At 59.7% G+C, this 57,671-nt stretch carries 43 protein-coding genes (1 of these 43 only partly in view); 17 read left to right on the top strand and 26 right to left on the bottom strand.

The genetic code is table 11. The features are described 5' to 3' along the window. The first annotated feature begins 104 nt into the window (after nt 1-104). Genes ugpA through AC1DSJ_RS18230 form a run of 3 tightly spaced genes read left to right on the top strand, consistent with a single transcriptional unit; the run spans nt 105 to nt 2,997 of the window. Nucleotides 105-986 (top strand): sn-glycerol-3-phosphate ABC transporter permease UgpA, encoded by an 882-nt coding sequence (gene ugpA / locus AC1DSJ_RS18220; protein ID WP_046806304.1) that lies wholly within the window; start codon nt 105-107, stop codon nt 984-986. A 21-nt stretch (nt 987-1,007) separates the two neighbouring features. After that, nucleotides 1,008-1,859, top strand: coding sequence for a sn-glycerol-3-phosphate ABC transporter permease UgpE (gene ugpE / locus AC1DSJ_RS18225; protein WP_476760355.1), 852 nt, complete (start codon nt 1,008-1,010; stop codon nt 1,857-1,859). Nucleotides 1,860-1,908: 49 nt separating this feature from the next. Then, entirely contained in the window at nt 1,909-2,997 is a 1,089-nt protein-coding gene (locus AC1DSJ_RS18230) for a sn-glycerol-3-phosphate import ATP-binding protein UgpC (RefSeq protein ID WP_054421966.1), read from the top strand. 81 nt (nt 2,998-3,078) lie between these two features. On the opposite strand, the gene AC1DSJ_RS18235 is transcribed toward AC1DSJ_RS18230, so the two are convergent. The 5 genes from AC1DSJ_RS18235 to AC1DSJ_RS18255 all read right to left on the bottom strand — a co-directional run bounded on the left by AC1DSJ_RS18235 (nt 3,079) and on the right by AC1DSJ_RS18255 (nt 8,677). Next, nucleotides 3,079-3,990 (bottom strand): MipA/OmpV family protein, encoded by a 912-nt coding sequence (locus AC1DSJ_RS18235; RefSeq protein WP_441371043.1) that lies wholly within the window; start codon nt 3,988-3,990, stop codon nt 3,079-3,081. A gap of 120 nt (nt 3,991-4,110) precedes the next feature. Continuing rightward, complete coding sequence (locus AC1DSJ_RS18240) at nt 4,111-5,283, bottom strand: serine hydrolase domain-containing protein (protein WP_441371042.1); 1,173 nt, start codon at nt 5,281-5,283, stop codon at nt 4,111-4,113. Between the two features lie 150 nt (nt 5,284-5,433). Continuing rightward, complete coding sequence (locus AC1DSJ_RS18245; RefSeq protein ID WP_476760356.1) at nt 5,434-6,741, bottom strand: ATP-binding protein; 1,308 nt, start codon at nt 6,739-6,741, stop codon at nt 5,434-5,436. After that, nucleotides 6,734-7,435, bottom strand: coding sequence for a response regulator (locus AC1DSJ_RS18250; RefSeq protein ID WP_054421957.1), 702 nt, complete (start codon nt 7,433-7,435; stop codon nt 6,734-6,736). The genes AC1DSJ_RS18245 and AC1DSJ_RS18250 overlap by 8 nt, the downstream gene beginning before the upstream one ends. Before the next feature lie 114 nt (nt 7,436-7,549). Then, nucleotides 7,550-8,677, bottom strand: coding sequence for a branched-chain amino acid ABC transporter substrate-binding protein (locus AC1DSJ_RS18255; protein ID WP_054421956.1), 1,128 nt, complete (start codon nt 8,675-8,677; stop codon nt 7,550-7,552). A gap of 270 nt (nt 8,678-8,947) precedes the next feature. Here AC1DSJ_RS18255 and AC1DSJ_RS18260 point away from each other — a divergent pair, with 270 nt between their 5' ends. The 7 genes from AC1DSJ_RS18260 to AC1DSJ_RS18290 all read left to right on the top strand — a co-directional run bounded on the left by AC1DSJ_RS18260 (nt 8,948) and on the right by AC1DSJ_RS18290 (nt 25,297). Continuing rightward, nucleotides 8,948-9,544, top strand: a complete 597-nt coding sequence (locus AC1DSJ_RS18260) for an RBBP9/YdeN family alpha/beta hydrolase (RefSeq protein WP_441371041.1) — start codon at nt 8,948-8,950, stop codon at nt 9,542-9,544. 731 nt (nt 9,545-10,275) lie between these two features. Next, nucleotides 10,276-17,892, top strand: coding sequence for an SDR family NAD(P)-dependent oxidoreductase (locus AC1DSJ_RS18265; RefSeq protein ID WP_441371040.1), 7,617 nt, complete (start codon nt 10,276-10,278; stop codon nt 17,890-17,892). Between the two features lie 20 nt (nt 17,893-17,912). Beyond that, nucleotides 17,913-19,244, top strand: a complete 1,332-nt coding sequence (locus AC1DSJ_RS18270) for an aminotransferase class I/II-fold pyridoxal phosphate-dependent enzyme (RefSeq protein ID WP_441371081.1) — start codon at nt 17,913-17,915, stop codon at nt 19,242-19,244. 95 nt (nt 19,245-19,339) lie between these two features. Then, nucleotides 19,340-21,361, top strand: coding sequence for a capsular polysaccharide biosynthesis protein (locus AC1DSJ_RS18275; protein WP_441371039.1), 2,022 nt, complete (start codon nt 19,340-19,342; stop codon nt 21,359-21,361). 164 nt (nt 21,362-21,525) lie between these two features. After that, nucleotides 21,526-22,566 carry a capsule biosynthesis protein gene (locus AC1DSJ_RS18280; protein ID WP_476760357.1) on the top strand — a complete coding sequence of 347 codons (1,041 nt, stop codon included), beginning with the start codon at nt 21,526-21,528 and terminating at the stop codon, nt 22,564-22,566. Between the two features lie 20 nt (nt 22,567-22,586). Continuing rightward, nucleotides 22,587-23,867 (top strand): Vi polysaccharide biosynthesis UDP-N-acetylglucosamine C-6 dehydrogenase TviB, encoded by a 1,281-nt coding sequence (gene tviB / locus AC1DSJ_RS18285; protein WP_441371037.1) that lies wholly within the window; start codon nt 22,587-22,589, stop codon nt 23,865-23,867. A gap of 50 nt (nt 23,868-23,917) precedes the next feature. Next, nucleotides 23,918-25,297, top strand: a complete 1,380-nt coding sequence (locus AC1DSJ_RS18290; RefSeq protein ID WP_441371036.1) for a glycosyltransferase family 2 protein — start codon at nt 23,918-23,920, stop codon at nt 25,295-25,297. 347 nt (nt 25,298-25,644) lie between these two features. On the opposite strand, the gene AC1DSJ_RS18295 is transcribed toward AC1DSJ_RS18290, so the two are convergent. The 15 genes from AC1DSJ_RS18295 to AC1DSJ_RS18365 all read right to left on the bottom strand — a co-directional run bounded on the left by AC1DSJ_RS18295 (nt 25,645) and on the right by AC1DSJ_RS18365 (nt 43,907). Then, nucleotides 25,645-26,475 carry a hypothetical protein gene (locus tag AC1DSJ_RS18295; protein ID WP_441371035.1) on the bottom strand — a complete coding sequence of 277 codons (831 nt, stop codon included), beginning with the start codon at nt 26,473-26,475 and terminating at the stop codon, nt 25,645-25,647. A 103-nt stretch (nt 26,476-26,578) separates the two neighbouring features. Continuing rightward, entirely contained in the window at nt 26,579-28,537 is a 1,959-nt protein-coding gene (locus AC1DSJ_RS18300; protein ID WP_441371034.1) for a glycosyltransferase family A protein, read from the bottom strand. Nucleotides 28,538-28,609: 72 nt separating this feature from the next. Next, on the bottom strand, nt 28,610-30,505 hold the full coding sequence (locus tag AC1DSJ_RS18305; protein ID WP_476760358.1) for a hypothetical protein: 1,896 nt from the start codon (nt 30,503-30,505) through the stop codon (nt 28,610-28,612). 50 nt (nt 30,506-30,555) lie between these two features. Then, nucleotides 30,556-32,151: a hypothetical protein gene (locus AC1DSJ_RS18310; RefSeq protein WP_441371032.1), complete on the bottom strand. Its 1,596-nt coding sequence runs from the start codon at nt 32,149-32,151 to the stop codon at nt 30,556-30,558. Nucleotides 32,152-32,221: 70 nt separating this feature from the next. Continuing rightward, nucleotides 32,222-32,878, bottom strand: coding sequence for an ABC transporter ATP-binding protein (locus tag AC1DSJ_RS18315; RefSeq protein ID WP_441371031.1), 657 nt, complete (start codon nt 32,876-32,878; stop codon nt 32,222-32,224). Continuing rightward, nucleotides 32,875-33,660, bottom strand: coding sequence for an ABC transporter permease (locus AC1DSJ_RS18320; RefSeq protein WP_441371030.1), 786 nt, complete (start codon nt 33,658-33,660; stop codon nt 32,875-32,877). Before AC1DSJ_RS18320 ends, AC1DSJ_RS18315 begins: the two co-directional genes overlap by 4 nt. Before the next feature lie 38 nt (nt 33,661-33,698). Then, a complete protein-coding gene (locus AC1DSJ_RS18325) occupies nt 33,699-34,808 on the bottom strand; it encodes a polysaccharide biosynthesis/export family protein (RefSeq protein ID WP_441371029.1) in 1,110 nt (369 codons plus the stop codon). 17 nt (nt 34,809-34,825) lie between these two features. After that, nucleotides 34,826-35,932 carry a KpsE/RkpR family capsule polysaccharide export protein gene (locus AC1DSJ_RS18330; RefSeq protein WP_441371028.1) on the bottom strand — a complete coding sequence of 369 codons (1,107 nt, stop codon included), beginning with the start codon at nt 35,930-35,932 and terminating at the stop codon, nt 34,826-34,828. 180 nt (nt 35,933-36,112) lie between these two features. Continuing rightward, complete coding sequence (locus AC1DSJ_RS18335; protein WP_441371027.1) at nt 36,113-37,753, bottom strand: LTA synthase family protein; 1,641 nt, start codon at nt 37,751-37,753, stop codon at nt 36,113-36,115. Then, nucleotides 37,746-38,540, bottom strand: coding sequence for an SDR family NAD(P)-dependent oxidoreductase (locus AC1DSJ_RS18340; protein ID WP_175169516.1), 795 nt, complete (start codon nt 38,538-38,540; stop codon nt 37,746-37,748). The genes AC1DSJ_RS18335 and AC1DSJ_RS18340 overlap by 8 nt, the downstream gene beginning before the upstream one ends. Before the next feature lie 251 nt (nt 38,541-38,791). Beyond that, on the bottom strand, nt 38,792-39,292 hold the full coding sequence (locus AC1DSJ_RS18345) for a Dps family protein (protein ID WP_006222203.1): 501 nt from the start codon (nt 39,290-39,292) through the stop codon (nt 38,792-38,794). 42 nt (nt 39,293-39,334) lie between these two features. After that, complete coding sequence (locus tag AC1DSJ_RS18350; protein ID WP_054421931.1) at nt 39,335-40,285, bottom strand: LysR substrate-binding domain-containing protein; 951 nt, start codon at nt 40,283-40,285, stop codon at nt 39,335-39,337. Between the two features lie 82 nt (nt 40,286-40,367). Then, nucleotides 40,368-42,458: an ATP-dependent DNA helicase RecG gene (gene recG / locus AC1DSJ_RS18355; RefSeq protein ID WP_175169004.1), complete on the bottom strand. Its 2,091-nt coding sequence runs from the start codon at nt 42,456-42,458 to the stop codon at nt 40,368-40,370. A gap of 39 nt (nt 42,459-42,497) precedes the next feature. Beyond that, on the bottom strand, nt 42,498-42,884 hold the full coding sequence (locus AC1DSJ_RS18360; protein ID WP_476760359.1) for a Rid family detoxifying hydrolase: 387 nt from the start codon (nt 42,882-42,884) through the stop codon (nt 42,498-42,500). Nucleotides 42,885-42,992: 108 nt separating this feature from the next. Beyond that, nucleotides 42,993-43,907, bottom strand: coding sequence for a LysR family transcriptional regulator (locus AC1DSJ_RS18365; protein WP_441371026.1), 915 nt, complete (start codon nt 43,905-43,907; stop codon nt 42,993-42,995). 99 nt (nt 43,908-44,006) lie between these two features. Between AC1DSJ_RS18365 and AC1DSJ_RS18370 the strand changes: the two genes are divergently transcribed. The 3 genes from AC1DSJ_RS18370 to AC1DSJ_RS18380 are packed head-to-tail and all read left to right on the top strand — an operon-like array spanning nt 44,007 to nt 46,762. Further along, nucleotides 44,007-45,365 carry an acyclic terpene utilization AtuA family protein gene (locus AC1DSJ_RS18370; protein WP_441371025.1) on the top strand — a complete coding sequence of 453 codons (1,359 nt, stop codon included), beginning with the start codon at nt 44,007-44,009 and terminating at the stop codon, nt 45,363-45,365. Continuing rightward, nucleotides 45,362-45,751, top strand: a complete 390-nt coding sequence (locus tag AC1DSJ_RS18375; protein ID WP_476760360.1) for an AtuA-related protein — start codon at nt 45,362-45,364, stop codon at nt 45,749-45,751. The genes AC1DSJ_RS18370 and AC1DSJ_RS18375 overlap by 4 nt, the downstream gene beginning before the upstream one ends. 45 nt (nt 45,752-45,796) lie before the next feature. Next, nucleotides 45,797-46,762, top strand: coding sequence for a Bug family tripartite tricarboxylate transporter substrate binding protein (locus AC1DSJ_RS18380; RefSeq protein WP_054421915.1), 966 nt, complete (start codon nt 45,797-45,799; stop codon nt 46,760-46,762). Between the two features lie 79 nt (nt 46,763-46,841). On the opposite strand, the gene AC1DSJ_RS18385 is transcribed toward AC1DSJ_RS18380, so the two are convergent. Then, nucleotides 46,842-47,618, bottom strand: a complete 777-nt coding sequence (locus AC1DSJ_RS18385; RefSeq protein ID WP_050446870.1) for a ferredoxin--NADP reductase — start codon at nt 47,616-47,618, stop codon at nt 46,842-46,844. A gap of 341 nt (nt 47,619-47,959) precedes the next feature. On the opposite strand from AC1DSJ_RS18385, the gene AC1DSJ_RS18390 reads away from it, so the two are divergent. From AC1DSJ_RS18390 to AC1DSJ_RS18400, 3 genes are all read left to right on the top strand, one after another. Next, the gene (locus tag AC1DSJ_RS18390; protein ID WP_054421913.1) at nt 47,960-49,003 is read left to right on the top strand and encodes a Fe(3+) ABC transporter substrate-binding protein; all 1,044 of its coding nucleotides are present in this window, start codon (nt 47,960-47,962) and stop codon (nt 49,001-49,003) included. A gap of 114 nt (nt 49,004-49,117) precedes the next feature. Beyond that, the gene (locus AC1DSJ_RS18395; RefSeq protein ID WP_054421912.1) at nt 49,118-50,788 is read left to right on the top strand and encodes an ABC transporter permease; all 1,671 of its coding nucleotides are present in this window, start codon (nt 49,118-49,120) and stop codon (nt 50,786-50,788) included. Nucleotides 50,789-50,793: 5 nt separating this feature from the next. After that, nucleotides 50,794-51,570 (top strand): ABC transporter ATP-binding protein, encoded by a 777-nt coding sequence (locus tag AC1DSJ_RS18400; protein WP_441371024.1) that lies wholly within the window; start codon nt 50,794-50,796, stop codon nt 51,568-51,570. Nucleotides 51,571-51,678: 108 nt separating this feature from the next. Here the strand turns inward: AC1DSJ_RS18400 and AC1DSJ_RS18405 are convergent, their stop codons facing one another. From AC1DSJ_RS18405 to AC1DSJ_RS18415, 3 genes are all read right to left on the bottom strand, one after another. Then, nucleotides 51,679-52,656, bottom strand: coding sequence for a Bug family tripartite tricarboxylate transporter substrate binding protein (locus AC1DSJ_RS18405; RefSeq protein ID WP_175169009.1), 978 nt, complete (start codon nt 52,654-52,656; stop codon nt 51,679-51,681). Between the two features lie 85 nt (nt 52,657-52,741). Continuing rightward, a complete protein-coding gene (locus tag AC1DSJ_RS18410; RefSeq protein ID WP_054421907.1) occupies nt 52,742-53,647 on the bottom strand; it encodes a pirin family protein in 906 nt (301 codons plus the stop codon). A gap of 109 nt (nt 53,648-53,756) precedes the next feature. Beyond that, on the bottom strand, nt 53,757-54,455 hold the full coding sequence (locus tag AC1DSJ_RS18415; RefSeq protein WP_175169011.1) for a pirin family protein: 699 nt from the start codon (nt 54,453-54,455) through the stop codon (nt 53,757-53,759). A gap of 171 nt (nt 54,456-54,626) precedes the next feature. Between AC1DSJ_RS18415 and AC1DSJ_RS18420 the strand changes: the two genes are divergently transcribed. Further along, the gene (locus AC1DSJ_RS18420) at nt 54,627-55,541 is read left to right on the top strand and encodes a LysR family transcriptional regulator (protein ID WP_175169012.1); all 915 of its coding nucleotides are present in this window, start codon (nt 54,627-54,629) and stop codon (nt 55,539-55,541) included. A gap of 96 nt (nt 55,542-55,637) precedes the next feature. On the opposite strand, the gene ntrC is transcribed toward AC1DSJ_RS18420, so the two are convergent. Together ntrC and glnL are read right to left on the bottom strand one after the other, a co-directional pair. Next, complete coding sequence (gene ntrC, locus AC1DSJ_RS18425; protein WP_441371023.1) at nt 55,638-57,131, bottom strand: nitrogen regulation protein NR(I); 1,494 nt, start codon at nt 57,129-57,131, stop codon at nt 55,638-55,640. Then, nucleotides 57,131-57,671: the 3' portion of a nitrogen regulation protein NR(II) gene (glnL, locus tag AC1DSJ_RS18430; protein ID WP_046804936.1), read on the bottom strand. The gene runs 524 nt beyond the window's last position; the window shows 541 of its 1,065 coding nt (coding positions 525-1,065); the start codon falls outside the window, past its right edge — the gene reads right to left on this strand; it ends in the stop codon at nt 57,131-57,133. Before glnL ends, ntrC begins: the two co-directional genes overlap by 1 nt.

Raw genomic sequence — 57,671 nt, forward strand, 5'->3', positions numbered from 1 at the left:
AAGCCCTGGTTTTTTTAGGGCTTTAAGCCTATCGTATTTTTATGAAAGCGGTTTCAAGCGGCGGTTAATCCAACCGCCGCTTTTCTGTACCTTGGGTTCCCCCTATGGAAAAACGCGTTGTATTTGGGCATAAGACCTTGCCCTATCTGCTGCTTCTGCCGCAGCTGATCATTACTGTGGTCTTCTTCTTCCTGCCTGCCGGACAAGCCATGTGGCAGTCCATGCGATTGGAAGATGCCTTCGGGTTGTCGTCCGAGTTCGTCGGTCTGGACAACTTCATGGAACTGTTCTCGCAACAGGCCTACCTTGATTCCTTCCGCGTCACCGCCGTGTTTTCGGTGCTGGTGGCGGTTGTCGGTCTGGGCGTGTCCTTGCTGCTGGCCGTCATGGCTGACCGCGTGATCCGCGGCGCCGGGCTCTACAAGACGCTCCTGATCTGGCCTTACGCCGTTGCGCCCGCCGTGGTCGGCGTGCTGTGGCTGTTCATGTTTTCGCCTTCCGTGGGCATTCTGGCCGTCGCGCTGCGCAAGTCCGGCGTGGACTGGAACCCGCGTCTGGATGGCAACCAGGCCATGATGCTGGTGCTTGTCGCCGCCGTCTGGAAGCAGATCTCGTACAACTTCCTGTTCTTCCTGGCTGGCCTGCAATCGATTCCGCGTTCGCTCATTGAAGCCGCCGCGATCGACGGCGCAAGCCCGGCGCGCCGCTTCTGGAGCATCGTGTTCCCGCTGCTGTCGCCCACCACGTTCTTCCTGCTGGTGGTCAACATCATCTACGCCTTCTTCGACACCTTCGCCGTGGTCGACACCACCACGCAGGGCGGTCCTGGCACGTCGACCTCGATCCTGGTCTACAAGGTGTATAGCGACGGCTTCCGCGGTCTGGACCTGGGTTCGTCCGCAGCCCAGTCCGTGATTTTGATGTTCATTGTGGTTGCCTTGACGGTCGTACAGTTCCGCTACGTCGACCGCAAAGTGCAGTATTGATTTTGTTCGAGGCTAATAACAATGGTTGAACGCCGTCCCTGGCTGGATATTCTGGCCCACTTCATTCTGCTCTGCGGCGTGGCGATGGTGGCATTTCCGCTCTACATCACTTTCGTCGCGTCTACCCAGACTGCTCAGGAAGTGGCGCAAGCGCCGATGTCGCTGATTCCCGGTCCGCACTTTGTCGATAACTACATGCAGGCGCTGTTTGGCGGCTCGTCCGGCGGTTCGTCGGGCGCGCCCGTGGGCCGCATGATGTACGTCAGCCTGATCATGGCGCTGTCGATTTCCATCGGCAAGATCGCGATCTCGCTGCTGTCGGCGTTTGCGGTGGTGTACTTCCGCTTCCCCGGCCGCATGTTTTTCTTCTGGATGATCTTCGTCACGCTGATGCTGCCCGTTGAAGTGCGGATTGCGCCCACCTACAAGGTGGTGGCTGACCTGGGCATGCTCAACAGCTACGCGGGCCTGACACTGCCGCTGATCGCATCGGCCACGGCCACGTTCCTGTTCCGCCAGTTCTTCCTGACGGTGCCGGACGAGCTCATCGAAGCCGCGCGTATCGACGGCGCAGGCCCCGTGCGCTTCTTCTTCGACGTGSTGCTGCCSCTGTCCAAGACCAGCATCGCSGCSCTGTTCGTGATCCAGTTCATCTACGGCTGGAACCAATACCTGTGGCCGCTGCTCATCACCACGCAGGAAGACATGTACCCCGTCGTCATCGGCATCAAGCGGATGATCAGCGGAGGCGACAGCGTGACCGAATGGAACATCACCATGGCCACCGCCATGCTGGCCATGATTCCGCCGGCGCTCGTCGTCATCCTGATGCAGAAATGGTTCGTCAAGGGTCTGGTCGACACTGAAAAGTGACGCTTGCCCATCCGCACCCACCCGAACACGACTCCGAACACGAATAAACATGGCTACTCTCAGCTTCCGTAACGTCAAGAAAACCTATGCCGGCAACGTGCCGGTCATCCATGGCATCGACATGGATGTCAAAGACGGTGAGTTCATCGTCATCGTCGGCCCGTCCGGCTGCGGCAAGTCCACGCTGATGCGCATGGTCGCCGGCCTGGAAACCGTGACCAGCGGCGACATCGTGATTGACGACAAGGTCGTCAACACCTTGGAACCCGCCGAACGCGACATCGCGATGGTGTTCCAGAACTACGCGCTCTACCCGCACATGACCGTGTTTGAAAACATGGCTTATGGCTTGAAGATCCGCAAGTTCTCCAAGGAAGAGATCAAAAAGCGCGTCGACATCGCCGCGCAGATCCTGGAACTTGGCCACCTGCTGGACCGCCGCCCGCGCGCGCTGTCCGGCGGCCAGCGCCAACGTGTCGCCATGGGCCGCGCCATCGTGCGTGAACCCAAGGTGTTCCTGTTCGACGAACCCTTGTCGAACCTGGACGCCAAGCTGCGCGTGGCGATGCGCCTGGAAATCATGAAGCTGCATCGCCGCCTGGGCACCACCAGCCTGTACGTGACGCACGATCAAGTCGAAGCCATGACCTTGGCCCACCGCATGATCGTCATGTACCAGGGCGTGCCTGAGCAGATCGGCACCCCGATGGAAGTGTTCGAAAAGCCGGCCTCGACGTTCGTGGCTGGCTTCATCGGTTCGCCCCCGATGAACCTGATGGAAGTGCAAGTGGCCGGCGACGGCACCGTGCAAACCGCTGACGGCATGGCGCTGGCGATTTCGCCGCTGCAAGTGCCGGCGCAAGTGCGTGGCCGCAAGATCATCATGGGCATGCGTCCGGAGCACATGCTGCTGAACACGCAAGGCGTGCCGGCCGAAGTCGAGATGGTTGAAACGCTGGGTTCCGAACAGCTGGTCCACTGCCGCTGCGGCAAGACCACACTGGTCGTGCGCTGCACGACGCGTCAGTTGTCCGAGTCGTCCGCCAAGGTGGGTGACCGCGTCAATGTGGGCCCGGACGGCCGCCACCCGCTGCACTGGTTCGAGGCCGACACCGGCCGCCGCGTCAAAGACCTGTAAAGCGAAAAACCCGGGCTTCTGCCCGGGTTTTGCATTCAGGCTCCTGCCCGGTCTCAGCAGAGATCGGGTACCCCCCTTCTTTCAATACGTGTACGTCACCATCGTGCCGATCGTGTATTGATTGCGTTCCTTCACGATCGGGCTATCCGCCGCGTCGCCAAACAGCCGGCGCGCCTCGGCCGCCACGGTCCATGACCATGCCTTGCTAAGCGGCAACGCCCACGTCGCCCCCAAGCTCATGCTTTCCAATCCCCCTTTCGGGTCGTAACGCCGGTAGCCGGACTTTGCCGACTGCTGGCTGCTGACGCCGTACCAGGTGCGCATGTAGTTGCCGTCGCCCAAGGTGCCGCTCAACGCCAGGGACAATGCGCCCGCAGACCCTTCATACACCGTCGTGCTCGCGCCCAGGTTCAACAACGTATAGGCGCTGCCCACGTCGCGGTCGTCGCCCTTCTTGAACGCGTGGCCCAAGGTGGCCGACAACATCACCGGCCCCAGCATCGTCTCGGCATCCATCCCGATCTGCGCGCGGCTTTTGATGTCACCCATGCCACGCAGTTTGTCTGACCCCTGATAGCCTTTCTTGTGATCCTTGCGCGACGCGCTGGGCAAGACATAGAAGCGGAACGTGCTGTCCAGCGCCTGGGTTTCCCAGCCCAAACCGTGGTCGGTGCCAAGAAAGAAACCGTTGGGGCTGCGCACGCCCGCGCCGAAGATGGGAACGGCCGAGCTTTCGTCACTGCCGCTGTAGCGCGGCGCCACCCCCACCCCCAACGTGCCATAGAACGTCCATTGCCCTTCCGGACGCTCTTCCCCTGTGGCCACTGTCAGTCCTCTTGAGCTTGCCCCCCGTTGCCCGTAAACGGAACTGGCTTCCGCCACGACGACCTCACCCGCCGCTGACGACAGGCCGGGCGCACAGGCCAACAAGCTTATGGCCAGGACGCGGCGGGTGACAGGCGAACACAGGAACAACGGGAAAAATCGCTGCATTTCGGAATCCGGAAAATGAAGTAGAAAAGCAAAGTTGAAAAACGAAGGTGAATAGCGAAGGTGAAAAGCGCGGTTGAAAAAACCACGCCGGCGCACCACGCATCTGCGCGGGCGAAATTTCTAGGGGGTGTCGGAACCTTGTTTGGCCTGGCGCATCATGCGCATGGCCATCGTCGACACCGCTGCCACCAGCGGCTCGCCGGAATCGGAGTTGCTCATGACCAGCACGGCAAGCTTGTCCTGCGGGGCCAGCACCCATCGGGAATGGAACGCTTCGGTGGCCCCGCTGTGTTCACGCACGGTCATCGCGCTGACAACGTTGTCGCCACAGGGCGCGGCCAGCCACGACAAGGCGAAGCGGCAGCCCAGATCCAGGCTGCTGCCCGCCACCGTTTCCAGGCCAAGCAGCGTCTGCGCGGATTCCTCTTTCAGTACCCGCTTGCCCTCGGGTTCTCCGCCTGCGTTGCCGACGCTTTTGCCGCCCTCTTTGCGGCCGTATTTGCCATCGCCTTGGCCGCCGTACATGCCATCTGCAAACAGCATGCTGGTAAAGCGCGCCATCTCGGACGCGCTTACCCATAGCCCGTCTGCCGCCTCATTGGGCTGCGGGGCCTCCGTCCATGGCTGGCCGCGCCGGTAGCCCGCGGCGCGCTGCTCCAACATGCGCTCGTGCGGCTGAAACCCCGCACGCGGCATATTCAACGGTTGGAAAATCGTGCGGCGCACATAGCCATCGAAGGGTTCCTTGGCCACATGCGCCACCATGTCGCCTAACAGGGCATACGCCATGTCGGCGCGGGCGCGGCCCATCGTGTCCTCCAGCGTGTCCGGATGCAGGCTCAGCAGATTGCGGGCGGTGTAAGGCTCGGCGCCCATCCACTGCATGGCGTTGCGGCGCGGCGCCACATGCCAGTCCGGCAAGGCGTCACTGGCCGGCGCATCCAGCCGCAGCCGCTTATCGTCGGCGGCGCGAAGCACGCCCGCAGCGGTAACGATCTTGCTGATGGCGCCCACGCGATACAGCGTGTCGCTGGTGGCGCTGCGATGCCGCAGCGTGTCCGCGTACCCAAATCCCGTGCTCCACACAACGCGCTGGTCGTCCACGATGGCGATCGACACGCCCGGCACCTTGGACACGCCCATGTCGTAGGGAATGCGCTGCGACAAGTAGTCCACCACCGCCGCGTAATCTCCCTTGGCGATGGTGGCCGGCGCGGCGGGCGGCACGCTCTGGCAACCGCCTGCGGCAAGCAGCAACGATCCAATGGCAACCAGGCGGCTTAGGGAGAACATGGCTAGCGGCAAAACCTGTGTAAGGTGAATGCCGTGATGCTATCGACGCGCCCGCGCGCGATCTTTCCCGCTTTGTATGGAGTTTGTGAAGATTCGGCGCGCCGTTTGTGAAGTTTCTTTACGCCTGCGCCGTCGCCCGTTGCCGCGCGCTCAGGCGGCTTTCCAGCTGATCACAAAACGGGCGCCACCCAACGGGCTATCGGACGCTTGCGCCGAACCGTTATGCCAGCGCGCCACACGGCTGACGATAGCCAGACCCAGGCCGGTGCCACCAGTGCCTCGGTCGCGGCTTTCATCCAGGCGGATGAAAGGTTCGAAGATACGCTCGCGATCGGCGGGCGGCACGCCCGGGCCATCGTCGTCCACCGTCAACACGTATTCCTGCGGCGCCGGACTGGTCAGCGCAACCTGAACCCGTCCGCCGGCATGCCGAATCGCGTTCTGCAGCAAGTTGAGCAACGCGCGCGTCATGTAGCGCTGATGCAACCGCACCTCGGCCGTATCGCATTGTGCGACCACGCAACGCACGCCCGACAATCCAGCTTCAAAGGCCGCGTGCTGCACCACCGAATCAAGCCAGCCGCGCGCATCCTGAGCCTGTAGCGGCACGTCGTCGCTCTTGTGCTCCAGGCGCGCATACATCAGCAATTCCGACGCCATGCCGTCCAGCTCGGCGACATCGCTCTTCATTTCTTCGACCAGGCGCTTGCGGGCTGCCGGGTCGGCCTCGCGGTCAATCATGTCCAGCTCGAACGACAGCCGGGCAATGGGCGTGCGCAGCTCGTGCGATACCGCATTGGTCAGCTCGCGCTGGTTGCTGATCAGCGTGCTGATGCGGTCGGACATCTGATTGAAGGTGTCGCCCAGCGCCCGGATGCTGGAATAGCGCGACAGGCGGGCCCGCGCCTGCAAGTCGCCCTGCCCCATGCGCTGCGCAGCGGTCTTCAGCGCTTCCAGATCGCGCCAGATCGGCAACGCCCAGACCAGCATGAATGCGCACAACAGCAGGCCCAACGCGGAGTAGATGATGACAATCACCCACGTGCCGACCGGCGGCTCGGGTGGCATCTTGACCAGCAGCCATTGCGCGCCCGGACCGGGAATGGCGGCAATGAAGCTCATCATCTTGTCGCGCAGGAAGAACCCGCCCGCCTCGATGGTGCGCCGCTCGTCATCGGTCAGCGCGAAATCCGCCGCGTTGTAGTCGGCGGGGTCCAGCACCTGCAAGATCAGCCCGTAATGCGGCGCCAAGGTGTCGCGGACATAGTCGCGCCGCGCCTCGGGCGCAACGCTGGCCAATTCCTGCTTCAAACTGTGCAACTGGCCCCGCACGGCTTCGCGCGTGTAGTCCACATTGACCGGTTCGAAGAAATAATTCGCCGTCCGGTCCACCACTTCGTTTGACAGCACAAACCCAATCGCCAGCACCACGAAGAGCCGCAGGACGARCTTAAGCATCACTGCCCTCGTGCGCCTTGGGCGAGAACAGATAGCCCTTGCCCCACACGGTCTTGATGCGCGCCGGGTCGCGCGGATCATCATCCAGTTTGCGGCGCAGCTTGCTGACGCAAACATCCACGCTGCGGTCCAGCCCGTTAAATTCGATGCCGCGCACCGCGTTGAGCAGATCGTCGCGCGTCAACACCTGCCCGGCCTGGCTCGCCAACGCCCAGAGCATTTCGAATTCCATGGTCGTCAGATCGACCTCGACGCCCGCGTGCACCACGGCGCGCGTGCGGCGGTCGATCGAAAGCGGCCCAAACTCCAGATGCTCCGGCGGCTCGTCCAACTGGTTGTGGCGGCGCATCAGCGCACGGATGCGCGCAAGCAGTACGCGCGGCTCAACCGGCTTGATGACGTAATCGTCCGCGCCGGATTCCAGGCCCAGAATCTGGTCCAGATCGTCTTCGCGGGCGGTCAGCATCAGGATGGGCGCCGACGAAAATGCGCGCAGGTCGCGGCAGACTTGCAGCCCATCCCGCCCGGGCAGCATCAGGTCCAGGATGGTGATGGCCGGCTCGTGCCGGCGGAATGCCTCCACGGCATGATCACCGCGATAGGCCTGAGCGACATTGAAACCGTGCTGCTCCAAAAACTGCGCAATCAGGCGCGAGAGTTTTGGATCGTCTTCGACTAACAGGGCCTTGGTCATGGGGTCCGGACAAAAGAAGGTCAAAAAAACCGGACCGGAAGACTAAGGCTTCCGGCCCGGTTGTCATGCGCTGGCTGGCGCATCCGATGCCGCGGGCGCTAAGCCCGCATGGCATCACTTGTAGACGGTCTTGGAACCATCCTTGTGCCAGGTGAACACGTCGAACTCGAAGTTGTTCAGGTCACCCTGCTTGTTCCACGACACCTTGCCGATCGGCGTATCGAACGAGTTGGCGTGCAGGTACTTGGCGACCTTGGTCGGGTCGTCGGAGCCCGCGCCCTTGATGCCGTCCGCAATGACTTGGGTGGCCGTGTAGGCCGTCATCTGGAAGGCGCCGCCGGCATTGCGCTTCTTGGCTTCGAACGACTTGACGATGTCCGCGTTGGCGGCGTTCTGCGTGAAGTCGGCCGGAAGCGTCAGCAGCATGCCTTCGACGGAATCGCCAGCAATGGCGTTGATGTCGGGGTTGCCCGCGCCTTCCGGACCCATCCACTTGGCCTTCACGCCTTGTTCGGCGGCCTGGCGCAGCAGCAGACCCATTTCGGGGTGGTAGCCGCCGTAGTAGACGAAGTCCACGCCCTGGCTCTTCAACTTGGTGATGACGGCCGAGTAGTCGCTGTCGCCGGCATTGATGCCTTCAAAGATGGCGACGGGCACGCCGCCCTTTTCCAGATCGTTCTTCACCGCCGTGGCGATGCCTTGGCCGTACGACTGCTTGTCGTGCAGCACGGCGGCCTTCTTCGGCTTGATCTTTTCCAGCACGAACTTCGCAGCCGCCGGGCCTTGCTGGTCATCGCGGCCGATGGTGCGGAAGATGAACTCGTAGTTCTTGCCGTCCGTCACGGCAGGCGCCGTGGCCGAAGGCGTAACCATGACGACGCCTTCGTTGTTGTAGATGTCGGCAGCGGCGATGGTGGCGCCCGAGCACACGTGGCCCACGACGAAACCGATCTTGCTGTTCACGACACGGTTGGCGGCCACCGGGCCTTGCTTGGGTTCGCAGCCGTCGTCGATGACCACGGCTTCCAGCTTCTTGCCGTTGACGCCGCCCGCGGCGTTGATGCGTTCGATTGCGGTGTCGACGCCCTCACGGACCATGTCGCCATACTGCGTGACGGCGCCGGTGGTCGGGCCAACCACGCCGATCTTGATGGTTTGCGCGTGCGCTCCCGCGGCAAACGTCAGGCCAGCGGCGACTCCCAGCGCCGCGATGACCGGGGTCAGACGAAATACTGGCTTCATGAGTGGACTCCCTTAATCGCTTGTAATCGTTGGTTTTTTAACCGGGCGGACGCCGGATAACGATATGGTCACGCCCCGTTACGGTGCATTTGCACGGCAAGCATACACCGAAAAAACGCCCTATTTAGAGCCGATCCGGCACGGCTTCGGGTGCATTGCCGGCGGCTGAGTGCCGCATCGCGATGCGGCGTCGGCTTATACCCGTCACCGTATATGCAAAAGACGATTTATTCGTTTGAGTTACTAACGTGGCGCGGCATGATGGCCGCCATGAGACTCCAACCGATCATCGTCCCGGGCTGGAAAAACTCCGGACCCGACCACTGGCAATCGCGCTGGGCTGCCCTGCTGCCCCACGCCGTGCGCATCGAGCAACGCGACTGGGAAAACCCGTCGTCGGCGGAATGGATTTCCACGCTGGCGGCAGAAGTAGACCAAGCCCGAAGCCCGGTGCTGCTGATCGCCCATAGCCTGGGCTGTCTGATCAGCGCCGCCTTGCCTGTTCCTTTACGCGCCAAAGTGGCCGGTGCGCTGCTGGTCGCGCCCGCCGATGTCGAACGCCCCGATGCGCCCGACTGCCTGCGGGGCTTCGCCCCCATCGCCCGCCAGCCCCTGCCCTTTCAAAGCGTCGTCGTCGCCAGCGACAACGACCCCTACTGCCGGCTGGAGCGCGCCCGCAGTTTCGCGCAAGACTGGGGCAGCCGCGTCGTCATCCTGCCGGGCGCCGGGCATATCAATGCGGAGAGCGGGCTGGACGATTGGCCGCAAGGTCTGAAGATATTTGGCGCCTTGCGCCGCCGAGCTTCCTGGCGGATTCCAACGCCTGCCAAACGCATTTCTCCGGTGCCGGTCTGCGGGTTGTCTTGAAACAAATGCGTTTTGTTGCATCTTCGCGCGCCATCTGGCGCGCGTCGTCTTTTCTGTACCGACAACTTCGTACAATTGCGATCTTTTGCCCGCTGTTAGCACGATGATTTCGCAAATATTGCAATTTTTGCGGCGGATTACGAAATTGGCGTCAGCTTTGTCTACGCCTGAATCGTTTTGATTAATCTTGCCTGAAAAAAGTTACAAATGATTGATATCCTACCCGCCCAGAAGCGTAGAGACAGCAAAATGACAGCTGAGCCTCAAATGTTTCCTGTGGGGGGCTCGGGGTTACATACCTAGGCCAAGGGCAGTCGTATCTTTGGCATACAGTAAAATCATTCCGTTTAAATCAATTTGTTTCCGCGGCTCATCCGCAATCATGCCCCGCCCTTGCCCAAGCGAGCGGAAGAGAAGGCATGTGCCGAGCGGCGAAGCACAAGAACTAAGTAATGACCATAACGAGCATTCAGATGGCGCGCCGGCAGCAGCGCCAAAGCAGTGTCCAAAGCAAGGGGGCCATCCTCGTGATGGCGGCGGAACGGAGAACCAGCAGCTCGGGCCACACCGACGGCCACGCCTGACGTCCGCATCCGGATCAACACTTGATCTGGTGCGGCAGGCGATCGGCCTCTTCGGCACCCAGGCCCTTACCGGCCCTCTTTCCCCCTGCGGCGTGACCGCAAATTCAAATTCCCTGTCGGCTTCCCGTTGGGGTAGAAGGACACTGCATGGCTAAGCGCGTTGCCGTCATCGGACTCTCGTTCCGATTCCCCAGCACCACCACGGACAGCTACTGGCCGGCCCTGCTCGATGGCCGCAATCTGGTCACCCGCGTGGCGGAAGACCGGTGGTCGGCAGACGCCTATCTGCACCCGGGCAAAGAGCATCCTGGCACGGCATATACGTTTGCCGCCGGCTCCATTGGCGACGTTTCTGGCTTCGATGCCGGCTTTTTTGGTATTTCCCCGCGCGAAGCCGCCCTCATGGACCCGCAGCAGCGCCTGCTGCTGGAAATGAGCTGGGAAGCCATCGAACAGGCAGGCGTGCGACCGTCGACGCTGCGCGGCACCAATTGCGGCGTCTATATAGGTATCGCCAGTTCCGATTACGCCTACCGCCTGGCTGAAGATCTGAACGCTGTCGACGCCTCTATGGCAACCGGCAACACCGCCAGCATCGCCGCCAATCGCCTGTCGTACTTCTTCGATCTGCGCGGCCCAAGCATCGCCATGGACACCGCCTGCTCGTCATCGCTGGTGGCCTTCCACCAAGCCTGCCGCGCCATCGTCTCCGGCGAATGCAGCCAGGCCCTTGCTGGCGGCGTGAGTCTGCACCTGCACCCTTACGGCTTTATTACATTCTCCAAGGCATCGATGCTGTCGCCCCGTGGGCGCTGCAACGTGTTCGACGCGGCGGGCGACGGCTATGTCCGCTCGGAAGGCGGCGGCGTATTCCTGCTGAAGGACTACGATCAGGCCGTCGCGGATGGCGACAACATCCTGGCCGTCGTTGCCGGCTCCGCCGTCAACACCGATGGCCGCAAGTCGGGTCTGACCGTCCCCAGCGCCGATGCACAAGCCACGCTGATGCGCCAGGCCTACGAACAAGCAGGCATCTCGCCTGCTGACATCGACTACCTGGAAGCCCACGGCACCGGCACCGCCGTTGGCGACCCGATCGAAACCCGCGCCATCGGCGCGGCCCTTGCGCAGCAACGCAGCAAAGACGCGCCGCTGCCTATCGGGTCGGTCAAAAGCAACCTGGGCCACCTGGAAGCCGCTTCGGGCGTGGCCGGTCTGGTCAAGGCGATGTATGTGCTGCGCCACCGCGTCGTGCCCGCCACCATCGGCATCAAGACGCTGAACCCGAAGATCGAATTTCAAAACTGGAATCTGGACGTCGTCACGCAGAACCGCAAGCTGCGCCAAACGGGCAAGCTCGTGGTGGGCGTCAACTCATTTGGTTTCGGCGGCGCCAACGCTCACGTCATCCTGGAAAGCGCGCCCCCGCGCAGCCCCGCCTCCGAAGGCAAGATGGCCAAGACCGCGCCGATTCCCGTCATCGTTACGGGTAAGTCGTCGCAGGCGCTGAAGGCTGCGGCGCGGCAAATGGCTGACGTGTTGCGTGGCCAGCCCGCCCGGTTCCTTTACAACGCCGCCTACCATGCCGCCATGCGGCGCGACTGGCATGGTGAACGGGCCGTCGTCTTCGGCACCCAATGCAACACCGTCGCCGACCTGCTAGAACAATTCGCCAGCGACGCCGACACGCATCACGGCGTCGTGGCCGGCACGGCGCTTAACCGCGCCCACGGCCCGGTGATGGTCTATTCCGGCAACGGTTCCCAATGGGCGAACATGGGCCGCCGCCTGCTGGCTGACCCCGTCTTCGCCACGGCGATCGACGAAGTCGACGCCCTGTTCTCGCAATACGCCGATTTCTCGTTGCATAAAGAATTGGCCGGCGAAAATGGCGACGACCGCTACGCCCGCACTGAAATTGCCCAACCCGCGCTGTTCGCGCTGCAAGTCGGCATCACGCGCATGCTGGCGCAACGGGGCGTCGTGCCTTCGGCCGTTATCGGCCACAGCGTTGGCGAAGTGGCCGCAGCCTGGGCCTGCGGCGCGCTTACGTTGCCCGACGCGGTCTGCGTCATTTTCCAGCGCAGCCGGCTGCAAGGCCAGACGAAGGGCCACGGCCGCATGACGGCGCTGGGTATCAGCGGCGAAGAGGCACAAGCGTTGATCGCCTTGCACAACTTGGGCGACCAGTTGTGCGTGGCGGGCTTCAACAGCAGCCGCGGGTCGACCGTAGCCGGTTCGCCTGACGCCCTGAGCATCCTGGAAGCCGCGTTGGCCGAGCAAGCGCTGTTTTTCCGCCGCCTGGACCTGGACTACGCCTTCCACAGCCCCGCGATGAATCCCATCGAGGCCGGCATCCGTGACGCCCTGGCGCAAATCCAGCCCCGCTCAGGCGATATCCCGTTCTACTCCACGGTCACCGGAGCCCCTCTCGACGGCGCTGAGCTCACCGCCGATTACTGGTGGCGCAACGTGCGCGAGCCGGTTCGCTTCGAACAGGCCGCCAATCAGCTGGCAGCCCAGGGCAATAACGTTTTTGTCGAGGTCGGCCCGCACCCGGTGCTGCGCTCTTACCTGAACGACACCTTCAAGACCGCTGACATCCAAGGGCGCGCACTCAGCACGTCCACGCGTGGTGGTGATGACCCCGAAAAGATCTGGAACGCAGCTGGCCAGGTCATCATCAGCGGCGCGCAAATTGATCTGCAATCGCTCTTCCCGTGGGAAGGGCCGGCGGTTGAACTGCCCTCGTATCCGTGGCAGCGCGAGCGCCATTGGCATCCCACCACGCCAGAATCACTTGGCCTGCTGTCACGCCGCCTGGTGCATCCCCTGCTGGGTTACCCCATGCAGCAGCACGATCACACCTGGGAAAACCAGCTGGATACGCAGTCGCACCCGGCGTTGGCAGACCACATTGTCGGCGACGCCGTCGTGTTCCCCGGCACGGGCTTTGCTGAAATCGCGCTGGCCGCGGCGCTGCAATGGCAAGCCGGCGATTGCGCCGAACTTGAAGAACTGGAAATCCACGCTCCGCTGCTGCTGAACGCGTCGCCCAGCAAACTGACGCGCTTCCTGCTGGACGATTCCGATGGCCGCTTCCGCATCACCGCCAAGGACACCAATAGCTCGGAGCCCTGGGTGAAGCACGCCAGCGGCCGCCTGTTGCGTGAACCCGGCTTGGCGCGTTTGCACCAAGATCTGCTGACCCTGCCCACCCGCGCCCCCGACTTCACTGGCGACACGCATAATGCGCTGACCCGTGCCGTGGGCCTGGATTACGGCCCCGCCTTCCGCGCGGTGTCGCATGGCTGGCAAGAATCTGACACCAGCGTGTTGGCCGTGCTGCAAGCCCCCAGCAGCTTGGAAGGCGAACTCCGCGCCACTCACCTGCATCCCGCCCTGCTGGATTGCGCCTTCCAACTGATCATCCAGCTGCTGCGCAATGACCCGGCCATGGGCCAAGGCATTGCCTTCGTTCCATCGAAGATCGGCCGTCTGAGCCTGCGGGCCAATGCTGGCCAACCCGCCGCTGCCCGTGCCCGCCTGGAACGCCGTGCGCCGCATTCGTTGACCGCCAGCTTTGAACTCTTCAATGCAGCAGGCGAACAGATTGCGGCCGTTGAGCAAGCCCGCTTTCGCAGCATCCGCTTGCGCAAGCCCGCCGCCGATCACCTGAGTTTTCTGGACGCCGTCGCCACGCCGCGACCGCATGCGCCATTCGGCCCGAACCCGCTGGACCACGACGTCCTGCACACGGCACTGCGCGACGCGATCGCCGATTGCGCCCAGCACGGCGCCCACGCCCGCTACTCGGAAGAAGTAGACCCGCTGCTGGAAAGCCTGTGCGATGGCTTCTCGCTAGATGCCTTGCGCCAGATCGCGCCTGACGGCCTGCTGCTGCCGCAAGCCCTGATCACGGAGTTGTGCCGCCACGCGCCGGATTCCGCCTTGCTGCTGCAACACACCATCGCCCGTCTGACGGCCGCTGGCTACGCCGAGCCCTCAGCCGCAGGCATCCACCTGCCGCCCAAGGACGAAAGCGAAAGCGGCACGGGTGATATCTGGAACACGCTGCTACGCGAGTATCCCGACTACGCCCAGATCGTTCACGCCGTTGGCCGCGTTGGCCTGCACTTGCCTGCCTTGCTGCGCGGCGAAGCCTCGCTGGATGACGTCTGCCCACGGGCCAGCACGCCCGCCTCGATCAGCCGCAGCGCGCTCGGCGCCGCCAGTGGCCAGCGCCTGGGTTCCGCTTTGAACGCGGCCCTGACGCAAGCACAAACCAATCGGCTGCCCGGCCAACGCTTGGCCGTGATCGAACTCGGCCAAGCCGCGCCGCTATTTGCCTCAAGCTGCTGCGACGCCCTGGACTTCAACGTCTCTGACTACTGTTACGCGTCGAACAACCGCGACGTGCTGGACCATGTCGTCCACCAGCAGTCGGAACGCTATCCAAACGCGCAGACCGAATTCATCGGCGAAGGCGGCGCCACTGCGACCGCCCGATGCGACCTTGCCCTTTTCCACTGTGAGTTCGATACGCTGGAAGCCGCCCGCGCCGCCCTGCGCCACGCACGCGCCAGCCTGCGGCCCGGTGGCGTCCTGTTGCTCTGCGGCGCCCATCCCGCTGCCTGGGGTGACTTCGTCTTCGGCGCCCGCCCCAGCTGGTGGCAAACCAGCGAAGACGGCGCACAGCTGTCCACACAACAGCCCGCCGAATTCTGGCAGGAAGAACTGCAAGCAATGGGCCTGGATTGCGACAGCCCGATGCCCTTCGCGGATTCTTTCGCCAGTGGCGCTTATCTGCTGACGTCGCGCTTGGGTGAACACGCGGATGCGGCGCCCCACACGGCCGCGGCCATCGAACCCGCCAACTGGCTGATCCTGGCGGATCGCAACCCTGAGCATGGCGCCGGTCTGGCGCAATCGCTGAACGACAAACTTGCCGCTCTTGGCCACCACGTGCGCATCGCCACTGAGGTTGACGCCGATGCGCTGGACGAACTGCTGCGCAACGGCGCCACCGGCCCGGTGAACCATGTCGTTCACCTGGACGGTCTGGCGTGGGCTGACGCTCACGAAACACCCGAAGAATTGCTGGCCAAGCAAACGCGACGCTGCGGCCTGGCCGCTGCCGTCATCCAGGCATGTGACCGCAGCCAGACCAGCGCAACGGTCTGGCTGATCACGGCCGACGCCGCCCAGTACTTGTGCGGCAAGGCCGTTGCCAGCGCCGGCATGCACGCGTTGAACGACGCGTCGCTGTGGGGATACGGCCGCACATTGGCCAACGAGGCCTCTAACTTCCGCATCCGCTTGGTTGACCTGCCGCTGGCGCAAGCCGGCCTGCTGACCGACAGCGTGGTGCGTGAGCTGACGCATCTGGACAACGAAGACGAAATCATCCTCGGCGCAACCGGTGCGCGCTTCGCCCCGCGCTTGCAACAGGCTGCGCGCCCCGCGCAGGCATCCGACGCGTCCCGCGCGTCCCAGGCCATCCGCCTGGGCTTTGAATTCCCTGGTCAGTTGCGCAACCTGCGCTGGGAATCCTGCCCCGCGCCCGCGCCAGCCGACGACGAACTTGAAGTCCGCATCGAAGCCACCGGCCTGAACTTCCGAGACGTCATGTACGCCTTGGGCCTGCTGTCCGACGAGGCCATCGAAAACGGTTTCGCCGGCCCCACATTGGGCCTGGAATTCTCTGGCACGGTCATCCGCGTGGGCGCCGACGTGGACGGCTATGCCGTCGGCGACGCCGTCGTGGGCTTCGGCCCCGCCAGCTTCGGCGACCGCGTGCTGACGAAACCCAGCGCCATTTCCCATATCCCCGACGGCTTCTCGTTCGAAGCGGCCGCCACCATTCCCAGCACCTTCTTCACGGTCTACTACGCGCTGCACCACCTGGCGCGCCTGGAAGAAGGCGAGAAGATTCTGATCCACGGTGCCGCGGGCGGCGTCGGCATCGCTGCCATCCAGTTCGCGCAATGGCTGGGCGCAGACATCTACGCCACCGCCGGCTCCGACGAAAAGCGCGACCTGCTGCGCCTGTTGGGCGTGCGTCATATCTATGACTCGCGTTCCCTGTCGTACGCCGATGAAATCCTGGCTGACACGGATGGCCGCGGTGTCGACGTCGTGCTGAACTCGTTGGCCGGCGAAGCGATCAACCGCAACCTGCGGGTGCTCAAGCCATTCGGCCGCTTCCTGGAGCTGGGCAAGCGCGATTTCTACGAGAACACCCGCATCGGCCTGCGCCCGTTCCGCAACAACATCAGCTACTTCGGCATCGACGCCGATCAACTGATGAACGAACGTCCCGACCTGACGCAACGCCTGTTCGGCGAGATGATGGCGCTGTTCCGCAAGGGCGCACTGCATCCGCTGCCCTATTCCGTCTTCGACGCGAACGACATCGTCGACGCCTTCCGCTACATGCAGCAGGCCCGCCAGATTGGCAAGATCGTCATCACGTATCGCAACGGCATCAGCGGCGTCCATGCGCCAGCCATCCATGCGGCCTCAGGTTTAACGCTGCCCGCCGAAGCCACCTACTTGGTCACCGGCGGGCTGGGCGGCTTCGGGCTGCGCACCGCACAATGGCTTGCCGACAAGGGCGCTCGCAACCTGATCCTGATCAGCCGCAGCGGCCCCGCCAGCGAGGACGCGCAGTCCGCGCTGGCAGCCTTCGCCAGCCAAGGCGTGCAAGTCCACGCCGCAGCCTGCGACGTCACCAACCGCGACGCCCTCGCCCGCCTGCTTAACGAAACCTCCGCCACCCTGCCCCCGCTGAAAGGCGTGGTGCACGCGGCGGTCGTCATCGATGATGGCTTGGCGCGCAGCGCCACTCCCGCTCAAATTCAACGCACGCTCGCCGCCAAGGTGCTTGGCGCGCAGTATCTGCACGAGCTGACCCGCGACTTGCCGCTGGACTTGTTCGTGTTCTATTCGTCGGCCACGACGCTGTTCGGCAACCCCGGCCAAAGCAACTACGTCGCTGCCAACACCTGGCTGGAACGGCTGGCCGCCCAACGCCGTGCCGACGGTCTGGCCGCGACCTGCGTACGATGGGGCGCTATCGACGACGTCGGCTTCCTGGCTCGCAACCAGAAGATCAAGGACGCCCTGCAAGGCCGCATGGGTGGCGGCGCATTGGCATCCCAAGTCGCCTTGGATGCGCTGGAAGACATGCTCGTCACGGACGCCTCGGGCCTGGGCGTACTGGAACTGGACTGGCGCGCCCTCAGCCGCTTCCTGCCCACCGCCGGCTTGCCCAAGTTCTCGGACATTGCACGGCGCGCTGGCGACAGCGGCGATGAAGACGGCGGCGCCGACGACATCGCCCAGATGATCGCCACCTTGGACGACGCCACGCTGCATGAGCGGTTTACTGACATGCTCAAAGCCGAGATCGGCGAGATTTTGCGCGTGTCGCCCGACAAGATTGAATCCACACGCTCTGTCTACGACATGGGCCTGGACTCGCTGATGGGCGTGGAACTGGTGGTTGCATTGGAGAACCGCTTCGGTATCCGGCTGCCGGTCATGGCGCTGAACGAAAGCCCCACGCCCGCCAAGCTGGCTGAGCGGTTGGTGTTGTTGCTGCGCGATGAGCATGACGGCGCGACAAGCGATGCGGTGACCGCCAGCGTGCAACAGGTGGTCGCCAGCCACGCCGCCGAAGTCGGCTCCAGTTCCGTGTCCGAGTTCGTCGACGAAATCAAGATGAACGGCAGTCTCCCCATGCAACGCATGATCCAGTAGGCCAGAATTAATTGAGCACCATGAAAAAGTTGCCCGGCCTGGCGGCCGGCATCAAGGACAAACTCATCCAGCAAGCGCTGGAGCGCAAGCTGCGCCAGGCGTCTACGCCGGCCGGCCAGACGCCCGCGCGCCCCGCTGAAAAGAAGCCCGAGATTCCCGAAGAGCATTACCGCTTCCACCTGCATCCGGGCTACCAGCAACTGCGCATCATCAACGACGGCGCCAAGCGCCTGGGCGTGAAGAACCCGTTCTTCAAACTGCACGAAGGCACCGCCGGCGCCGACACGCACATCAATGGCCGCGAGTTCGTCAACTACGCCAGCTACAACTACCTGAACATGTCCGGCGACCCCGTCGTTGCCGCGGCCGCGAAGGCAGCCATCGACCAATACGGCACATCGGTATCCGCCAGCCGCCTGGTCTCAGGCGAACGCCCGATACACCGCGAACTGGAACAAGAAATCGCCACCCTGTACGGCGTCGACGACGCCATCACCTTCGTCAGCGGCCACGCCACGAACGTGTCGACCATCGGCTACCTGTTCGGCCCGCGCGACCTGGTGCTGCACGATGAACTAATCCACAACAGCGTCCTACAAGGCATCCAACTGTCAGGCGCGCGCCGCCTGCCCTTCCCGCACAACGATTGGGAAGCACTGGATGCCATACTGAACGAGCAACGCCATCAATTCGAACGCGTGCTGATCGTGCTGGAAGGGATTTACAGCATGGACGGGGACTTTCCTGATCTGCCCCGCTTCATCGAGATCAAGCAGCGCCATCGGGCGTTTTTGATGGTGGATGAAGCACATTCGCTGGGCGTGATGGGTGCGCGCGGATATGGCATTCGTGAGCACTTCGGCGTGGAGGGTAAAGACGTCGATATCTGGATGGGCACGCTGAGCAAAACGCTGGCGGGCTGTGGCGGATATATCGCGGGGGAGACGGCGCTGGTGGAGCATTTGAAGTTCCTGGCGCCGAGTTTTTTGTATAGCGTGGGGATGCCGCCCAGTGTTGCGGCGTCGGCGTTGGCGGCGTTGCGGCGGATGAAGGAATTGCCGGAAAGAGTGGCTGCGCTACAGGCGCGGGGGAAGTTCTTTTTGGAACAGGCTAAGGCGGCGGGGATTGATACCGGGACGAGCACCGGGTTGGCGGTGGTGCCGGCGATTATGGGTAGTTCGCTGAAGGCGACACGGCTTTCAGCGGCGCTGTTTAAACAAGGGATTAATGTCCAGCCGATTTTGTATCCGGCAGTGCCGGAGAAGTCGGCGAGGTTGAGGTTTTTTATTTCTTGTATGCATACGGAAGAGCAGATATCTCGGACGATTCTCGCTTTCGCGCGACTATCCTGAGTCACTTTTGTAGATGAACCAACGCCCGAATATCGATCACCCATTTACTTGTGACTATTGGAACCTACTCCCGCCGGCTGTCGCAACAGCCTGGAATGAACGCCCTGCTCGGACAGTCAATAGCGTATTTGCGTCCAGGCTCGCGCCCATCCAATCGTAATTTGAGCGCACTTGCCGGCTGGGGATTCCGTCCTTCTACGACCCGCCCTCGCGCGATTGCTCAAAGTTGCGGCCTGCCCTTTATAGGCTTGGAGGACGGATTCTTGCGCTCGTACGGCACGGGCCCTGACTATCCCGCCCTATCCCTAGTGGTGGACGACCTTGGAATCTATTACGCGGCTGACCGTAGTTCCGCCCTGGAATCGCTCCTTGCGTCGGACACGGACGTATTGCAAGGGCCGGGGCAGGAGTACGCACGTGCACGCGATCAGATCTTGGAGAAAGGTCTCAGTAAATACAATCTCGCGCCAGACCTTCAAACGCTACCCGGCCCCACTATTGCCAAACGCGTGCTTATCATCGATCAGACTGTCGGGGACGCCAGCATCAAATATGGACTGGCCAATGACAAGTCTTTTGAAGAAATGCTCAACGCGGCGCGTGAAGCGCACCCGGACGCGGTTCTGTACATCAAAACGCATCCTGAGGTTAGCGGAGGGGCGAAACAAGGCTACCTATCCAACACACCCGAGGACAGCCACACCATCCTGCTGCGGGATCCTGTCTCGCCGGCTAGCCTGTTGCCGATGATGGATCACGTCTATGTCGTGACTTCCCATTTCGGCTTTGAAGCGTTACTGCGCGGCATCCCCGTCACTTGTTTTGGCCTTCCTTGGTTTGCTGGCTGGGGGGCAACCACAGACCGCATAAGCTGCCATAGGCGTACCCGAACACGAACCGTAGACGAACTATTTGCGGCTGCCTATCTTCATTACACGCGCTACTTGAATCCTGAAACCTTAGAACAGGGTTCAATTTTTGACGTGATTGATTGGCTGGACCTTCAGCGGAGGATGCAGCGGGCTCTACCCGGTCGCAGCATCGCAGTTGGCTATCGACGATGGAAAGCGGAGAACGTCCGCTCATTCCTTAGCCCCAATCACGACTCCGTGCACTTCGTCCCAGACGCGCAAGCGGTCCGGAAGCTAAATCCCAGTGCGAACGACCGGCTGATCGTCTGGGGAGCATCTGCGCCGAATATGATTGACGCTTTGGCCCGTGAAACGGGAGCCAGACTGCTTCGCATGGAGGATGGTTTTATACGATCCGTCGGATTGGGATCGGATTTTGTGGCTCCGCATGCGTTGGTCATGGACGGCCATGGATTATATTTCGATGCGCGCCAGGGCAGCGACCTCGAGACCCTTCTGAATACCAGGAAGTTTACTGAGCGAGATAATTTTCGAGCGGAAAAGGTGCGTGCATTGATCGTTGAAAACCAACTGACAAAGTACAACATCGAACCTACAGAGTCCCCCTCTTGGGCTGGAGTGGCCCAGCGAGTCATCCTTGTGCCCGGCCAAGTTGAAGATGACGCTTCCATCCAGTACGGCTGCGGACCGGTCCGCGATAACCTTTCTCTGCTCCAAGCCGCCCGTCGAGCCAATCCCGATTCTTTCCTGGTGTACAAACCGCATCCCGATGTAGCCGTTCGGAACCGCAGGGGCAAGATACACGCCCATGACGCCCTGCAATATGCCAACCACATCGAGACGAAAGTATCGATCGTCAGCTGCATAAAATCGAGCGACGAGGTGCACACGATGACTTCATTAAGCGGCTTTGACGCCTTACTTCGAGGCAAAGCAGTCGTCACATATGGAATGCCATTCTACGCAGGGTGGGGTTTGACCACAGACCACATGGAAGCGCCGCGACGTGAACGGTCATTGACGCTGAACGAGCTTATTGCAGGTGTGATGCTTCACTACCCCGTCTATTGGGATTGGGTGTTGAACGGATACACCACCTGCGAAACATCGCTTCGCAGAATCATTCAGCAACGATCCGAATTGCTGTCCGCGAATCGGTTGTCGAGCGTCAGAAAATCCTACATACAACGACAGCTCCACAAACTTCGTTTGTGGGCCAAAGCCGGATTTTTAGTACAGCGATGAGCAGCAAGCAGCGATTTCTGTTCTTGCAAGGGGTCTGTTCCCCTTTCTTCCCGGCTTTGGCTAAGGGGCTCCGCCAAACGGGCTGCTCGGTGCACAAGGTAAATTTCACTGTCGGTGATCGAGTCTATTGGCCTCAGGGCCACGAAACATCGTTCCGAGGGCCGATGAGCAGCTTGACGGAGTTCTATCACCAAGAATTCGAGCGCAAGGGCATTAGCGATATAGTGCTTTTCGGCGACTGCCGTCCCGTCCACCAACCTGCGGTAGCGCTCGCCAAGCAGGCCGGCGTGCGCGTCCATGTCTTCGAAGAAGGCTACTTCCGCCCTTACTGGGTCACGTTGGAACGAGATGGCGTAAACGGGCACTCGGCACTGCCTTCCGACCCCGACTATTATCGCGAGCGGGCTAAAGAAGTTCCTGCCTACGACAACGGCGTCGCCTTTATATCCCCATTTTGGAAGCGCGCCGCATATGATATCGGCTATAACTTCTGGGCCGGACTAAATCCCATTCTTCATCGTGGCGTACAAAGTCACGTACCTTACAGTCCAGCCGTTGAATACACCAATTATCTGCGCAAAGGAATGGGCGCTCACATCTACCGTCGCCGCGCCCAATCGGTTCAAACGCGCCTTACRCTCGATCCACAGGTTCAGCCCTATTACCTATTCCCGCTGCAACTTGCGACTGACTCCCAGATCATATTTCATTCCCAATATGAAAATATGAGCGAGGTCATTGAAGAAGTGATCCGATCCTTTTCCGCACATGCCCCCGAGAACACCCTTTTACTTATAAAAGCTCATCCGTTGGATCCCGGCATCGTGAATTACGCGAAGCAGATTCGGGCTCTGRGTACGGAACTTCAAATCGGACGGCGCGTACTCTACATCGATGGAGGCCACTTGCCGGCGTTGATCAATGCCGCCAGGGCCGTTATTACCGTTAACAGCACCGTTGGTGGATCCGCTCTCCTCCATGGAAAACCAACGAAGACGCTGGGGCGTGCTATCTATGACATTCCCGGCCTGACTGACCAAGGGCCGCTCAGCAACTTCTGGCGCGAACCGCATAAACCGGATGTCCAGCTTTTCAAGAATTTTCGTAATGTTGTTATTCACGATACGCAGATCAATGGCGGCTTCTACTGCCAATCGGGTATAAATTTATCCGTCAAGAATTCCCTTCGAAAACTTATTCTGTAATTTTCGCACACTAGAGCACCATGAATAGACAAGAAGAGATTAAGCTCGCGGTCGTGGGTCTGGGATATGTCGGCCTTCCCCACGCTGTAGAGTTTGGCAAGATCCGAGACGTCGTCGGCTTCGATATTAACGAGCCTCGAGTAACCGAATTGAAGGCTGGCCGTGACACCACATTGGAAGTCAGCGAAGACGAACTGAAGCAGGCGCTCGGTCTCAGCTTCACCACGGACAAATCCAATCTAGCCAATTGCAACTGTTATATCGTTACAGTGCCGACTCCAATAGACGAGTTTAAACGCCCCGATCTGACGCCTTTGCTCAAAGCCAGCGAAACAATAGGCAAGGCGCTGAAACGCGGCGACGTAGTCATCTACGAATCCACAGTCTATCCTGGCGCAACCGAAGAAGATTGCGTACCTGTGCTGGAACACGCCTCTGGCCTGCGGTACAACGTCGATTTTTTCGCGGGTTACAGCCCTGAACGGATTAATCCCGGCGACAAAGAGCATCGCGTGGCCGATATCAAAAAAGTGACATCGGGTTCTACACCAGAAATCGCTGAACTGGTCGATTCGCTTTACCGCACAATCATCCGGGCAGGCACGCACAAGGCTTCATCGATCCGAGTCGCCGAAGCCGCCAAGGTCATCGAGAATACACAACGCGACGTCAATATCGCCTTGATCAACGAACTCGCGCTGATCTTCAACAAGATGGGTATCGATACGGAAGCGGTCCTTGCGGCCGCCGGAACCAAGTGGAATTTCTTGCCGTTCCGCCCTGGCCTTGTTGGTGGCCATTGCATCGGGGTCGATCCCTACTACTTGACCCACAAAGCTCAGTCGGTAGGCTATCACCCCGAAATCATCTTGGCTGGCCGCCGCCTGAATGATGCGATGGGTTCATATGTAGCCAGTCAACTAATCAAAGCGATGACTCGGAAAAGAATCCACGTGGACGGTGCGCGCATCCTGATTCTCGGCTTTGCGTTCAAGGAAAATTGCCCCGATCTGCGCAACACTCGAATAATCGATATTGTGCGGGAGCTGCATGATTATAACGTGCAGGTCGACATTTACGATCCGTGGATTAATGCGGATGAGGCCTTGCACGAATATGGCATCAAGCCTATATCAGAACTTGAAGAAGACACCTATGATGGAGTCATCGTCGCCTTGGCCCACAAGCAGTTTCGAGAAATTGGCGCATCTTCGATACGCAAACTCGGAAAAACCGATAATCATGTCCTGTATGACCTGAAATACGTGTTCCCTGTAGACACGTCAGATCTTCGCCTATAGCTTCATATCGTTCGAGCTAGCGTCTTTCTTAATTAAACCAGCAAAATCGTTTGATAGAACCCGAGCCGTTAGTGAAAAATAGTTCATTCTTCTTTTATGAAAACTGGCTTCGGAACGGGTTCCGCTGGAAGTCGCCCTACCACGCCATCGCCTTTCGGGCGGCTACTAAACTATTCCCAAGTGCAGCCCATCTGTTACTTGATCACGGATTCCTAACTCGGGCCGCCGACCTCCTCTCTTCCTCAAGCTCCAATGCGAAACTGCTCACTCCGCAAGCAAGGGTGGCATATTTAAGTGGCGACCATGCGAGTGCCGTGGCATATTCGTTCGCTGCCTTAGATTCGCGAACCAATGCGGCGGATCAGCGGCGGGTCGTGAAACTCTTGGCTCGCATTTCGCCAAATGAGCTAATTGCCTGGTTGGACCGACGGGGCAAGCACGATTTGGCGCTGCGTATTCGCGCCGCCAGAGACGTTGTGGAGACTGGCGGTCTACTATTCCCGCAGCCTACGGGAGACGAGCGTCTATTGAACGCCAACCGGAAAAGAAATAGCGCTGAAAAGCTGTTCATACTGAACAGTTTTTGGGAGGAAATGGGGCTCTCGTCAATTAAATTGAGATCTGATACACCTGAGTTTGACATCAACTGTTTCTTGAATTCGCGTGCTGACCATCAAGTTAGCTTGGCAGAGAACGCCGATGTATCAGTAGTGGTGGCCGTTCACAATGGTGCCGCGTACATCGAATCCTCATGCATGTCAATATTGAATCAACGGGGCATCTTGTCGGAGTTGATAGTTATAGATGACGGCAGCACTGACAATACCTGGGAAATACTCGAAGAATTAAAGCAACGGTATGTGGGGCGGGTGATGTGCAAGCGCCTGGAACAAAATATAGGCACATACAAAGCAAAAAATATCGCTCTAAAGATGTGCAGACGCGAGTACATTGCATTTCAGGACGCAGATGATTGGTCACACCCTGAACGCCTTAGCACAGCCATAAAATGGCTCCGCGCAGACAGTCAGAACGTAGCCGTCACATCGCGCTACGTTCGCCTTGATAAAATCGGTGTTTTTAGTTCACCAGCAGTGTGGCCAATTCGCCAGTGGTCCCCAAATACTCTAGTAATGCGTCGCAAAGAAGTGATAGAAAAAGTCGGTATCTTTGATGAGGTCAGTGTAGGAGCAGATACCGACTACTTCGAGCGAATTCGCGCTACATTTGGAGATGGGAGAATAAACTTTCAAAAAGAAGTAATGCTTATTGCAATGAAACTCCCATCATCATTGATGCACAACAAGACTACTGGCATAAGTCAAAACGGCTATTCAGCACCCCGAATCGCCTATCGGGAGAAAAGAGCCGAAAGACTTTTACACTGCATATCCCTTCGGCGCGACCCCCATCACGACAATCTGCTCTAGCTCCCCATGCAACGGTGCTGTTCTATTTGCATCCTGAGCAAAGATACATGCAGAAATGAGCAAGAAAATATGCCCCATTACGGCGACGATAACCTGCGCATCGACGGCAGATCATCTACATTGAACAGCGTCTTCAACTCATCGGGAAGCGCGATTTCCGTGAAATTCTGGGCTCTGTAGCTATCATCAATCTATTTTCCACTGATGCGGAAAAACTCAAGAGGCGCCTCCCCCTAAAATAACATGAGCGGTTATTTTGGAAACGCATCACCGAAACAACGGACACCTGACTACACCAGTCCATTACTACAATCGGCATAGCTTAAATTAAACACTGAATCACTCAACTAAAGCAGCGTTTCCACCCGAGCGGACATCTCTTCAAGAGTTAAAGGCGTGTGACCCGTGGAATCGACCCGTGCAGGAATAACTTCGACCCTCAAATTCTTGGAAGAATCGAGCAGAACACTATTTCGAAGATATTCGACGTGCTCTTCGTAATGATGAACATCAGATTCTTTGATGACCACCAACCCATTAGGGATATGATTAAGGCTCCACATTAACTCAACCACATCGAGCCTAATCAGGTATTTTTTATCGATTTCGGCTATCGATTTTGTTCCGTAACATACTTGCGCCAACCGATCCATATGCGTAGTCCACATGTATTTGGGAAGACATGTTTGGGGGTTTTCTGAAAAAACCACACACGCCTCAGGATTGAACCCGACGGAAGGCGCCAGCGCGCCGGCCTGGAGCGCCACAAAACCGCCCAAAGAAGAGCCGCAGAACACGACTTTCTCGTATCCGAATTTCTGCTGCAGCGTCAAGATGTGCGCAAGGGATCGAAGAAGTACCCAATCGTCCTTGTTTCCCTGAAACCACGCGCCCAGAAATTCGTTATTCAGGCGCAACGTCGGGTCTGACACACAGAGCACATCTGCCCTTTCTATGTTCTCAGCCCAGGACCATCTATGGAAACTTGGTACATGCCGCTTACCGCGCACCAGTGCCGATGGGAAAAAGACAAACAGGTTCTTTCGACCTAAAGCATGCAGAAAATAATTGAACTTCCAGCCCGCCTCGACGAATTCGCAAACCGTCGAAGGAGCATTAGAATTTATGGTTATAGCATCCCACGAGGGGGCCACTCTCGCTTGCGCCAAGCTAGTCAATGTTTACACCTTGTTAGTCAAAAATCCTTCGCGCGGGATGTACATCACGAATCATCACAAGCGCGAGGTCGAAGCCGACAAATTGTGGCTGTATGGACCGAATCTAACGAAGCCGAGGGAAAATCTCGGAAACGTTGACATGGTCCGCGAATAGAGGAAGAGATGGACTTAGTGCCTTGCGCGCGTCTTCCTGCTGCTTTTCAAGCACACGCAGGATAGCCTTGTAACCCCAAGGTGCACCCTTTTTTAGCTCATCCACAATCAGGCGCTCTTTATCCTTAAATTCACCAAACAATGTCGAGTTATCTTCCGGCATTTCATTTTCGACTAGCCAACCCGAATGCCGAGCGAGGCACAATAGCGGAACATTTTTTCCCATTGCTTCATTTGCGAAGAATATGTCCACCATCCCTCCATTTCTCCAATTTGATGGATTCAACGTGTCAAAAACGGATGAATGAAATGCGACAGTCCCGGTTCCCAAATTATTGACCAAACGGGGTTGACTCATTTCGTCCTTAAAGTGATACACAAAACGCCGACGAAAATATTTCTCGACAGACTCCTCATATACGACGCCGTGAAGGCCCACGATCACTTTGTTGCCATATGCGGCCAAGTCTCTAATCATGGCTCTTACATAATCGAAAGGATAGACGAGGTCATCATCGCAAGTAAAATAGTAAAATTCGCCCTTGCTCTTCAGGTCATTGAAATTGACAAACTTGGCGTTATCCCGATGATCCTCCGGAAAATCACGCGAATGGCTCACTGTGATTTTATTTTCATTAAGAAGAAACGCCGGGGTTTCCTGATACTTGTCAAGATAGACGTACAAATGGTCCACTTGCGGAAGCAACCTGGAAACGACACATTCCAATTGTTTAATGCGCTTTGGAATACTACATACCGACGCGTAGACCCGCTCGCTCGGGGCGACAATGGCAGTAATAGATTCTGGATATTTGGCTACGGGTCTTAAGGGGGAAGCAGGAAAATTCTGCTTATACCACTCACGACGCTTCCTAGGATCATCAAAACGGCTCTTGAACTGCTTGACGTAATCCTTCCGCTGCTTGGAGCTGGTTTGTTCGACAGAGCCGTCTGCATTGAAGGTAAGCATATCGGCGACCAAGGATCCCGATCTCAGTTCGGCCAAATATAGCGAAACATCCAACTGCCGGATTCGATTTTTTCCATAAAGATGCTGCATGCGCTGGAACCACTCATCATCACCGGCTTTTCGGACGGCATCGAAGAAACCAATTTGATCGAATGCTTCCCGCCTTACCGCTAGGGTAATCAAACCATATTTAGAAAGAGTATTAGCAACAGGTACAATGCGGCCAGTCTCTGGATTAAAGCGGCAGTATTTTGTTCGAGTTGCTATTAGATCCTTATCATGCAGCAATGGTGCCACCTGCACCGTCACTCGATCCGGATGCGAGTAATCATCCGAGTCCTGAAACATGATAATCGAGCCACGTGCAATAGAGATTGCCGCATTCTTGGCAAGATACGTCCCGCTATTGCAATTTAGTCTCAACACGCGCAACGCTTTAGGCATGCGGCTAGCCAATTGAACCAATAGTTCCCATGTGCCATCCGTGCTCCGGTCGTCGCAGACAATCACCTCCACGTTGGAGTAGGACTGATTGATCAGCGACATAACTGCGTTTTCAACGGTGTTTACCGCATTATGGGACGTCATGGCGAACGTGACCAGCGGCAAGTCGACAGATGGAACGCCTCGAGGAAGGGTCTTTAAGCCCCTAAATTCGGACAATGATTGGATAGCAAAGTCCGTTGCCAACGGCGTATTTACAGACTCGGTGTCGGCTGGTGCCCGCTGCGGTGCAATCGCGATAGTTGCGATTGGCTCCCCGGGCACTACCGGCGTGACGGCTGCCCCCTTGACACCGGACAAGTGCTGACGGCAAAGCTCAATATTCGCACTAAACAAATGGAGGCCATAGAGCTCGCCAGCTTTAGAAAAAAGCTGTAGCGCTGCTTCGTATTTTTTATTCTTATATGCCAATATTGCTTCTTTAGCAATGCTCATAAAAACCATCCATCCGCATTCGAAATATTGAACCGTACATCGTAAGACATCCGGCACTCTAACAATAATTGATCATCCACGCCGGGCGCGTATCAAGCATGCTTTTTTCTCCATGGCCAAATCTATTATTTCTACATGTAAACCACGGCTTTTGATGTCGACGACCCATTTCTCGGCCACTTCTTTTTCATCCTCACGAGAGTAGTCGTCAAGCAGAACATCAACCGCAACATCCTTGAAAAGATCAAGAATCACTGGCACAGCCGGGTACCGTGCATGCTTGCCCGTGGCGGCGGGAGGGCCATCTACTATGACAAGCATTGACATTCCCTCCGGCTTGACGGAGCTCAGATAGTTGGATAATGCCCGCGTGCAGTCGTAGTATTGATATACCTCTCCATCCGCCGCCGCATAAGGCACCAGCGGTGCATGAACTAAACTCACATGCTCGCTCAATTGGGATTGCTCCAATTCATCGGCAGTCTGCTGGCAATACACCTCGGAATGTTCAAAGGTGATCTGAGCCGCCGATGGACGGCCCGAACGTCGCAGCCGATACAAAGTCTTCGCAATCAGTACAGTTGAAGATCCCGATCCAAATTCAATCACCAGATCGTAATTCCGCTTTACGAGCGAGTCGATTATGAAAAGGGCAAAGTCGGGACTGACAGGCCAGCCGTGGAAAGGCGGCAGATGCTCACCGTGCAAAAGGTAATTCTGGATATTCAGATGCGCCTCAATCTGCTGAGTTGAGTTGGATATCTCGGCCCTGACAACTCGTTCCAACCCCTTTCGGGTCGTCACCAAGTCTTTTACATGCCTGTCGGCATCAGCATCCAAACGTTCCTTGATGCGGCCAAACTCTTTTTTGATTATGTCTGTAATCAAAGCGCTATCTCGCGCAGTCCCTACGCCATTCCCCACTTCCAGAATCGACTTCTTGGAATTTAGAACCTCTTGCGTCACGGCATCGCATCTTTCCTCCAGCACCTTACGGACTCCTCGGATGTCCTTTGCGCGACGCTCGGCCTCATCCACCAACTGCTCGCTTAGGCGCGAAAGCGAATCAGCCATGTTGTGAATACTCAGAGCCGTATCTTTCTCTGCGGTGAGCTGTTCCATCAAGCGCGCATTTTCCGCTTGCACAACAGAGAGGTCTTTCGCAAGCCGAGCGCACTTTTCCTTTGCTGAACTAACTTCGCCGGCCGTGAGTTCTATCTCCCTGAGCATCCCCACCTTGGCGGCTGCGGACTGTGCATGCTGCAGCCGAAGCTCCTCAGCGAGCTGTGCTATGGTCCCAACGCCCTTCTCATAGAGACGACGCCATTCCCTCACAAAAAATAGCCGGACCACACCAGGGTGCTGTTCGGCATATTCGGCGCGCAAGACAAAACCCTTCTGATTGAGCACATCAATAGCAGCAGCGCGCGAAGGGCTCCATGATCCGTCAGGCAACTCATCCACGAGCGCTCGGCACTCCACGACATCCAAATGCTCAGCCTGCACATCGAGGCCGCTCAACAGATCGGCGGCCGGGATGCAGTCAATTGTCAGCCAGTTAAATGAAACGCCTGTCGACGCCGCCTCCTCTTTTAGCACCGTCTCAAGCGTCTTGGCGTCAATGGAGTGACGCGCCCGTTCTGTCAAATTGCGCCAAAGACCTCGAAGCTCCGCTGGGGCAACCAATCCGCTTTCTCGAGAGCTGGATGCCTCGAAAAAGCATGTCGGGCCAGCTGTCGGCGCAATCAGAATGTTGCGACTATGCCGGCCCTGGTGGTGAGCCAAATTCTGGCGCAACTGAAAAAAAACGTGCTCAACAGCCTCCACTGCGACAAGGCAGGGCACTTCCGAGGAATCAATCTCGGCAAGTTCCGCACCCGTACCTGCACCGATGTACAGCCATCCACTAATTGGAAAACTAATACATAAATGATCGCGGATAGTTTCGACCGCGAGCTGTTCTTCCAATTCTTTCCCCTTGCATGATCAGATTTAGCAGAACGCTAATATCGAAAATTCTAGTTCTTTGCAGACCTATATATATTGAATTCTCGTACCGCCTGCTTTAAAGCGAATGGCAGTTTCAACCAGCCGGCGAGTGATCTCGTATTTGCCAAATATGCGGATCCGAGCCGATAGGAAAGGTGTCGAGTGACTCTGAATGCTTCATCAGCATCGCGGTAGCTCGAAATGGGCGGAAGTCCGAGTTCTAACGGCTGGACATGCTTGTAGTCATTTTGTAGGTCTTTTAGTGCCCCAAGCATGCCTAGGCGGCCACCCCAGGATTTCGATCGTTGAATCATTAACGCACCCAGCTTATAAGCTAGCTGCTCTTTTACCCGCTCGGCAGCCCCATATAACGGTTGGACACTTTCTTCCTTCAACTTCTTGGCTTCAAGATAGTACTTTTCGAGCTCTTCTTGAACTGCATGAAGCTGATCTAACAATTGCTCATGACTTTGTTGAGCACGTGCAGCGTCGCTCCGAGAAATATCAACGGCACTTTGCAATGCGACATTGGCTTCCAGCAATTTTTCGTTATCCGTTTTCAGCTGCACGGCCTTGGCTTCACCTTCAGCCTGTACGAGACGATACTCAGCCAATAATTTCTGCATCCTGGCGGCTTCTTCGCGCTTCTCGGCGTCGCGCTCGATCGTCATCGCGTCCAGCATGCTCTGCAGTCGTCCTGTCCGCTGCTCCAATTCTCGGAACCCTAGCCATGCTGCCCTTACATTAGTCCCTTCGTCAAAATCACGCTGGGACGACAAGTTCGCGCTGGATTGAAGTTCTTCGTATAGCCGACCTACCTCTGGATATTCGGCTAATAGCTGCTGATCAAAATATTCACTCAACATGCTGCTACGAAATGACCCTTCACTTCGAGCGGATTTGTTTGGACGGCTTATTTCGCGTGCCGCATCGATTTCCGACGGATGAGGGAATGCTGCCGGCGCTAGTTCCGCTTCCCCATCGCCATCCAAAACGGAAACGTCCAGCCCACTGACAATCTGTGAAAGAAAAGCTGCAGGCGGTTCACTTAGTGGAGCATTTAATCTCGTGCGAAGCTGTTGCAGATACGCGTGCACGGATGACAAGGCTTCATCTGCATGAACCAAAATGCTACGGTCGCGATTGTAGTTGTGGAATCGCAAAATAGCAGAATTCACCATACACCAGTCGCGAAGCTGTTTGTCCAATAGCGCATCATTTTGTTCACGCGAACCTAAAGCGGCCTCCGTCAACGCCGTTCGCGGGTCGGAATAGACCAACACGAACTTCATTGAGGGATCCAGGGCCTTCCAGTAATCCAGAAGATGAACTGCGTTCGGATCCGACCACCCCCAGAAGTCTTGGTCGATATTGCCCAGCATTAAATCCAACACAAGGCCTTGCCATACGGGGCCGGGAGTCAGTTGGCTTAGAGCTCCTGGGGCGTGGCTCTTATCCCGTTCACCATCCAGGGCGCTTGCCTTGAGTATGGTAGAACCGATCTGCTGGGGACTGAATCCCTCCTTCCGGCTCGGTAAGGGGGTAGCCATGCCGCACTGGTTCAGAAGATCTTCGATGTCCCCGCAGGCTGCGGAAGGATGACCAACGATAAGAAGCTTATTCATAAAAATATTGATCCCTGCTGATTGCAGATTCGCAATCGATTCGTCTTAACGGCAACGGCGACCCACACCATTACAATATGGTATAAGCCTCGATTCCCTCTTCAACGTTATCAAACTGCTTTACCTGACCATTGTTAAGCAGCAAAACGATGTCGCACAGAGAGCGAACTTGGGTCATTCCGTGCGTTACCAATATGATGTTGGCCTTGTTAGTTTTCTTCTTAAATTCTGCAGTAGCTTTTTTCTTAAAACTAGCATCACCCACTGACATCGCCTCATCAACGAGGTAATAGTCGAAATCGAATGCCATACTCAGGCCAAACCCTAAACGCCCCCGCATGCCCGACGAGTATGTATTCACTGGTTGATCAAAGTACTCTCCCAGCTCAGCAAAGTCGGCGACGTACTGCACGACTTGCGCCATTTTCTCCCCTTGAGCGCCATACACGCGCGCCACGAATTTCACATTCTGGCGGCCCGTCATAGAGCCTTGAAAGCCCCCACTCAACCCTACGGGCCAGGAGATCGAATTCTTCGTTACGATTCTCCCTGAGTCCGGGGAATCTTGACCGCCAAGCAGGCGCATCAGCGTAGACTTTCCCGCGCCATTTCTCCCAATGATCGCGACATTCCTGCCTTCTGGAATCACAAAGGAAAGGTCACGGAAAACATATTTCCTGCCTCGAGGTGTTCGGTATGATTTACTGACGGAGCGCAATTCGATCATATTGCCTGCAGCTGCTCACGCCTGTGTCGATAGAGCAACGTCCCAAGAAAAAAAGTTATCACCGCTACTGATGCCGAGTATTCAAGACTAACGCCGCTCACACTGGGGTAATAGAGAAACGTGGCCTCCCTTGCCCCATCTATCAAGTGAAGAAAAGGATTCCACCACAACCACTCCCTGACATGCGGCGGAATAACCCAGATGGGCACGATCACGCAGGATAAGAAGTACAGCGGCATAAACAGAATCTTAATAAACCCTTTCAGATCAGGCATAGTTTCCGCGATTACGCAAAAAACCAATGCCAATCCAGTCGAAAACACGATACCCGTCAAGAACACTGCGAACCATTTTAGAGGATAGTGAATTGCCACATCGTACCCCCCCCAAAAACCCAAGACGAAGCTCATAGCGAGATATATACATGCCATCAATGCGCATTCGACGATAGCCCTAGCTATGATCGTATCAAAAGGCTTTATCTGCCGATACGCAAAAAGAGCCTTGTTCGCTGATACGGCTTCCATCCCCTTCAACGCAATGTTCTTGAAAAGTAGAAAAGGTATGATCCCAGTCAATAAAAACATGGGGAGAGGCGGCCCATAATGAGCTTGACCTCGCACAAGCGTGAAAATCGTCAGTAGCACTAGTATGTGGGCTAGCGGTTCAAACAAGAACCAGAATGCACCTAGCCTATTCACTCCAAAACGCCCTCGCACCTCTCGAATCACCAAAGCAAACAGAACCGAGCGCAAAATGTTGAATGGCTTTCTTTTTTCCATAATACCCCGCGAATACTAGTTTCTATCTAATTTTCGGATTATCTGGAAAACCCCTCAACGGTCCGGCCCAGCACTAAGACCTGCACAATAGGCGATATGATTTTCTGCCATTCATAGACAGCTGCATTCGTAACGTATATGGCATCTTCAGGTTGAACCAGGAACTGTCTGGCAATGAACATCGCGGCAGGTTCTTTCAGATTCAGACGAAATACCTGCGCGCGCGAAACGATCTCATCGGAGTCGGGCGATTTCTCATCCACCAGGCGGAATACAAACACGCCGGCAGCGTCTGCCTTTACCTCGCTCAAGCCCTTGACGCTACCCAATACTTCCAAAAGACTTGGGTTGTTGGACGGTAGGTCATGCAGGCCAGGATCCCCCACCGCCCCCATGGCCACAAAGCGCTTACGAGCACGCTCAAGTACCACCTCAGCACCAGGAGGAACTACTTGGTTCTTTCCTGAGAGCAAATCCTGATAATTGAATTCGTACGACTTCTTCCCGGTGCGCACCACTACGCGCATCAAGTGGGGTTCGAGCAGCGGGCCGCCTGCACGGTTGATGGCGTCCAGCAGTGTGAGAGGCCCTTCCAATGCGGAGAATCGTCCTGGAGCTTTTACTGCACCTGCGACCAATACCGAACCGGAAAGATCTCCGGTTAACCCTACTCTGACTTGCGCGTCCGTCGTACCACCTTTGAGCTTCTGGCGGATCAGCGTTTCGACCTCTGACGGGCTTTTACCCGCGACGACCTGACGCCCAAAGTAGGGCAGCGAAATCATGCCCTTATTATCCACTCTGACGTTATCGAAAACCGTACCTCCAGTCGCTAATGGTGCAAACACCGCCCCCTCCACCGCGCTTTCCGCAATCATTACGCGCAGCACATCGCCTGGCACCAAACGTATATCAGGGACCTCTGGCAATGCCACAGCCGTATTCAACTCCCCTTCCCTCGGTCTCATATAAGGCGCAATCGTCTCTGCGGAAAGATCGATCAACTTATAGTTTTGTGCCTCTTCATTATTCATCACCGCTGAACGGGAGGGTCCTGCGGCAGACAGCAAACTGCCGCAGCCGGTCAAAATCAGGGGCATGCAAATTATGGAAGCACGCAGTGCAAAGCGGATATTAAGGATTTTCATGGATTCGACGGTGAGACTCAATCGCGATGATCTTCAATCGTAGCTATTACAAATCGCGCAATTCCGTAGAATAGAAGCAACGCGATGAACAAGGTGATCAAGTTGTAAATCCGCTGTGGGTAAATAGCTTTATCCGGCATGTTTGGCGAAACGATCGTCACTAGACTGCGCAGCTTCTTGCTGGCCTCTATTCTGGCTGACTCGACAGAGCTCACGGCGAACTTATAAGTCTCTTCGGCGATGGCCGCATCGATCGTCAAATTGCGATAGCGAGATGCCACAACGTTAAGCTTCTCACCGCCCTTTTCAGACAGCAGGCGTTTGCTTTCCACAGCTAACTGTTGCTCCATCGCGCTGATGCGATTTCGCTGCTGGCGCACCTGAGGAGTGTTGGAGTCCAAACTACCCAGCATGCCTTTCAGCGTAGTTCTTTCCTTAGTCAGATTCGCTTCCAACTCCGCTATGACATCGGCACGCGCTTTGGCAGTCGCTTCGGCATCGAGCAGATTATTGGTGCTTTGAAATACGAGCATGGCATCGCGACGCTCTTCATAGTTTTGCCGCGCTTTTGCAAGTTCACCCTGGGCGAACGCCATTTGCTCGCGGGCCATACGGTGGGACAATTCGTTCACGAATCTCTCGCTCTCGCTCAGCATGACTCGTAACGTCTGCTCCGCAAATTTTGGATCAAACGCCTGTACTTCCACTGCCAGCAAACCGGTTTGCTCGTCGAAATGCGCTGTCACCATGCGCTGATAGAACTCGAGAAGGTCTTCACGAGGGGAGTCCGCCAAAAGCAGATACAGCGGATCCCGCCAGTGCTGCGCATAATGCTCCGACCATTTCAGTTTTTCCTGAAGCACATTCAGCATGTCCTGGGAAGTCAGGAACTCACGCAAATAGAGCGTCTCTTCTCTCGACGTGGGATTCAGCCCGCTTAGCATGACCGCTAAGCCCGGTATTTGAGGTGTTTCATTATTGCCGACCTGGCGCACGGCGACCTGAGCCACACTGACATAACGATCAAGGGCAAAGAAACTGTAGTAAATGAGAGCCAACAGCATGGGAACGGCCACTAACCACACCGCAAGTCGGGTCGATTTAATTTTTTCGAAGTTAATCATTTAATAGTTCTGGACCACTACAAAACAATGCAGATATTGCTTTATTTTGCAATTTCTCCAATCTCTTTCCATGTAGAACGCTATGCGGCGCAAGGATTGTACTGGTTGGGCCCCGATTAGTCCTGTACCTTGTCACCAAAATACAGCAGAAATAACTGAATATTTCAAAATGTATAGTATCTACGATAACAGCGTATTAGCGTTGGGCCGGACTTGCGCAGAGGGTTCACACATCGACAACTGCTGCGCGGCGGCTAGACAAGCGGCTGCAAGCTCGGCGACATTGCAGTCTTGACGCCGCGGAACCTCAGCCCGTTGGGTAGTCCACATCAGGTAGTCCGTCGTACCGGCCGGCTCGCCCAGTTGCCTGTAAACCTGCGGCATGATCGGAACATGGTCTCCGAAGATGCATAGCGCTGCTGGGTGCCCACGAACCAGCAGTTCCGCACGTAGGTCTCCAAACATCTCGTCAGCGTTGCGCAGATGACGCGCATACGCGATCAAGTCCCCACAATCGTTTGGCAACTCTTCGCGAAGGACGTTGCGCGCATCGTCTTCGTTAGTGGCTTCCCAGTGCAATGGACCATGGTTTTCCATTGTTATCACGTGGATATATAGAGGATGACCAGGGCGGTCCCCCAGCAGTTGCAGCACGCGCTGGCCTAGGACACGGTCGCCCACATACGGACCATCACACACGGCGTCTGCGAAGGCGTCGAGGCCGATGAACTCATCGAAGCCCATCTTTGGCAGCACTCTGTCGCGGTTGTAAAAGCTACGATGATAGGGATGCACACATATCGTCCGATAACCCTGAGCCTTCAGGTGGGAAGCCAGCGTTGGAAATCCGTCGGCTGCCAGTCGGCGATAGGGGTTGTAGCGATGAATGCCCAAGTCGGCTCCCGCCATCCCTGAGAGAAAGCCAAATTCCGTGCGGACGGTATTCGCGCCCCAAGCCGGCACATCAAGCGCACCGTACTGCACCGCCTCTCCCCTGAGCTGATCGAAATTCGGGAGTAGATCAGTTCTCAAGTGGCCATACGCTTGCCGCGCATCGAAAAATGACTCGCTTTGTATGACCACTATGTCTGGTAACGTGCCCGCCTGTGGTGGAGGGCTTGCAGTGCTTGCAAAAGGCGCGCGTTTTCGCACGCTATCGGAAGACGCCCGCTCCGCCCTTCCGTATGCCCATACGCTACCTATCAGGCCCGATGTCTTCAAGTCGTGCACCGCCTCAAAAGACACCTGAACTCTTCGACCAGTTGTTAGCGCTATGGCTAACCCTGCGGCGGCCAGGCATAGGGAATGGAGCAAGAAAGGCACAAGCGGCGCCGTAGGATCGAACGTGTGCTCTTGCGGCAAATCCGCGAACGAAACAAGCCACACCCCGGCGCCAGCGGTTATGGAGTCTTCCAGCGCTAATCCAGCCCAAAGCGCAGCGCCGTACCCGCCCCCCGCTGCAAGAGCACGCCCCACTCCGAAGAAGGGCAAATAGAGCCGCGGATGTTTGATGGCATCCATGAAATACTCAAAATCCGGATAAACAAACGGCTCTTTCAGCGCCTTAAACTTCGCATTACTCACCAACACAATCAACAACTCGATCGCCAGCACATTAGCCACCGCAAAATACGGCCGTCTAAACAGCATCAGCTCCAGCGCAAACGCCAGCGTCCACCCCCCCACATGAACGCCCACCGCCGCCATCGGCCTCCGCCAGGGCGCAACAGGTCTGGGCGTCAACAACGCCTCCACCGCAAACGACAGCACCAACCCAATCAGATAAGGCGGCAGCAGCGGGATCCAGAATGCGTCAATCACCGTAGCCCATCCTCTTCAGTATCCACCCCGACACGGCCGGATGGATCACCGACAGCAGGAAGCACCCCAGATTCAGCGGAAACGGAAAACTGATCCTCGCCCTATTCCGCTGCAATCCACGGCGAATCACCCTGGCCGCTTTATCCGCTTTCCACAAAAACGGCTTGGGACCAGGCATGTCGAAGCACATTTGTGATTCCACGTACCCCGGCATGACGACGTTGAACTTGATGCCTTCACCGGCAAGCGCGTCGCGCATGGCTTCGCCGTATACCTTCACCGCGGCCTTGCTGGCGCTGTAGCTGGGGGTTTCCGGCAGGCCTCTCCACGCGGCCAACGAACTGATCAATGCAATCTGTCCATGCCCCAAGCGACGCATGGTGGGCAGCACGCCGTGGACGGTGGCGAAGACGGCTTTGACGTTTACGTCCAAAAGGCGATGGACGTCTTGCCAGTCCTCGCCCTGCCCGTCCGGCCCCGTGTTGATGTTGACGCCTGCGTTGGCGACCACCAAGGTGGGCATTTCGGTTTCGCAGACCTTGGCCAACCACGCCAAGAGGGCGTCGTGATCGCGCACGTCAAGTTCATACGTGATGACGCGCGCGCCCAGCGCGCCGCAACGGTCGGCCAGTTCTTGGAGACGAGCGGCGTTGCGGCCTTGCAGGATCAGGGTTTTGGCGCCGGCGCTGGCGTATTCCAGCGCAAGCGCCCCGCCGATGCCTCCGGTTGCGCCGGTGATGAGAACGCAGCGCGGAAAACCGGGCTCTTGGCTATCGGTGGTGTTCATGCTTGGGGGACTGAGTTGGCGCGGAGGCCAATGGGGGGTGCGGTGAAGCGGCAGGGCACGCGAAGCCCGCGCGGCGAAGGCGCGGGCCATCTGGGTAAAGGCAAGACGTATAGCGAATGTAGGCGTGATCTGTGGCACGGTTACATGGACATGGCCGCCTTTCGGCGGCCATTATCGGGGTGTTCACAAAGTTACGGCCATCTCCCCGGATGGGAAGATGGCCGGCCATTGTAAGCGATCAATCGATCGATTTATTGCAATAAGCTACGCAACATCCACGCATTCTTCTCATGCACATCCAGCCGCTGCGTCAACAGATCCGCGGTCGGCTGGTCATTCGCCGCATCGGCCTTCTCAAAAGCCGCACGCGCGGTCTTGGCGACCGACTCATTGGCGCTGACCAACAAGCGCACCATTTCCAGCGCTTCCGGCACTGATTCCGGCTCGGCGATCGACGACAGCTTCGAGTACTCGCGATACGTGCCCGGCGCGTAGTGACCCAGCGCGCGAATGCGTTCTGCGATGCTGTCCAGCGCGTTCCACTCTTCCGTGTACTGCGTCATGAACATCAGGTGCAGCGTGTTGAACATGGGCCCCGTGACGTTCCAGTGGAAGTTGTGCGTCATCAGGTACAGCGTGTACGAGTCGGCAAGCAGCTTGGACAATTCGCCGGCGACGGCGGCGCGGTCCTTGTCCGAAATGCCGATGTTGATGCGCGGAACGCTCGGGGTCTTCTTGGTGGACTTGGCCATTGCTAGCTCCTTAGTAAAAGTACGAGTGAAGATACTACTGCATCAATCTTGCACGGCTGCGACTTCATCGGCCAGCATTTTGACGCCGGGCAATTCGCATTCATAAACGGCTTGCGCCAGTGCTTCGATGGCGGCCAGGCGGGGGAAGCTGCGGCGCCATGCAAGCACCACCCGGCGTTCAGGCACGTGGCCCTCAAACGGCAGGTAGCGCAGCAGACTGTTGCTGGGCGGATGCTCAGGCACAGCCGTCACCGGCAAGACCGTGACGCCGATGCCGGCCGCGACCATGTGGCGGATGGTTTCCAGCGAAGACCCTTCGAAGGTGCGCTGGATACCATCGCTGGCGGCCGAGAAGCGTGACAGTTCCGGGCACACTTCCAATACTTGATCGCGGAAGCAATGGCCGCTGCCCAAGAGCAGCATGGTCTGCTGCTTCAGGTCTTGGGCGTCGATGGATTTGCGCTGCGCCAGTTCGTGGTCGTTGGGCACTGCGACGATGAAGGGTTCGTCGTACAGCGGCTGCATGACCAGGCCGGCTTCGGGTAGCGGCAACGCCATGATGGCGCAGTCGATTTCCCCCTGCCGCAGCAGCTCCACCAGGCGGACGGTGAAGTTTTCTTGCAGCAGCAGCGGCATTTGCGGGGTGCGGCCGATTTGCACCGGCACCAGCTTGGGCAACAGGTACGGCCCAATGGTGTGGATGACGCCGACGCGCAAGGGGCCGGCCAGCGGGTCGTGGCCCTGCCGCGCGATCTCTTTGATGCTGGCGCTTTCTTCCAGCACTTTCTGCGCCTGCGCGACGATGCGCTGGCCGATGGGGGTGACGCCCACCTCGGCGCCGCCGCGCTCAAACAGCGTCACGCCCAGTTCGTCTTCCAGCTTGCGTATCGCGACAGACAGCGTGGGCTGGCTGACGAAACAGGCCTCGGCTGCGCGGCCGAAATGCCGTTCGCGCGCAACCGCGACGATGTACTTGAGTTCGGTGAGAGTCATGGTGGACTACGCCCCCGGGGGTTGTGCGCGGGTGTTTTGGCCCGCGCTTAAATGATTCAGGTGATGGACGGGCCGCATGGCGTCAGGTCCGTAAGAAGTCTTCGCGGCCGCGCATCCAGCGCGCCAGGTGCGCCTCGACGGCGGCCGGGTGTTCGGCGCGCAGCCATACGGCGGCGTCGCGGGCGTCTTCGGCGATGGCGGCATCCGTCTCCAGGTCGGCGAAGCGCAATAGCGCCATGCCGGACTGGCGGGTGCCCAGGAATTCGCCGGGACCGCGCTGTTCCAGGTCGCGCCGGGCAATCTCGAAGCCGTCCGACGTTTCGAACATGGCGCGCAGCCGTTCGCGCGCGACTTGCGACAGCGGCGTTTGGTAAAGCAATACACAGACAGACTCGGCGGTGCCGCGCCCTACCCGGCCGCGCAGCTGGTGCAACTGAGCCAGGCCGAAGCGTTCGGCGTGCTCGATGACCATCAGCGATGCATTGGGCACGTCCACCCCAACTTCGATGACGGTGGTGGCAACCAGCAGGTCGACCTCGCCTTCGCGGAAGGCCTGCATGACGGCGGCTTTTTCCGCTTGGGGCAGCCGGCCGTGGACCAAGCCGATGCGCAGGTCGGGCAAGTCAACGCGCATGCCTTCGTAGGTGTCGACGGCGGTTTGCAGTTCCAGCGCCTCGCTTTCTTCAACCAGCGGACAGACCCAATACACTTGCTGCCCGCCACGCGCCGCCTGCGCGACGTGGGCGATGACTTCTTCGCGCCGTGCGTCAGACACGAGCTTGGTCAGCACGGGCGTGCGGCCCGGCGGCAGTTCGTCGATGACGGAAACGTCCAGGTCGGCAAAGAACGTCATCGCCAAGGTGCGCGGAATGGGCGTGGCGCTCATGTTCAGCTGATGCGGCACGATGCGGCCGCGCACGGTCTCGCCCTTCTTCGTCAGCGCCAACCGTTGGCCAACGCCGAAACGGTGTTGCTCGTCGACGATGGACAGACCCAGCCGATGGAATTCAACGTGGTCTTGAATGATGGCTTGCGTGCCGACGACGAGCTGCACGCTGCCGTCTGCCGCAGCGGCGGCCGCTTCACGGCGCGCTTTGGCGGTAAGGCTGCCGCTTAACCACGCGACGTTGATGCCCAGCGGCTGCAGCCACGAGACCAGCTTGCGGAAGTGTTGCTCGGCCAGAATTTCGGTGGGCGCCATCAACGCCACTTGGGCGCCGCCGGCAATCGCCTGGGCGGCGGCGATGGCGGCCACGACCGTTTTGCCGCTGCCGACGTCGCCCTGCAACAGGCGATGCATGGGGTACGGCTTGGCCAGGTCGGCAGAAATTTCCTGCACCACGCGTTCCTGCGCGGCCGTTAACTTGAATGGCAGGTTGGCGTATAGCTTGGCGACCAGGCCGCCGGCCTCGTTGCGCACCGGTAGCGATTCGGCTTCCTTGATGCGACGGGCGGCGCGCGCGGCGGCTAGCGACAACTGCTGCGCCAGCAGCTCGTCGAATTTGATGCGGCGCCAGGCGGGGTGGACGCGGTCCAGCAGCGCTTGTTCGGATTCGCCTTGTGCCGGCGTATGCAGCGCACGGATAGCGGGTTCAAAGGGAGGCAGGTCGTAGCGGGCGCGGGCTTCGTCCGGCAAGGTGTCGGACAAATCCGCGCGATCCAGCGCTTGCGCGATGGCGCGGCGCAGCGGCAGCTGCGGCAGCCCTTCTGTTGTGGGATAGACCGGGGTCAGCGCCGTGGGCAGCGGCGCGTCCGCATTGGTCATGCGGGGGTGCACCATCTGGCGGCCAAAGAGACCGCCGCGGACTTCACCGCGAGCGCGCAACCGCTTGCCCACCGCGATCTGCTTTTGCTGGCTGGGGTAGAAATTCAGCCAGCGCAATTGGAGTTCGCCCGTTTCATCCGCCAAGGTGGCGGTGAGCTGACGCCGAGGCCGGTACTGCACCTCGGATTTCGTGATCTCGCCTTCGACCTGGCCAGCAAAGCCCGGGCGCAGCGAACTGATCGGGATGATGCGGGTTTCGTCTTCGTAGCGCAGCGGCAGGTGCAGCACGAAGTCCTCGGGCAGCACCAAGCCCAGATTCCGAAGCTTGCGCTCGGTATCCGTCATCGGTTTGCCGGCGCCTTTGGTATCAGCGCCGGGTCGCTTGGAAGCCACTGCCGCGGCCGGCATGAAGAAACGAACCTCTGGGCTTGACCGTCCGGGTGCGCCTTACAGGACCAGAATGGCTTCGACTTCGAACTGCGCGCCCTTGGGCAGGCTGGCCACACCGATGGTGGAGCGTGCCGGGAACGGCTGCGGAATGATCTCGGCCATGATCGAGTTGGCGGCGGTGAACTTGCCCAGATCAGTCAGGAACAAGGTCAGCTTGACCACGTTGTCCAGCGTGCCGCCAGCTTCGGTGATAACGGCCTGCATGTTGGCAAAGGCCTGACGCACTTGCGCGTCAAAGTTTTCAGAGACCAGATCGCCGGTGCCGGGCTCCAGGCCGATCTGGCCCGAAAGGTAAACAGTCTTGGTGCCGGTAACGGCAACCGCTTGCGAGTAAGGGCCAACGGCGGCGGGTGCGGCGTYGGTATGGATGATTTGCTTGCTCATGGGCGGAATCCTTCAGGTGACGGATAGAAGCTACAACTATCGAAGTTTATCTAGCAATAGACGTTTGCGAAAGTGGCCGGATGACGCAGGGACGAATGAATCCCGGTTTCATGCCTCTGCCTGATGGCCGGCGCCGCCGATATCACCGCGATGGGTGATCAGCAAATCCACCAGCGCTTGGGCCGCGACCGACAAGCTGCGGCCTTTGCGCTGCACCAGATAGAGGGGCCGAGTCAACGCACGGCCGGCCAATGGCACCACGCGCAGATCGTCGCTGGCGAAATGAAAAAGCGTCATGGCTGGCACGACAGACACGCCCAATCCGGCTCGCACCAGCCCGGTTACGGTGGCCAAGTGTTCGACTTCGAAGACCGGCGATGGCGCATCGGCGCCGAAAGCCTCGTCCAGATGTTTGCGCACACTGCTGCCGCGCGCAAGCTGAATGACGGGGTGGCGGACGATATCGCGCAAGCGCACTGATTTTTGCGCGGCCAACGGATGATCGGCGCGGCACACCAGAAAGTAGCGGTCGGCGTGCAGAAATTCGCTGTCCAAGTCCGTCATGTCCGCCCGCCGCGACGCCACCGCGAAGTCGACCTGCCCGCTTTGCACCATATTCAGACAAGGTTCCAGCAAGGCGTCGCGCAGATCCAGCACGATGCCGGGGTGCTCATTGCTGAAGCGCGCCAGCAGATTGGGCAGCCAGCCGGCCGCCAATGACGGTAGCGCCGCCAGCTCCACGCGGCCACGGCGTCGGGCGGCGTGGTCGCGCAGGTCTTCCATGACGAGATCCATATCCGCCAGAAGTCTGCGCGCGGACGCGTCCAGCACACGGCCTTCGGCCGTCAGTTCGACATGGCGGGTACTTCGGTCGAAAAGGCGCAGCCCGGCGGTGTCTTCCAGGGATCGGATCAGCGCGCTGAATGCGGGCTGCGTCAGGTGGCAGCGCTGCGCGGCACGCGTGAAATGCCGTTCTTCAGCCAGCGCCACAAAGGCGCGGAGTTGGCGTGCAGATAGATTCATGGCTTTCTTCTATCAATTGATCCGATTTTTCTATTTTACTGATGATCGGCAGGTGCCTATAGTGGCCTCGACACCCGCAAGGCCCGACTGGACTCCCCTATGCCTCAAACCCCTCTGCTTATCGGCTGCGCGTCAGGATTCTCTGGCGACCGAACCGACGGCGCCGCCGACGTGGTGCGCACCCTGGCTGCCCAGGGCGGCGGCACGCTGATATTCGAAACCCTGGCCGAACGCACGCTGGCGCTGGCGCAACTCGCGCGCAACGACGACCCCGATCGGGGCTACGAGCCGCTGCTGGACGAACTGGTATCGCCCGTGCTGGCGGATTGCCTGCGCCATGGCATCAACATCGTCAGCAATTTCGGCGCAGCCAACCCCGCAGCGGCGGCCCGGCGCATTGCCGCGATTGCCCGCGAACAAGGCCTGCCCGTGCCGCGCATCGCCGTCGTGCATGGCGATGCCTTGAACACGCCCGAGCAGCGCGCCCTGCTGCAAGACCGTTTGGGCGCCGGGCTGGCAGGGCAAGAAGTCGTCAGCGCCACGGCGTATCTGGGCGCGACCGAAATCGCCGAAGCCTTGGCGGCCGGGGCGCAAATCGTGGTGGCGGGACGCGTTGCGGACCCTTCCCTGACGCTCGGCCCGGCCATGGCGCACTTTGGCTGGGACGCCGCCGATTGGCCGCGCCTGGGCCGAGCGACCATGGCGGGCCATATGCTGGAATGCGGCCTGCAAGTCACCGGCGGCTACTTCTGCGTGCCGGGCCTGAAGGATGTGCCCGACGTCCACGCGGCAGGTTTCCCCATTGCTGAGATCGATGCCGACGGCGAATTCGTTATCGGCAAGGCGGCCAACACCGGTGGTGTGGTGGATGCCCGCACGGTGAAGGAACAGCTGCTATATGAAGTCCACGACCCCGCGCGCTATCTGACGCCCGACGTCGTGGCCGACCTGAGCCAGGCGCGCGTCGTCGAGCTGGGCGGCAACCGGGTGGCGGTGCATGGCATCACCGGCCACGCGCGGCCCGCCGAATTGAAGGTCAACGTCTGCTATCGGGGTGGCTGGCTGGCCGAAGCGGAAATTTCCTACGCAGGGGTGCAAGCTGAAGCCCGGGCACGCCTGGCTGCGGACATTGTCCAGAAGCGGCTGGGTTCGACCTTCAAACTGCGCGCGGATTTGATCGGCGCGATCAGCATCCTGGGCGACGACGCCGGTGAAATGCGCCGCGCCCAGCCTGACTCGCACGCCCGCGATGTGCGCCTGCGCCTGGCCGGCGAACACGCCGATCGCGCCCAGGCCGAACGCATTTTGCGCGAAGTGAACGCGCTGTACACCTGCGGCCCGGCAGGCGGCGGCGGCGTGCGCACCGCGTTGCGGCCGCGTTTGAACATGCTGTCTTGCACCATCCCCCGCGACGCCGTGCAAAGCGGCTGGAAACTCCTGGAGGAAATCGCGTCATGACCCGCGCCCCCCACACGCAAAAAGTACCGCTGTATCGCCTGGGCCACAGCCGCTCGGGAGACAAGGGCAACATCTCGAACCTGAGCCTGATCGCCTGGGACCCCGAGTGCTACGACGTGCTGACCRCACAAGTCACCGAAGCCCGCGTCGCCGATTGGTTCGCGTACCGCCACCCCACGCGCGTAACGCGCTACCTGCTGCCCACGCTGCACGCCATGAATTTCGTGCTGGAAGGCGTGCTGGACGGCGGCGTGAACGATGCGCTGAATCTGGACACGCACGGCAAGAGCCTGTCCTTCCGATTGCTGGACCTGACGGTGGAGGTCAGCGCAGAACTGGCCGCCCGCCTGCCAGACATACCCGGCGACCGCCCCGCGGCCGCCTGATACTCCCCGCCCGACCATAAAAAAACACCACAGGAGACACACAACATGCGCATTTCTTCCAAGGGCCGTCTGGCCCTGCTGCTGGCCGCCGCCCTGCCCCTGACCGCCATGGCGCAGAACTTTCCGGCCAAGCCCATCACGTTCATCGTGCCGTTTGCGGCCGGCAGCGCCACCGACCAGATCGGCCGCGCCATCGGCCAGGGCGTCACCGAGCAGACCGGCCAAGCCGTGGTGATCGAAAACAAACCGGGCGCCAGCGCCATGATCGGCGCGGCTGCCGGTGCGCGCGCCGCGCCCGACGGCTATACCGTGCTGATCACGACCAACACCACGCACGCCGCCAACGAGCATCTGTACAAGACGCTGACGTATCAACCCGTGAAGGACTTTGCGCCGATCTCGCTGCTGGGCAAAGGCGGCCAGATCATGGTCGTGAACCCGAACTCGCAGGCCAAGACCGTGGGCGAATTTCTGGCCCAGGCCAAGCAGTCACCCGGCAAGCTGAGCTTTGGCAGCGGCAGCTCCAGCAGCCGCATCGCAGGCGAACTGCTGCAACAGATGGCCGGCGTGCAATTGCTGCATGTGCCGTACAAGAGCAATCCGCTGGCGGTCACCGACCTGCTGGGCGGCCAGATCGACATGATGATCACCGACACCGCCACCGGCCTGCCGCAAGTCAAGTCCGGCAAGCTGCGCGCGCTGGGCGTGACCGGTGTAGCCCGCTCGCCGCTGGCGCCGGACGTGCCGACCATCGCCGAAGCCGGCGTGCCGGGATACGAGATGGGCTATTGGTTTGCGGCCTACGCCCCGGCCGGCACGCCGCCTGACGTGGTGAAGCGCCTGAACGAGCTGCTGGTGAACGCGACCAAGACGAAGCCTGCGCAGCAGTTCTACGCGCAGACCGGCACGGACGCTGCCACGTCCACCCCGGACGAACTGGCCACGTTCCAGCAGGCCGAATCGAAGAAGTGGGGCGACATCATCAAGAAGGCCGGCATCCAGCCGGAATGATCGCCATCGTTTCCAGCTGACGGGCATAAAAAAGCCCCATCGCATGCGATGGGGCTTTTTACTAGCGCAAGACGGTGACTTATTTGTCCACGAACGCGCGTTCAACCACGTAGTCACCCGGCTGGCCCACGCCCGGCGACACCGTGAAGCCGCGCTTGTCCAGCATGGCGCTGATGTCAGCCAGCATATGCGGGCTGCCGCAGATCATGGCGCGGTCGGTTTCGGGGTTGATTTGCGGGATGCCGATGTCGTCGCACAGCTTGCCGTTTTCCATCAGTTCCGTAATGCGGCCCTGGTTGCGGAACGGTTCGCGCGTAACGGTCGGGTAGTAGACGAGCTTGTCGCGCACCACGTCGCCAAAGAATTCGTTGTTCGGCAGTTCTTTTTCGATGAAGTCGGCGTAGGCCAGTTCGCTGACCCAACGCACGCCGTGCACCAGAATGACCTTGTCGAAACGTTCGTAGATGTCCGGGTCTTTGATGATGCTCATGAACGGCGCCAGGCCCGTGCCCGTGCCAAACAGGAACAGATGCTTGCCGGGCTTCAAGTCGTCGACGACCAGCGTGCCAACCGGCTTGCGGCTGACGAGGATGGTGTCGCCTTCTTTCAGATGCTGCAGCCGCGACGTCAGCGGGCCGTTCTGCACCTTGATGCTGAGGAACTCGAGGTTCTCTTCATAGTTGGCGCTGGCGATGCTGTAGGCGCGCAACAAGGGCTTGCCTTCAACTTCCAGGCCGATCATGACGAAGTGGCCGTTGTGGAACCGCAAGGCCGCGTCACGCGTCGTGGTAAAGGAAAACAGGGTGTCGTTCCAGTGGTGCACGCTAAGTACGCGCTCAGTGTTGAAAGCAGCCATGTCGAATTCAGTTAGGGCGGCTTCCGGGTGTGAGCCCGAGGGCGCCGCGTGGTCGTTCCGCGCCGCACAAAAGACGCGGCCGGCATTAGGGTAAGCCCTATTCTACAGGGTCTCGATGGGAATTGCTCTCATTATTCCGTAATACGCTTATGCCGAATTGATAGGGATCAAGCTTCTGAACCCCCTCCTGCGGTCATGCTGACGAAAAGTTGAACAGCGCAATGCTTCCTGTTATTGTCGCGGTCTCAGTTGATAATCGTTTTCGTTAGCAGACCGCTTTTCAAGCACTTTCAGCATTGGCAAGGGGTGCGCCCCTTGCAGCCCTAGCCGGAGTTTCCGACATGACCAAGCGTCCCCAATTGAATTCGCTGCTGCGCGCCCTGGCGCTGGCAGGCGCCGCCGCCTTCACCGTTTCGGCCAACGCCGCCGAAGAAGTCAGCCTGTACACCACCCGGGAACCCAAGCTGATCCAGCCGCTGCTGGATGCGTTCACGAAGGAAAGCGGCATCAAGGTCAATACCGTCTTCGTCAAGGACGGTCTGCTGGAACGCGTCAAGGCTGAGGGTTCGAAGTCGCCCGCCGACGTGCTGATGACGGTGGACATCGGTAACCTGCTGGACCTGGTGGATGGCGGCGTGACCCAGCCGATCAAGTCCGAAACCCTGGAATCCGTGATCCCCGCCAACCTGCGCGGCGCTGACGGCAAGTGGTTTGCGCTGTCGCTGCGCGACCGCGTGCTGTATGTGGAAAAGGACTTGAAGCTGGAGTCCTTCCGCTACGAAGACTTGGCCGACCCGAAGTGGAAGGGCAAGGTTTGCATCCGTTCGGGCCAACACCCCTACAACACCGCCATGGTCGCGTCGATGATCGCGCATGACGGCGCCGAAGCCACTGAAAAGTGGTTGCGTGGCGTGAAAGCCAACCTGGCCCGCAAGGCGGCAGGCGGCGACCGTGACGTGGCCCGTGACATCCTGGGCGGCATCTGCGACATCGGCCTGGCCAACGCCTACTATGTCGGCCACATGAAGAACGCCGAAGCCGGCACCGACGCCCGCAAGTGGGGCGACGCCATCAAGGTCATCCGCCCGACGTTCGCCAATGAGAAAAGCGGCGGCACGCACGTGAACGTCAGCGGCGCCGCCGTTGCCGCCCACGCGCCGCACAAGGCCAACGCCATCAAGCTGCTGGACTTCCTGGTGTCGGAACCCGCCCAAGCGCTGTACGCCCAAGCCAACTACGAATACCCCGTCCGCAAGGGCGTGAAGCTGGACCCCGTCATCGCCAGCTTTGGCGAATTGAAGGTTGATCCGCTGCCCCTGACCGAGATCGCCAAGCATCGCAAGCAAGCCAGCGAATTGGTGGACAAGGTCGGCTTCGACAACTGATCGACCCGTGGCGCGTCACGCCCCTTGGCGTGACGTAACCATGAGGCAGTATTGGGCCTGTTCCCTTCCTTTGAAGGGAACAGGCCTTGCCATTGATGCAATCGACCTTGAAGCATGCACACTGAATCTTTGCCCCGGCCGCTGCGTTTGCGCTGGACTGAACGCGGCGCTGGCTGGCTGACAGGCGCTGGACTGATTGCGCTGGCCGTCCTGGCCCCGGTGCTGACGCTGGCCTGGTGGGCGCTGGGCGGCGAATTGGCCCACTGGCAGCATCTGGCGACCTACGTGTTGCCCCACGCACTGGCCAACACCGCAATGCTGCTGGCCGGCGTGGGCGTGATGGTGACGTTGCTGGGCACGGGGGCCGCCTGGCTGGTCACCGCTTACGACTTCCCGACCCGCCGCATCCTGACCTGGGCGCTGCTGCTGCCGCTGGCAGTGCCAACCTACATCATCGCGTTTGCCTACCTGGACCTGCTGCACCCCATTGGCCCGATCCAGACCGCCATCCGCGCGCTGCTGGGCTATGACAGCCCGCGCCAGTTCCGCTTGCCTGATCTGCGGTCCATCTACGGCGCGATCTTCGTGCTGGGCTTCGTGCTGTATCCGTACGTTTACCTGAGCACCCGCGTTATGTTCATGACGCAAGCGGCCAGCCTGCTTGAAGCCGCGCGCACCTTGGGCGCTGGCCGGGTGGCCGTCTTCTTCCGCGTCGCCCTGCCCTTGGCGCGGCCTGCCATCGTCGTGGGCGTCAGCCTGGCGTTGCTGGAAACGCTGAACGATATCGGCGCGTCCGAATTTCTGGGCGTGCAGACGTTGACGGTGTCGGTCTACACCACGTGGGTCACGCGATCGGATCTGGCGGGCGCGGCGCAGATTGCGCTGACGATGCTGGCGATTGTGATCGGCCTGATCATGCTGGAACGCCATGGCCGCAAACGCCAACGCTATGCCAACACGCAGCGCATGCGCCCGATGCAGCCGCGCCGCCTGCACGGTGTTGCGGCAGGCATTGCCGCCTTGCTGGGCTGGATTCCCGTGGTGATCGGTTTCGTCGCCCCTGCCGCGTACCTGATCTATGAAACCTACAAGCGCCTGCACCTGGTGGGCGGCGTGTCGGACCAGTTGATCAACGGCTTGAGCAACACGCTGATCGTGGCGTTCAGCGCCACCATCGTCACCTTGATTTGCGGGCTGATTGTGGCTTGGGCCGGGCGCACCTTGCGCGAAAGCGCCAGCTTCAACCCGGCGCGTGCCTGCGCGCGTATCGCCAGCTTGGGCTACGCGGTGCCTGGGACCGTGCTGGCCATCGGGCTGTTGACCCCCTTCGTGTGGATCGACACCGCTGTGGCCAAAGTATTCGGCGGCACGGGCCTGTTCCTGATGGGCTCAATGGCTGCGCTGGTCTGCGCTTATGTGATTCGCTTTCTGGCCATTTCCACTGGCGCGCTGGAAGCCGGGCTGGCGCGCATTCCGCCGTCGCTTGAACAGGCCTCGCGCCTGTTGGGCGAAAGCTCTGCCGGCACCCTGCGCCGCGTTCACCTGCCCCTGTTGCGGCCCGCGCTGGCCGCCAGCGCCCTGCTGGTGTTCGTGGACGCCATGAAGGAATTGCCGGCAACGCTGCTGCTGCGCCCCATGAATTTCGACACGCTGGCGACGTGGCTCTACGCCGAAGCCGCGCGCGGCACGTACGAGGAAGGCGCCGTCGCGGCGCTGGCGATCGTGCTGGCCGGCCTCTTGCCCGTCATCTTGCTGGCGCGCACCAATCTGAAAATGGGACATTGATCATCGTGCCCGATCTGTTAGAAATCGACCGCCTTTCCCTCGCCTACGAGACGCCCGCCGGGCTGAAACCCGTGGTGCAGGATTTGTCACTGGGCTTGCCGGCCGGCCACATCGGCTGCCTGCTGGGCGAATCCGGCTGCGGCAAGACCACCGTGCTGCGCGCCATCGCCGGATTTGAGCCCGTGCGCGCCGGGCGCATCCTGCTGGATGGCACGGTCATCTCTTCGCCGAGCGAACAAGTTGCGCCGGAATTGCGCCGCGTGGGCATGATGTTCCAGGACTACGCGCTGTTCCCCCACCTGACGGTGGCGCTGAACGTGGCCTTCGGGCTGCGTAAGCTGGCGCGCCCCGAGCGCGCTCGCCGCGTCGACGAAATGCTGACGCTGGTGGGCTTGGCCCATGCGGCCAACAGTTATCCGCATGAGATTTCGGGCGGGCAGCAACAGCGCGTGGCGCTGGCGCGGGCCTTGGCGCCCTCGCCCGATCTCTTGCTGCTGGACGAGCCGTTTTCGAATCTGGATGTGGACACGCGTGAACGTTTGGCGTTCGAAGTGCGCGACATCCTCAAGACCACCGGCCACACCGCCATCCTGGTCACGCACAACCAGGCCGAAGCCTTCGCCATTGCCGACCGCATCGGGGTGATGAGCAAGGGTTGCATCGCGCAATGGGACACGCCCTACAACCTGCATCACCACCCCAGCAACGATTTCGTGCGTGACTTCATCCGCCGCGAAGCGTTGGAAGAACGGCGCGAGCAAGCGTTTGCCCGCGGCCGCTAGAGAGTCAGCAATTGCGAATCTGCGATTTGAACTGCCCCCCGAACGTTGGGTCCAGGTCCAAGTTCCGGGGGCAATTCAATTCGTGTGTGTGTTCAGGCCTTGGCGGCATCAGTCCGCCGACAGCTTCACCTTCTGCGACAGGGCCTTGAACGACTCGTACTGGCTGGCGGTCAAGCGCTGAACTTCTTCCGGGCTGGACCCGTAGGGCATGAAGCCCGCCTGCTCCAGCTTGTCTTTCACTTCGGGCAGCGCCAGCGCCCATTGGAAGGCCTCGCTCAACGCGCGCGTGGCCTCTGGCGACATGTTCGCCGGGCCATACACCGCAAACCACGGGTCTACAACAGCGCCCGAGTAACCCAGCTCAGCCAGCGTGGGCACATCCGGCAAAGCCGGTGCGCGCTTGCTGCCCGTGACCGCCAACGGATGCACCTTGCCCGCCTTGATGTGCGGCAGCGATGCAGGCAGGTTGTCGAACATCACGGGCAAGTGCCCGCCCAACAAATCGTTCAACGCTTGCGCGCTGCCTTTGTACGGAATGTGCTGCATGCCTGCGCCCGTCAGCTGGTCGAACATGACGCCCGCCAAATGCATGGACGTGCCCGTGCCGGGCGTGCCGAACGAGGTGCCGGGATGCTGCTTGGCGTAGGCAACCAGATCCTTGACGCTGTCCACCTTCAGCGCGGGGCCGGTTTCMAGCACGACCGACGACGCGCCCAACATGCTGACGCCCGTGAAATCCTTCGTGGGGTCGAACGGCATCTTCGGGTAGACGAAGGGATTGAGCGCATTGGTCGAGATCGCGCCAAAGCCGATCGTGTAGCCGTCCGGCGCGGCCTTGGCCACGGCGTCCATGCCGATGTTGCCGCCCGCGCCAGGGCGGTTTTCAACGATGACGGGCTGGCCCAGTTTTTCGGCCACTTTCTGCCCGGCCGTGCGCGCCACCAGATCGGTGGTGCCGCCTGCCGTATAGGGCACGATAAAGGTGATGGGCTTGGCCGGGTAACCGGCGGCAAGCGCGGTGGATGCGCCTTGAATAAGCGCAAGCGCGGCCAGGCCGCGCGCAAGGTTGAACGTGTGGCGATGCATGAGTCTCCATCCTGTTGTTATGAAGGTTTGGAGGCGCATGATACTGCCGCGCGAGCGCGCGCGGCAGCAGATTAACGCGGCATCATTACGCCCGGGCTTCGGGCAGCGGAATGAACTCGGTTTCATCGCCCGGCACCACCTGGTCGAAGCGGGTGCGCTGCCAGTCTTGCTTGGCCTGTTCGATGCGGTCCTTGCTGCTGGACACGAAGTTCCACCAGACAAAGCGCGGGCCGTCCAAGGGTTCGCCGCCAATCAACGCAAAGCGCGCGGCCGTCTTGGCGCGGATCTGCACCGGGCGGCCCGGCGCGAAAACCACCAGGCGGCCGCTTTCAAACTCTTGCCCGTCGATCTCGACCGTGCCTTGCGCCAGATACGCGGCGCGTTCTTCGAATTCGGCCGGCAGAACGGTGGTGGCGCCCGCTTGCAATTGCAGGTCGCCATAGAACAGCGGCGACAGCGTCTTCACCGACGACGTCTTGCCAAACAGCGAACCCGCCACGACCTGCGCGCGCACGCCCTCGCCTTCAATCACCGGCTGCGCGTCCAAACCGTAATGCGTGAAGCCCGGGTCCGTTTCTTCGTGCTGCTTGGGCAGGCCCACCCAAATCTGCAGGCCACAGAGGCGCTGCGGCGCAAGCCGGCTTTCCGGCGACGAACGTTCCGAGTGGACGATGCCACGGCCCGCCGTCATCCAATTCACTTCGCCCGGCAGGATGGTTTGCGTATGGCCCACGCCGTCGCGGTGCACCATCGACCCTTCATACAGATACGTGACGGTGGACAGCCCGATATGCGGGTGCGGACGCACGTCAATGCCCGAACCGATATCAAAATCCGCCGGCCCCATGTGGTCCAGGAATACGAACGGCCCGACGCTGCGGCGCTGCGCCGACGGAATGGCGCGCCGGACGGAGAAACCGCCCAGGTCGCTGGTGCGCGGCACCACAATGGTTTCGATTTGGTTTTCGCCTGCTTCGGACAAGGTAGACATGTTGTAGCGCTCCGCATGAATAGGCCAATGGCCATCTTAAATCTCAGTCACGGCCAGATGGCCAAAACGCAATCGTGCCGGGCGGATCGTATCCGCCCGGCACGTGGGCTTACGCCAAGTCAAACACCAGCACTTCGGCCTGCTTGCCACCCGACAGCTCGACACGGCTTTCGTCCGTGATCGCCACGGCGTCGCCGGTGGACAGCTCGGTGCCGTTGACGACGATGCTGCCCCGGGCCACATGGATCCAGGAACGGCGGCCGGCCGCCAGGTTCAGCGTGGCGGATTCATCACCATCGAACAGGCCGCCATACAGCCGCGCATCTTGATGGATCTTCATCGAACCATCTTCACCATCGGGCGACACCAGCGCTTGCAGACGGCCACGCTTTTGCGCATCGCTGAAGCTACGCTCTTCGTATTCCGGGGCAATGCCAGTCACGTCGGGCTCGATCCAGATTTGCAGCATGTGCGTTTCGGTATCCGGCAGCGGGTTGAACTCGGAGTGCATCACGCCGCGTCCCGCGCTCATCCGCTGCACGTTGCCGGGCTGGATGGTCGAGCCGCTGCCCATGCTGTCCTTGTGCGCAATCGCGCCGTCCAGCACATAGGTGATGATCTCCATGTCCCGGTGGCCGTGGGTGCCGAAACCGCGGCCGGCGGCGATGCGGTCGTCATTGATCACGCGCAGCGCGCCAAAGCCCATGTGAGCCGGGTCGTAGTAGTTGGCAAACGAAAAGGTGTGAAACGAATCGAGCCACCCATGGTTGGCGTGACCTCGTTCGGCAGCGCGGCGAATCGTAAGCATTGTGGACTCCTGTTTCAATAATATGAATGATTGTCGGGTGCAACGCTTCAGGCTTTTGTCCTGCCTGTTTCGCTGCATCCCTGGCATGAGTGATATTCTGCGCGTGCCGAACCCTGCGTTTGGCGCTATATTTTGACGAGTTCATTCAAATTTTTTGAACACCCCTCTTCCATGCAACCGATCACCCCTGAACTGCTGATTCTTGTCGACGCCATCGCCCGCCACGGCAGCTTCGCCAAAGCGGCCCGCGAACTGGGCAAAGTGCCCTCGGCCGTGACCTATTCCATCCGCAAGCTGGAAGACGGGCTGGACGTGTTGCTGTTTGACCGCTCTGGCCACCGCGCGCTGCTGACGCCTGCGGGCGAAGCGCTATTGAAAGACGGGCGGCATGTTCTGCAATCGTTAGATGACCTGGCTTGCCGCGTCAAACGTATCGCAACGGGCTGGGAAGTGGAACTGCGCATCGCAGTCAGCGCCGTGCTGCCCTGGCGGCCCCTCTATGACTTGATCGATGAATTTCAAACGCTTGAAAGCGCGACCACGCTGCGGTTTTCCAGCGAAGTGCTAAGCGGAAATTGGGATGCGCTGACGTCCAACCGTGCGGATCTGGTCATTGGTGCGGGCGCGCATGCGGAGCCGACCGGGCCGTATCGTTCGCAGGCTATTGGCACCACGCAATTCGGTTTCTGCGTGGCGGCGCATCATCCGCTAGCGTCGCTGCCGCAGCCGCTCAGCCGCGCGGACATCACAAAGTACTGCGCGGTGGTGGTGGCCGATACGTCACGAAATTTGCCGCCGCAATCGCGCGGGATTCTGGCGGATCAACCCACGCTGGTGATGCCGTCGATGCAGGCAAAGATCGAAGCGCAGGTGCGCGGGCTGGGTTGCGGCTATCTGCCGCTGACGATGGCCGCGCCGTACTTATCGCAGGGCTTGCTGGTGGTGTGCGACACGGATGAGGGCATGGCGCTGACAGAACACGTGGCGTATGCCTGGCGGGCCGAAGCGCCGGGGGAAGCGCTGAAGTGGTGGCTGCAGAAGCTGAAATCGCCGCGGTTATGTGAGAGTTTGTTGGGAATGGGGTGATAGGTTTCGCGCGGGGGTTGCTTGCTTTCTTGCGGTGGGTGGAGCGCGCCATGTCATCCCATAGGAATGGGATGCGCACCGCGCGCCCCCCATCTATCACTCGTCCTCGATCCCCAATTCGCGCAGTTTGCGCGTGATCGTATTGCGCCCAATCCCTAAACGCGATGCGGCTTCCACGCGGCGGCCGCGGCTGGCGTCCAGCGCGCTTTGCAGCAGGATCTTTTCAAACTGGCGGGTCAGCGTCGCCATCACTGCCGGCTCACCACGTTCCAAGCGGTACTGCGCATCGCGCAGCAACGAATCTTGCCAGTTGCGTGGCGTGCCGTCGTCGACAACCGATGATGCCTGCACAACCGTACCGATGCTGGGCACGGACGCCGCCGGACGCAGCGGCGCCGAGCCGGCTTGCTGTTGATGCTCCAGCGCACGAATTTCCGGTGGCAGATCCTGGCGGTCTACCGTCTGGCCGGGCGCCATCACCGTCAGCCAATGGCAGAAGTTCTCCAGCTGGCGCACGTTGCCGGGGAAGTCGAACTTCGTCAGCACGGCCAACGCATCCGGCGTCAAACGTTTGACCGGCACGCCCAGYGTGCGGGCGCTGGCGGTCAGGAAATGCTGGGCCAGGGCCGGAATGTCTTCCACGCGCTCACGCAAAGGCGGCAGGCGCAGGCGGATGACGTTCAGGCGGTGGAACAAGTCTTCGCGGAACAAGCCCTGTTCAACGCGCTGCTCAAGCGGCTGGTGGGTAGCGGCCACGATGCGCACGTCCACGCGCACCGGCTGTGCGCCGCCCACGCGATAGAAGCTGCCTTCGGCCAGCACACGCAGCAAACGCGTCTGCAATTCAATCGGCATGTCGCCGATTTCATCCAGGAACAGCGTGCCGCCGTGGGCTTCCTCGAAGCGGCCGCGGCGCAAGTTGTTGGCGCCGGTAAACGCGCCCCGCTCGTGGCCGAACAATTCGGCTTCGAGCAGATCACGCGGAATGGCCGCCGCATTCAGCGCCACAAAGGGGCCGCTGGCGCGCACGCCGTGGCCGTGCAACGCACGCGCCACCAATTCCTTGCCCGTGCCCGATTCCCCGGTGATCAACACCGTGACTTTCGACTGCGCCAGGCGGCCAATGGCGCGGAACACTTCCTGCATCGCGGTGGAGGACGACTGCGTCATCATCCAGCGTTCGTTGTTCTGCGCGGACTCGCCCTGCCCTTCGGGCGTTTCGGGCTGCGCAGATTCCTGCATGGCGCGCTGGATCAACGCCACCGCTTCGTTCACGTCGAATGGCTTGGCCAGGTAATCAAACGCGCCGCCCTGGAAGGCGGACACGGTGCTGTCCAGGTCGGCGAACGCGGTCATCACAATGACCGGCAAGCCGGGATGCCGTTCTTTCAACTGGCGCAACAGCTCCAAACCATTGCCGCCAGGCATGCGGATATCGGACACCAATGCGACGGGCGTTTCGCGCGACAGCGCTTCCAGCACGTCAGCCGATTGGGAGAAACTGCGGGTGGGGACACCAGCGCGGGCCAGGGCCTTTTCGAGGACCCAGCGGATGGCCTGGTCGTCGTCGACGATCCATACGGGTTTCATCAGTGTGCGGGCTCCATCGGTAGGACCAGGCGAAACTCGGTACGCCCGGGTCGGGATTCAAATTCGATGATGCCGCCGTGCTGCTGCACGAAGTCCTGGGCCAGGCTCAAGCCCAGCCCGGTACCGCCGGCCCTGGCCGTGACCAGCGGGTGGAAAATGCGGTCACGGATATGGTCCGGCACGCCGGGACCGTTATCAATAATGGACAGCACCAGCGCCAGCCGGTGTTGCCGGTGCGCCAGCATGACTTGGCGCGCAACCCGCGTGCGCAAGGTGACCACGCCGGGTTCCGTCTGCGGGCCTTGCGGCCGCGCGACGAGTTCTTGCGCGGCGTTGCGCGCCACGTTCAGCACGGCCTGCATCAAGCGGGCGGCGTCGCCCTTCAAGTCAGGCACCGAGGCGTCGTAGTCGCGCAAAATCGTGACGTCGTTGCGGAACTCGGCCTGAATCAGCGCGCAAACGCGCTCGCAAATTTCGTGGATGTTCACCGGCCGGGCATTCAGCGGCACACGTTGCGGGCCGCTCAAGCGGTCCACCAGC

The organism is Achromobacter sp. 01N37 (genome assembly GCF_056399725.1).

What these genes read in the sequence shown, in the direction of transcription:
- ugpA (WP_046806304.1), top strand. Translation starts at nt 105, where the DNA reads ATGGAAAAACGCGTTGTATTTGGGCATAAGACCTTGCCCTATCTGCTG.
- AC1DSJ_RS18230 (WP_054421966.1), top strand. Translation starts at nt 1,909, where the DNA reads ATGGCTACTCTCAGCTTCCGTAACGTCAAGAAAACCTATGCCGGCAAC.
- AC1DSJ_RS18235 (WP_441371043.1), bottom strand. Translation starts at nt 3,990, where the DNA reads ATGCAGCGATTTTTCCCGTTGTTCCTGTGTTCGCCTGTCACCCGCCGC.
- AC1DSJ_RS18240 (WP_441371042.1), bottom strand. Translation starts at nt 5,283, where the DNA reads ATGTTCTCCCTAAGCCGCCTGGTTGCCATTGGATCGTTGCTGCTTGCC.
- AC1DSJ_RS18250 (WP_054421957.1), bottom strand. Translation starts at nt 7,435, where the DNA reads ATGACCAAGGCCCTGTTAGTCGAAGACGATCCAAAACTCTCGCGCCTG.
- AC1DSJ_RS18255 (WP_054421956.1), bottom strand. Translation starts at nt 8,677, where the DNA reads ATGAAGCCAGTATTTCGTCTGACCCCGGTCATCGCGGCGCTGGGAGTC.
- AC1DSJ_RS18260 (WP_441371041.1), top strand. Translation starts at nt 8,948, where the DNA reads ATGAGACTCCAACCGATCATCGTCCCGGGCTGGAAAAACTCCGGACCC.
- AC1DSJ_RS18265 (WP_441371040.1), top strand. Translation starts at nt 10,276, where the DNA reads ATGGCTAAGCGCGTTGCCGTCATCGGACTCTCGTTCCGATTCCCCAGC.
- AC1DSJ_RS18270 (WP_441371081.1), top strand. Translation starts at nt 17,913, where the DNA reads ATGAAAAAGTTGCCCGGCCTGGCGGCCGGCATCAAGGACAAACTCATC.
- AC1DSJ_RS18275 (WP_441371039.1), top strand. Translation starts at nt 19,340, where the DNA reads ATGAACGCCCTGCTCGGACAGTCAATAGCGTATTTGCGTCCAGGCTCG.
- tviB (WP_441371037.1), top strand. Translation starts at nt 22,587, where the DNA reads ATGAATAGACAAGAAGAGATTAAGCTCGCGGTCGTGGGTCTGGGATAT.
- AC1DSJ_RS18300 (WP_441371034.1), bottom strand. Translation starts at nt 28,537, where the DNA reads ATGAGCATTGCTAAAGAAGCAATATTGGCATATAAGAATAAAAAATAC.
- AC1DSJ_RS18310 (WP_441371032.1), bottom strand. Translation starts at nt 32,151, where the DNA reads ATGAATAAGCTTCTTATCGTTGGTCATCCTTCCGCAGCCTGCGGGGAC.
- AC1DSJ_RS18315 (WP_441371031.1), bottom strand. Translation starts at nt 32,878, where the DNA reads ATGATCGAATTGCGCTCCGTCAGTAAATCATACCGAACACCTCGAGGC.
- AC1DSJ_RS18320 (WP_441371030.1), bottom strand. Translation starts at nt 33,660, where the DNA reads ATGGAAAAAAGAAAGCCATTCAACATTTTGCGCTCGGTTCTGTTTGCT.
- AC1DSJ_RS18325 (WP_441371029.1), bottom strand. Translation starts at nt 34,808, where the DNA reads ATGAAAATCCTTAATATCCGCTTTGCACTGCGTGCTTCCATAATTTGC.
- AC1DSJ_RS18330 (WP_441371028.1), bottom strand. Translation starts at nt 35,932, where the DNA reads ATGATTAACTTCGAAAAAATTAAATCGACCCGACTTGCGGTGTGGTTA.
- AC1DSJ_RS18340 (WP_175169516.1), bottom strand. Translation starts at nt 38,540, where the DNA reads ATGAACACCACCGATAGCCAAGAGCCCGGTTTTCCGCGCTGCGTTCTC.
- AC1DSJ_RS18345 (WP_006222203.1), bottom strand. Translation starts at nt 39,292, where the DNA reads ATGGCCAAGTCCACCAAGAAGACCCCGAGCGTTCCGCGCATCAACATC.
- AC1DSJ_RS18350 (WP_054421931.1), bottom strand. Translation starts at nt 40,285, where the DNA reads ATGACTCTCACCGAACTCAAGTACATCGTCGCGGTTGCGCGCGAACGG.
- recG (WP_175169004.1), bottom strand. Translation starts at nt 42,458, where the DNA reads ATGCCGGCCGCGGCAGTGGCTTCCAAGCGACCCGGCGCTGATACCAAA.
- AC1DSJ_RS18365 (WP_441371026.1), bottom strand. Translation starts at nt 43,907, where the DNA reads ATGAATCTATCTGCACGCCAACTCCGCGCCTTTGTGGCGCTGGCTGAA.
- AC1DSJ_RS18370 (WP_441371025.1), top strand. Translation starts at nt 44,007, where the DNA reads ATGCCTCAAACCCCTCTGCTTATCGGCTGCGCGTCAGGATTCTCTGGC.
- AC1DSJ_RS18380 (WP_054421915.1), top strand. Translation starts at nt 45,797, where the DNA reads ATGCGCATTTCTTCCAAGGGCCGTCTGGCCCTGCTGCTGGCCGCCGCC.
- AC1DSJ_RS18385 (WP_050446870.1), bottom strand. Translation starts at nt 47,618, where the DNA reads ATGGCTGCTTTCAACACTGAGCGCGTACTTAGCGTGCACCACTGGAAC.
- AC1DSJ_RS18390 (WP_054421913.1), top strand. Translation starts at nt 47,960, where the DNA reads ATGACCAAGCGTCCCCAATTGAATTCGCTGCTGCGCGCCCTGGCGCTG.
- AC1DSJ_RS18395 (WP_054421912.1), top strand. Translation starts at nt 49,118, where the DNA reads ATGCACACTGAATCTTTGCCCCGGCCGCTGCGTTTGCGCTGGACTGAA.
- AC1DSJ_RS18410 (WP_054421907.1), bottom strand. Translation starts at nt 53,647, where the DNA reads ATGTCTACCTTGTCCGAAGCAGGCGAAAACCAAATCGAAACCATTGTG.
- AC1DSJ_RS18415 (WP_175169011.1), bottom strand. Translation starts at nt 54,455, where the DNA reads ATGCTTACGATTCGCCGCGCTGCCGAACGAGGTCACGCCAACCATGGG.
- AC1DSJ_RS18420 (WP_175169012.1), top strand. Translation starts at nt 54,627, where the DNA reads ATGCAACCGATCACCCCTGAACTGCTGATTCTTGTCGACGCCATCGCC.